Origin of the sequence: Azospirillum brasilense, from assembly GCF_008365405.1 — a bacterium.
Taxonomy (GTDB): domain Bacteria; phylum Pseudomonadota; class Alphaproteobacteria; order Azospirillales; family Azospirillaceae; genus Azospirillum; species Azospirillum brasilense_D.
On sequence record NZ_QOKV01000025.1, the window covers coordinates 1 to 55699 of the forward strand.

Here is a 55699-nt window from a genome sequence, read left to right on the forward strand (position 1 = left end):
TCGACTTGCATGTGTTAGGCATGCCGCCAGCGTTCGTTCTGAGCCAGGATCAAACTCTCAGGTTCAAGCCGAGCGCCGAAACGCTCTCTTGACAGGGCCGCTCAACGCGACCTCAACCCAAGCTTTCAAAACTGTTCGTCTCTTACTGCTTGACCGAGATGCTCAAGCGACCCGCGATGCCAGTCCCTTCCGGAACCGGTCCGCGGCCAACGGCCAAAACCGCCGCCTGCGCATCCCTTCTCACAACACGGTATCAACGATATCCAAGATCCCGCGGCTCTCAGGAGAACCGCAACACCCCGCGCCCAGCTCCTTCGAGGAGCGGGCCGCCAGGGCCAAAACCGATGAACCAGAAATCCGGAGACGAAGCAAACAGCGCCCAATGCTTGGCGCCGTTTCTTGGATCGTCATCCGCTTTTTTGATCCGTCGCTGCCGCGTTTGTCTGCGGCGCTGCGTCGGTGGAGCGGTTTATAAGCGCACCCCGTCGAACGACGCAAGGGCTTTTTGCATTTCCATGAAAAATTCTTCACGGAGCGACTTATCACCGTAGTCCAAGCTGGAATCGGTGTATGTCCGTCCCTCCCCGGATCGAGCGTTCCGCATGACGGTGCTCAGGGACGGGGGAAGGGACGGCCCTGGCACGCACAACCAATTGACGCAGATACCCCTATCGGGTTGACAGTGACAAAAAGGGTGCGCATGGTCGCCTATAGACAGTGGTAGCTCCTTGGGCGGCCGAACAGCCCGCCGCCACAACGGTCCGAAACGTGTGAGGAAGCAATAGGAGGATGACGGTGCGTTCGAGGCTCGGTGGCCTTCCCACGCTCGCCCTGGTTGCCGCTGGTCTGGCGGGGCTCCTCACCCACACGGTCGCCGCGCCCGCCCAGGCGGCGGGCGGGCGCACGGCCCCGCCGGAGCGGAGCGTCAAAGAGACCGCCGCCAAAGATACGGACGATGACGAGGCGTCGTCGAACGCGCATCGCCACATCCTGTCGGTCGGGCGCGGCGACACGCTGATGGACATGCTGACCGGGGTGGATGTCCCGGCGGACGAGGCGACCAACGCCATCGCGGCCCTGCGCAAGGTCTACGATCCGCGCAAGCTGCAGGTCGGCCAGCAGGTCACCGTCCTGTTCGAGCCGCGCCGCGGCGGAAGCAAGCGATTCGTTGGGCTGGAGTTCCTTCCGGACGTGGTTCGTTCCGTCTCCGTCTCCCGCAAGGGCGACACCGCCTTCACGTCGAGCGAATCGGAGAAGGCGGTCACCCGCCAGCCGGTCGCCGCGCAGACGGTGATCCGGTCGAGCCTGTTCGAAGCGGGCAACGCCGCCGGCGTGCCGGTGTCGGTGATGATGGCGCTGATCCGCGACTATTCCTACGACGTGGACTTCCAGCGCGACCTCCAGCCGGGCGACCAATTCGAGGTCCTGTATGAGCGGCTGGTCACCGCCGACGGCAAGAACGCCGGCGAAGGCGACGTGCTCTACGCCGCGCTGGTGCTGAGCGGCAAGGAATACCCGATCTACCGGCACAAGAGCCGGGACGGGCGGATCGACTACTACAACCGCGACGGCGAGAGCATCCGCCGCGCCCTGCTGCGCACGCCGATCGACGGCGCGCGGATCACCTCGGGCTTCGGCATGCGCCACCACCCGATCCTGGGCTTCAGCAAGATGCACAAGGGCATGGATTTCGGCGCGCCGACCGGCACGCCGATCTACGCCGCGGGCGGCGGTGTGGTCGAAGAGGTCGGACCGAACGGCGCCTACGGCAATTACATCCGCATCCGCCACAACACCCAGATCGCCACGGCCTACGCCCATCTGAGCCGGATCGCCAAGAGCACGCGCCGCGGCGCCCGTGTCGACCAGGGCGACGTCATCGGCTATGTCGGGACCACCGGCCGGTCCACCGGACCGCACCTGCATTATGAGGTGCTGAAGGGCGGCCAGCAGATCAACCCGAAGAGCATCGACCTGCCGACCGGCGACAAGTTGGAAGGCCGTGAGCTGCAAGCCTTCGAGCAGACGGTGCGGTCGCTGGAGAAGACCTTCGAGCAGGCACGCAGCGGCCTCCAACTCGCCCGCACCCCAGGCCCGCACGAGGACAAGGGCTGCACCAAGGCGACGACCTGCTGAGGCGCCGCCCCGCCTATTCCTGGTGAAGAAAGCGGCGGATGGCGCTGGCCAGGATCTGGACGCCCCTCTCCTCGTCATCCGCCATCTTGCGGAGACGGTCGCGCATGGCCTGAACCTGCGGCTTCATCTGGGCCGCCTTGGCGATGGCCAGTTGCGCCTCTTCCGGTTTCATGTCGTCTTTGGCCATGGCGTGCTCCCTCCGCTCGCGATCAGGATGAGACTGTCGGCGCCGGAATTCAACGACGCCCTTTTCCAGGGATCAGACCTCAGCGGAACAGGCCGGCGCTCTCCACCGCCTGACCGCCGGTTCCCAGCTTGAACTCCGTGACGCCCGACGCGCTGTCCGGGTTGATGCCGCCGAGGTCGAGCCAGCCCACGCCGCGCGCCTTCAGCGCCAGGGCCGCCCGCCACAGCACCAGCCGCATCGCGCCACTCTTGCGCCCCGACTCGCTGGACCAGCCGATCTGGTAGGTGGCCGAACCACCATGGATGTAGAAGAGGGCGCTCGCCGCCGGGCCGGCCTTGCCGGACCGGTCCTCCAGCGCGGCGGCCATCAGCACCCCGTCGCCCTTCCCCCCGCCTTTCAGCAGCCCGTTGCGGATGCGCACGGCCAGCGCGCCGGTCATCGGGCGGAACTGCTTGGTCTGGGCCTGCTCATGCTCCTGCTTCATCAGCCAGGGCAGGTTCTTGGCCTCCCAGTCGAGGTCGATCACCAGACCGGCCTTCTCCGCACCCTTCAGCCGCTGCCGCCAGTCGCGGGCCATCGCGGCCCTCAACTCCTCCTCGCCGCGCGACAGGTCGAGCCAGACCGTGCGGTAGCCGGAGCCGAAGCGGCGGAAGCCGCAGCGTTGCAGCATCGCCTCGGCCTCCGGGCCGGCGGCGAGTTCGGGCAGCAGGCTGGCCCGGTTCAGCGGGTTGTCGGGGCAGGCCCGACGCAGCAGACGGAAGACCGCCTCCTGGGTCGCCGGATCCGGCTCCACCCCGTCGAGCCACAACGGGCCGCGGTGGATCTGGCGCTGGTGGAACAGGCGCAGCGTGCGCCGCTCCAGAAGCTGGACGATCCCGATGGGCGCGCCGTCCCGCCGGATCAGGCCGAGCCGCGGCACGAAGCCATGGGTGCGCCCCATGGCGCCGGCATAGGCGAAGCACTGCGGCAGGGTGGAGCGGGGAACGCGGGCGAAAAGCGAAGCCCACTCCCCCACCGTCCCTTCGTTCCACAGGATGGTGACGGCGCCTTCGGACGAGATCGGAGACATGGAGGGCGGATCCGGCGTCAGGCGGGCGGCAGGGCCGAGGTGGCCTCTTCCAACTGGGCGAAGCTCGGCCGGTATTCGGGCTCCAGCACGTTTCGCGAATACTCCACGGAGATGGCCGGCGCATAACCGGACAAATGCGCGATCAGGCCGATCTTCATCGCCTGATAGTATTTCCCTTCGGCATGGTAGATGTTCTTCAGGCCGCTGGCGATCGGCGCCAGGAAGCCGTAGGCGACGAGAATGCCGGTGAAGGTGCCGACCAGCGCGCCGCCGATCAGCTTGCCCAGAACCTCCGGCGGCTCGGTGATCGAGCCCATGGTGTGGATCACGCCCAGCACCGCCGCCACGATGCCCAGCGCCGGAACGGCATCGGCGACCGCCTGGATGGCGTCGGCGATCCTCTGATGCTCGTGGTGCATGGTCTCGATGTCCTCGTCCATCAGGTCGACCAGCTCGTGCGGGTTGTCGGCCCCGAGCGACATCAGGCGAAGATAGGTGCAGAGGAAGGATATGGCGTGGTGGTCGCCGTAGAATTTCGGAAACTGCTGGAAGAGTGGTGAGTCCTCGGGTTTCTCGATGTGCTGTTCAAGGGCGAGAAGCCCCTTGGTCTTCGCGATCTTGAAGACCTGATACATCATGGTGAGGAGTTCGAGGAAATCATCCTTTTTGTATTTTGGCCCCTTGAAGAGGTGCCCGAGTTCCTTGCCGGTGTGTGTGACCACCGCTTTTGGATTGCCGATCAAAAACGCGCCGGCGGCGGAGCCGAGGATGATCATGAACTCGAAGGGCATCCACAGCACGCCCAGGTGACCGCCACCCAGGACATAGCCCCCGAAGACGCTGAACACCACGACGCCGAAGCCGATCATCACGAACATGTCTTCCGTCCTCCAGCGTCATTTTCCGTGCCTTGGCCGGTCCGCTCCGCGGACAGTCGGTCAGGCGGGCGTGCTTGCGTTCTGTCGACCCAGTGACGCAGCAATCCCTTGAGTTTTTGTAAATCACCCGGCGTCGGACGCGATCCTAGCCGTGACAAAGGATCGTGTCACGAAAGGAGTACCTGAAAAGCCCCCCGCCGCAGCCACATGCGCAAAAGAAAAGGGACCGCCCACGGGCGGCCCCTCTTCACGCGTTCAGACGATCCGGTGACGGCCCGATCAGCCGATCCGCCAGGTGTCCGGAGCCTCCTCCAGCCGTTTGAGGAGTGCCACGCGCTGCTGCTCGATCTCGTCCGGCAGGTGGCTGCCGAAGCGGTTGAACAGCTCCTCCTGGTCCTTGGCCTCGGCCTCGGCTTCCTTCCGGTCGATGTCCATGATCTTGCGGAACTTGTCCTCGGCGAAGTCCAGACCGGCCCAGTTCAGGTCCTGATAACGCGGCATGTAGCCGAACGGGCTCTCCGCCGCATCCACCGCACGGCCGCGGACGCGGTCGACGATCCAGCGCAGGACGCGCATGTTGTCGCCGAAGCCCGGCCAGACGAACTTGCCGTTCTCGTCCTTGCGGAACCAGTTGACGCGGTAGATGCGCGGCAGGTTCTCAACCTTGCCTTCCATCGCCAGCCAATGGTTCCAGTAGTCGGCCATGTTGTAGCCGCAGAAGGGCAGCATGGCGAAGGGGTCGCGGCGGATGGCGGCCTGACCCACGGCGGCGGCGGTCGCCTCCGAGCCCATGGTCGCCGCCCAATAGACGCCCTCGCGCCAGTTGTAGGCCTCGAACACCAGCGGGAAGGTCTTGGACAGGCGGCCGCCGAAGATGAAGGCGGAGATCGGAACGCCCGCCGGGTCCTCCCAGGCCGGATCGATCGACGGGCACTGCGCCGCCGGGGCGGTGAAGCGCGAGTTCGGGTGCGCGGCCGGACGGCCCGACGCCGGGGTCCAGTCGTTGCCCTGCCAGTCGATCAGGTGGGCCGGCGCCTCGTCGGTCAGGCCCTCCCACCACACGTCGCCATCGTCGGTCAGCGCGACGTTGGTGAAGATGACGTTGGCGTTCAGCGTCTTCAGCGCGTTCGGGTTCGACTTGATGCTGGTGCCCGGCGCCACGCCGAAGAAGCCGGCCTCCGGGTTGATGGCGCGCAGCGTGCCGTCCGGCTGCGGCTTCACCCAGGCGATGTCGTCGCCGATGGTGCGGACCTTCCAGCCCTCGAACTCGGCCGGCGGCACCAGCATGGCGAAGTTGGTCTTGCCGCAGGCCGACGGGAAGGCGGCGGCGGCGTAGGTCTTCTCGCCCTCCGGGCTTTCCACGCCGAGGATCAGCATGTGCTCGGCCAGCCAGCCCTGCTCGCGGCCCATCGAAGAGGCGATGCGCAACGCGAAGCACTTCTTGCCGAGCAGGGCGTTGCCGCCGTAGCCCGAACCGAAGGAAACGATCGAGTGATCGGCCGGGAAATGGACGATGTACTTGTGATCGGCGTTGCACGGCCACGCCACGTCCGGCTGTCCGGGCTCGAGCGGCGCGCCGATGGAATGCAGGCAGGGCACGAAGTCGCCGTCGCCCAGGATGTCCAGCACCTTCTGGCCCATGCGGGTCATCATGCGCATGTTCACCGCGACGTACGGGCTGTCGGAGATCTGCACGCCGATGTGCGCGATGTCCGAGCCCAGCGGCCCCATGCTGAAGGGCACCACATACATGGTGCGGCCCCGCATGCAGCCCTCGAACAGGCCGTCCAGCTTCGCCTTCATCTCCGCCGGGGCGACCCAGTTGTTGGTCGGGCCGGCGTCCTCCTTGCGCTCGGAGCAGATGAAGGTCCGGTCCTCGACGCGGGCGACGTCGCCCGGATCGGAACGGCAGAGGTAGGAGTTCGGGCGCTTGGCCTCGTTCAGCTTGATGAAGGTGCCCGATTCCACCATCTCGGCGCACAGGCGGTCGTATTCCTCCTGCGATCCGTCACACCAGTGCACCCGCTCGGGCTTGCATTTGTTCGCGATCTCCTCGACCCAGGCCAGGAGCTTCTTGTTCCGCGTGCGCGTCGTTCCGGTCATCCTTTGCCTCTCAACTCGTCTCCGGGTTCGCCGCCCCATGGGATTTGGGGCCGGTGCCCGGAGGTCCGGACGGCTGGCCTTTTCGGCCTTTATCGAAGCCGTCCTCGTTCGGTGGCGGTGTCTTTCCGCCGGCTCAAACCACCGCAGCCCGGCCCGCAGGCCGGACGGCGGTCATCCCGACGCGCCCCCCGGGCGCGCCCGATGTCCTGATTGGCAAGAGAGGGGTGGCCCGAGGGCCACAAACCCAAAACGGCAACGGGTTGGTCCGTTATGGTCCACTGACGTTTTCTCCTGGTTGCGCTTCTTTGCGCGCCGCTTGCCGCGGCGTCGTGGTTAGCCGTCACGATCGTCCGAATCCACTGAGCCGTCGGCCGCGCCGGGTGCGCTGCCAGGCGCACTGCCGGACGCGCTCTGGCGGGCCTGCCGGGCGAGCCCGGCGAGAGTGACCCTAGCGTCTTCGGGGTTTTCCACGCTGTGATCGAAATCAACCCGCGCCATTTCGCCGCTGCGGCGCAGATCGCAGCCGTCGGGGTCGATCCCGGTCATCGCCCAAGGCTCGGCGCCATCGGCGGACCGTCCGGCCAGAACCGTGGCGTACAGCCGCAAGGCGTCGGCGTGATCGGCGTTCATGTGGCTCAGGATGGCGCTCTCGGCCTCGGCCAGCGCCGCGGGGACGCCGGGAAGCAGCAGGTCGGCCCGGTCGAGCCACCGCACCCGGCCGAATCCGGCCACCAGATGGGCGCGCTCCACCGCCACGGCGTAGACGCTGAAATCGGCGAAACCGGCGTAGAGTGCGGCACCGGGATGGCGCGCCAGGAAGCGGGCGCGGTGGCGCGGCTCCTGCGAGCGCGCTGCCCGCCCGAGAACGGACAGCCGCGACCCGGACAGCGGCTCCGCCAGCCCCGCGGTGCCGTCGAACAGCAGGCCGACGCGCGAATCCCGCGCGATGTTCTTCGTGTGGTCGGCAAGGGTGGAAAGAAGGAGAAGCGGCGTGCCGTCGAGGTCGAAGGCCACCTGGACCAGAGAGGGATAGGGCCAGCCGCCCCGGCCAATGTGCTGGTCGCCGGCTTGGTCGTCGTCCCCGCGCAGGGCGGTGGACAGCGCCGCCAGACCGGCACCACGCATCAGGCGCCTTGCGGCGCCTCCCGTTCGGCCGCCAACGTCCGATGACGCCGCGGCGCCCGGCCCCGACGGGGTCGGACGGATGGGGGACTCGTCGGAACTCATGCCCTGAAACGAATGCGTTCTCCCGCGCAGCACCGTTTCCCCGGCGCCGCATTGGTGCCATATTGGCCCAGACAAATAGGTTGGGAAAAGCGAAAAGTTGGCTTTTCATGCCTTTGCGCCGCCTGCAGGTCGTCGTGGAGCATTCGGAAAGCCCGCATTTCGAAATAAGACGAAACCATTCTTCCGTAGTAAGCGACATCAACGGCCCGGCCATCCGCTTCAGTTGGCCGCCGGCACAGGCCGTCGCCGAAAACGGGGCGTGTGATTGGGAACGCGAACGACATGTCTCACACCGTAGCGTTGGTGGATGACGACCGGAACATCCTGACCTCCGTTGCCATGGCGCTGGAAGCGGAGGGCTTCGAGGTGCGCACCTACACCGACGGCGCCGAAGCGCTGCGCGGCCTGACCCAGCGCCCGCCCGACCTTGCCGTGCTGGACATCAAGATGCCGCGCATGGACGGAATGGAGTTGCTGCAGCGCCTGCGCCAGACCAGCCATCTGCCAGTCATCTTCCTGACCAGCAAGGACGACGAGGTCGACGAGCTGATGGGTCTGCGCATGGGCGCGGACGACTATATCAAGAAGCCCTTCTCGCAGCGCCTGCTGGTCGAGCGCATCCGCACCCTGTTGCGGCGCGAGGCGGCGACCCGCGACAAGACCGCGCCGGAACCCGGCGTGCTGCTGACCCGCGGCCCGCTGGTCATGGACGGCGCCCGCCATTCCTGCACCTGGAAAGGCCAGCCCATCGACCTGACGGTGACGGAGTTCCTTCTGGTGAAGGCGCTGGCCCAGCGCCCCGGCCATGTGAAGAGCCGCGACCAGCTCATGGACGCCGCCTATGGCGAGAACGTCTATGTCGACGACCGCACCATCGACAGCCACATCAAGCGGCTCCGCAAGAAGTTCAAAGCCATTGATTCCGACTTTGCGCAGATCGAAACGCTCTATGGCGTCGGTTACCGATACAGGGAGTGAGGTCCGCGCGCCGGACCACGCCCCCTCCCCATCCGCCAAGCCCGGCGCCGCACCGCGCGCCGCGGCCCGGCGCCGGGTGCGCGGCGTGCCGTCGCCGCTGACCCTGCGGATTCTCGCCGTCAACGTGCTGGCGCTGCTGCTTCTGGTCGGTGCCCTGCTCTATCTCGGCCGCTATCAGGACCGGCTGGTCCAGGCGGAACTGGACGCGCTGGAGACGGAGGCGCGCATCTTCGCCTCCGCGCTGGGCGAGGGCGCCGTGCAGCGGGCCGCCGACGAGCCGGAGCTGGGCCAGGAAAGCTACGAGCTGTCGCCGGAGCTGGGGCGCCAGATGATCCGCCGATTGGCGCTGGCGACGGAGACGCACACCCGGCTCTACGGCCCGGACGGGCGGCTGCTGTCGGACAGCCGCGTGCTGACCGGCTCGCCCGGCAAGATCGAGATCCAGGAGCTGCCGCTGCCGCCCTCCGGCGACCCGGCGTCCCGCGCGGTCAACGAGTTCTACGCCCGCTTCATCGACGTGGTGCCGAGCCGGGAGAACCTGCCGCTCTACCGCGAGCCGCCGGGCCACGCCGCCGAATCGGCGGCACCCCCGCCCAACGTGGAGCGCGCGCTGGCCGGCGAGAACAGCGCGACGGTGTGGCGGCTGGCCTCCCCCGTTGCCCGCTCCAACCTGCTGCTGACGGTCGCCGTCCCGGTCCAGCGCTACAAGGAGGTGCTGGGGGCGGTGCTGCTGTCGCGCAGCGGCACGGTGATCGACGAAGCCATCCGATCGGTGCGCACCGACATCCTGCGCGTCTTCGCGGTGGCGCTTCTGGTCACGGTCCTGCTGTCGCTCTATCTGGCCGGCACCATCGCCCGACCCATTCGCAAGCTGGCACAGGCCGCCGACCGGCTGCGCACCGGCCATGGGCGCCACACCGAGATTCCCGACTTCACGCGCCGCGGCGACGAGATCGGCGAGCTGTCCGGCGTGCTGCGCGACATGACGGCGGCGCTGTGGGCACGCATGGACGCTATCGAGCGCTTCGCCGCCGACGTCGCCCACGAAATCAAGAATCCGCTGACCTCGCTGCGCAGCGCGGTGGAGACGGTCAGCCGCATCCAGGACCCGGCGCGGCGCGACAAGCTGATGGCGATCATCGCCGACGACGTGCAGCGGCTGGACCGGCTGATCAGCGACATCTCCAACGCCTCGCGCCTGGACGCCGAGCTGTCGCGCGCCGCGCTGGAGCCGGTGGACATCGGCGCGATGCTCCGCACGCTCGCCGACATCCACCGCACCACCGCCGAGGACGAAGACGAGGACGAGGACGAAGACGGAACGGAGGCTCCGCCGCGAGTCGTCATCGAGCCGCCGCGGGGCGGGTCGCTGACCGTGAGGGGGTTGGAGGGGCGGCTGACCCAGGTCTTCCAGAACCTGATCGCCAACGCCCTGTCCTTCTCGCCGCCCGGCGGGCAGGTCCGGCTGGCCGCCCGGCGCACCCCGGACGGCGCGGTCGAGGTGACGGTCAGCGACGACGGCCCCGGCATCCCGGAGGGCAAGGAGGAGGCGATCTTCGAGCGCTTCTACACCGAACGGCCGGCCGGCGAGAAGTTCGGTACCCATTCCGGGCTCGGCCTGTCGATCTCCAAGCAGATCGTGGAGGCCCATGGCGGCACCCTCCGGGCCGCGAACCGTCTTGGGCGCGCCGGGGAGACGACCGGCGCCGTCTTCACCGTGCGCCTGCCCCGCCCCTGACTCCATTCCACAGGGTGGATGCGGCATAGTTGCAATTTGAGAAAAGACGTATGGACAAAGTCGTGGGTGCGGCGGATGCTCGATCTTGGTCATACCCGCGCCTGTGACGGCTGGCCTTTCAACAACCGGACGTCACCAACCGGAAGAGGGCCATGTCAGACATCAAGCCCGACATCAAGCCGATCGCACCGCGCCCGATCAACGGAACCGCCCCGGCTTCGATCACACCGGATTCGGTCGCTGCGGCTTCAGTCACCCCGGCGTCGACCAACGTCATCGACTTCCGCCGCTATCGGCTGGCCCGTCTCATCAACGACGCCAGCGTCCAGCAGGGCGAGCTGGCCCGGATGATGCGGGCGTCGGCCAACGAACGGACGCAACTGGCGGAGGCCCTCCAGGGCGCCCAGCGCCATCTGGCGACCATCGCCGACAGCTACACCCATCTGTTGACCCGGCTGGCCCGCGAGAAGGATTTCCGCACCGCCTGCCAGGAGGCGGCCGAACTGGACGATCTGGACGAGATGATCCGGCGGCGCGACGCGCTGGCCAGCGAGTTGGCGGACATCCGCCGCACCGTCCGACCGGCCTGCGCATCGGTTTGACCGCGGGCGGCGACAGGCCGGGCTGAGGCCGGGAATCGGGGCGGCAGGCATTGGGCCAAGGCGGGCGCACCGGCGCATTCGAGGCGTATCGGGCGGGAAAGGATGCATTTTCGGCATCCCATTGACAGAACCAGCGGCACGCCTCACCTTCGCGGGATCATGGTAACGATTCACGGCACCTGCGTCTTGGTCGGCACATGGAATGACGGCCATGGAAACGGCGGCATACGGGGCGGCGACCACCGGGGCGGAACACCCGTCGGCGTGCTGCTGCGGGGGCCGTCGGGCAGCGGCAAGTCCGATCTGGCCTTGCGGATGATCGATGCGGGTGCGTTGTTGGTTGCGGACGACCGGGTGGAATTGCGCGTGGACCGGGGCAGGCTGATGGCGACGGCGCCGGCGGCGTTGGCCGGCCTGCTGGAGGTGCGGGGCGTCGGCATCATGCCCGTGCCCACCGCCACGGAAGCGGAAGTCGGGCTGGTCGTCGATCTGGTGCCGCGCGACGCCGTGGAACGCCTGCCTGGGGAAGAGGCGGCGGATCTTCTCGACCGGACCGTGCCGCGCCTCGCCCTCTGCCCCTTCGACGCCTCAACTCCGGCCAAGCTCAAGCTGGCTGCCGGCGCCGCGCGGGCCGGCTCTCTGGGAAAGGTTCCGGACCTGCCATGACCGACCGCCTCCCCTTCGAAAGTCATCCCACGGAACGGCTCACGGGCCAGGACGGCCAACTCGTGCTCGTCACCGGCATGTCCGGAGCCGGCATGTCGATCGCCCTGAAGGCGCTGGAGGATCTGGGCTACGAGGCGGTGGACAACCTGCGCCTCTCGCTGGTCCCGGCGCTGCTGGAGCAGGCCGACCCGCGCCGGCGCCCGCTGGCCCTGGTCATCGACAGCCGCACCCGCGACTTCTCCGCCCACGCCATGCTGGAGGAGGTGGAGGCGCTGAAGTCCCACGCGGAACTGGACGTCCGGCTGGTCTTCCTCGATTGCGGGGATGAGACCCTGCAGCGCCGCTTCACCGAGACGCGCCGCCGCCATCCGCTGGCCATCGACCGCCCGGTGCCCGACGGCATCCAGCTGGAGCGCGCCATGCTGCTCCCGCTGAAGCAGCAGGCCGACGTGACCATCGACACCACGCAATTGTCGATCCACGACCTGCGCCGCATCCTGGCCGGAAACTTCCAGATCGGCACCCAGGCGGCGCTTCAGGTCTTCGTCACCTCCTTCTCGTTCCGGATGGGGTTGCCTCGCGAGGCGGACCTCGTGTTCGACGTACGCTTCCTGACGAATCCCCATTATGATCCGGAACTGCGACCGCTGACCGGCCTGGACCCCCGTGTGGCGGCGCGGGTGGAGGACGACCCGGATTTCGCCGAATTCTTCCGTCATCTGACGGATCTGTTGCAGCCGCTTCTGCCGCGCTACAAACAGGAGGGCAAGAGCTACCTGACCATTGCGATCGGCTGCACCGGCGGCAAGCACCGGTCCGTGTTCGTCGCCGAACGGCTGGCCGCGTGGCTGGACGGGCTGGGTCTGACGGTCGGGATCAGCCATCGGGAGCTGGAACGGCAGGCCCCGCGGGCCGGCTGACAGCCGAAGGTTGGACCAGAGGGGTTGACCAGGGGAGCGGGTCGAGGCGATCCGGATAAGGGATCGTTCATAAGTGCCGCAATAAGAATGTGGCTTCGGGGGAGGCTCCAGAATTGAAGGATGTCCCATGATCGGTATGGTTCTGGTAACCCACGGGCGCCTCGCGGCAGAGTTCATCGCCGCGCTGGAGCATGTGGTGGGTGAGCAGCAGCAGGTGCGGGCCGTGTGCATCGGCCCAGACGACGACATGGAGCAGCGCCGTCAGGACATTCTGAACTCCGTTGCCGACGTGGACGATGGGTCCGGCGTCGTCGTGCTGACCGACATGTTCGGCGGAACCCCGTCCAACCTCGCCATCTCCATCATGGACAAGGCGAAGGTGGAGGTGATCGCCGGCGTGAACCTGCCGATGCTGATCAAGCTGGCCAGCGTGCGCCGCCAGGAAACGCTGACCCACGCCGTGAGCGCCGCGCGGGAGGCCGGGCAGAAATACATCAACGTCGCTTCCTCGCTGCTGTCGGACGGGTGACCCGATGAGTTCTCCGGACGAGAAGGCGCCCGAGCAAGGCGCTCCTGGAATCGAAGGGCGGAATCCCGAGGGCCGAAACCCCGAAATCTGCCAAAGCGTCACCATCTGCAACCAGCGCGGTCTGCATGCCCGCGCCGCGGCGAAATTCGTGAAGCTGGTCGCCACCTTCGATTGCGAGATCGAGGTGCGGCGCGGCGAGACGCAGGTGTCGGGCGAATCCATCATGGGCCTGATGATGCTGGCCGCCGGCCCTGGCACCTCGGTCGAATTGTACGCCTATGGCAACGAGGCCGAGGAGGCCATGGCGGCGCTCGTGGATCTGATCACCCGCAAGTTCGATGAAGACTGACGTTCCGGCCACCGGCCAGGGGCGGTCGTTGCGCGGGTTGGGCGTTTCGCCCGGCATTGCCATCGGCCCGGCCCATGTGGTGGAGAGCGGCGCCGTCCGCGTCCCCGAATACACGCTCACCGCCGACCAGGTGGAGGCTGAGGCCGCGCGCTTCACCGACGCTTGCGGCAAGGCACGCCGCCAGATCCGCAAGCTGAAGGCCAAGGCGCTGGTGCTGCCCGGCTCCGCGTCGGAGGAGATCGGCTTCCTTCTCGACGCCCACTTGGCGATGGTCACCAACTCCCGCCTGACGCGCGGCGTCGAGCGGCGAATCCAGCAGGAGCTGGTCAACGCCGAGGCCGCGGTCCAGGCGGAGATCGCCACCATCGCCCAGACCTTCGCGAGCATGGAGGACAGCTACCTCGCCGGGCGAATCGCCGACGTGCGCGAGGTCGGGCGGCGGCTGATCCGCAACCTGATGCGGCACGAGTATCAGGCCTTCTCCATGCTGAACCCCGGTTCGGTGATCCTGGCCGAGGAGCTGACCCCGGCGGACACCGCCCTGCTCGACCCGCGCCGCGTCGCCGGCTTCGCCACCGTGCTCGGCGGCGCCGAGGGGCACACGGCGATCATGGCGCGGTCGCTGGGCATTCCGGCGGTGCTGGGCGTCGGCGGGCTGCTGTCCGGGCTGAAGAACGGGGTCACGATCATCGTGGACGGGGTTCAGGGGCGCGTCATCATCGACCCCACCCCCGAGGTGCTGGAGGACTACCGGCAGCGCCGCGCCGAGCGCGAGCGCGAGCGCGAGCAGTTGAAGGGCCTGCGCAAGCTGCCGGCGGTCACCCGCGACAACACCGCGGTGACGCTTCAGGCCAACCTGGAACTGCCGCGCGACCTCGACCACGCGCTGGAGAACGGGGCGCAGGGAATCGGGCTGCTGCGCACCGAGTTCCTGTTCATGAACCGCGACCAGCTGCCGGACGAGGACGAACAGTACACCGTCCTGCGCTCCATCGTGGAGGGCATGGGCGGGCGCACCGTCACCGCCCGGACCATGGATGTGGGCGGGGAGAAGCTGGCCGGCTGGATGGCCGGCCGCTACGGCGAGCCGGCGAACCCGGCGCTTGGACTGCGCGCCGTCCGGCTCGGCCTGCGCGAGCCGAAGCTGCTGGAGACGCAGCTCGCCGCCATGCTGCGCGCCGGCGTCCACGGGCCGCTGCGCATCCTGCTGCCGATGATCTGCTCGGTCGCCGAGGTGCAGCGCGTGCGCGAGATGATGGGTCAGGTGGCCCGCCGCCTGCGCCGCCGCGGCGTCCCCATCGCCGACCCGCTGCCGCCGGTGGGCGTGATGGTGGAGGTGCCGGGCGCGGCGCTGTCCGCCGACGCTCTGGCCTACGCCGCCGACTTCTTCTCCATCGGCACCAACGACCTGACGCAGTACACGCTGGCCATCGACCGCGGCGACGAGCAGGTCGCTTCGCTCTACGACCCGCTGCACCCGGCGGTGCTGCGCTTGATCCAATTCACCATCGAGGCGGCGCTGCGCGCCCGCATCCCGGTGTCGGTCTGCGGCGAGATCGCCGGCGATGCGCGCTACACGGCCTTGTTGCTGGGGCTCGGCGTGCGCGACCTGTCGATGGTGCCGCCGGCCATCCCCCTGGTGAAGCGGCGCATCCGCAAGCTGGACCTTCAGGAGGCCACCCGGCGCGCCCGCGTCATCATGGACCAGAGCGACAGCGGACGCATCGCCGCCCTTCTGGACGACTTCAACGCCGTCGGCTGACCAGCCTCCGCCATGACCGGTTCCCCTGGCGACGCCGTCGCGTGGCCAAGGGTGCCCCGGATGCCCGACCACCACCATGCATCGGAACGCAAGCGGCTTGCTTCTCGACGGCGATCAGGCGGTAGGGTCACGCGAGACCGCTCCACCGAAAACGCGGCAACGGAGTTCGGTGTCGCAACCTACATGGAACAGCGGCCAAGCAGCGGCGCAACCGTACGCAGGGCTTGGTCCAAATCCATGAGCAGGCCACCCTCTCCTTCCAATCCGACGGACAAGCGCAACAGGCTGTCGTCAATGCCCGCCGCGCACCGCGCCTCGATCCCCATGCTCGCGTGCGTCATGGTCGCCGGGTGAGCGACCGGATGTCCGCTTTAGGGGGAGGGCGGCGGAATCCGCTTCAACCGATCCGCGCGCGCACCGCGGTCAGCAGGCTGCACAGCCCGCGGTCGCGGATGCCGATGGCCTCCAGATGGGCGACCGTGTTGGCGAGATAGTCCAGGTTCGGGCCGCGCTCGCCGCAGCATCCGGCGATGCGCTCGGCCATCGCGGTCTCGTCCATGCAGCCGCAATACTGCCGGTGGCGGCGGTCCACCACGAAGGTGCAGGCGGTGACCGGCGTCCCGCCGTCGCGCGGGCGCACCGGCAGCAGCTTGGGCCGGTAGACGCGGTTCAGCATCTCGCGGTCCCACAGGCAATCGAGGGTTTCCGGCACCCGCTCCGCCGCCACGCGGAAGACGATGCCCCGGCAGGAACCGCCGCGGTCCAGGCCCAGCACCAGACCAGGCCGCTCCGGTGTGCCGCGGTAGCGGTGGGAGGAGACGCAGAAGCGGCGATGATAGCCGCCCAGCACCGCCGGATGGCGCTCCAGAAAGGGGAACTCCGGGTTCCACATCAGCGAGCCGTAGGCGAAGACCCAGAGGTCGGCGCCGGGCGTCACGGCGATGTCGGCGGACCAGGAAGAGGCGGATGATGCCGGACGCTGCACCGGTGCGGTGACCGGAAGCTCGGCAACAGGCGATTGCGTATCGAGCAGCATGACCCTTAAGTAATGCAGCGTGCGCCGACCGGTGGCGACACGGTGAATGCTAGCACGGCCTCTGGCCGCCCGCTATAAGGTGGGTGCCACAAAACGGAAATGCCACAGATGCGCGTTCGGAAGATCTTGGGCTTCGCCGTTCTTGCCCTCGCCCTGCTGACCGGCGCCTATTCGGTGTGGTGGTGGCAGGCCGCCTCGGCGGTGGAGCGCGGTGTGCTCGCCTGGATGGATGAGCAGCGTGCGGCGGGCGCCGTGGTGGCCCATGGCGGGCTGAACGTCGGCGGCTATCCTTTCACCATCCGCGCCGCGCTGGAGGCGCCGCACCTCGCAACCCGCGACGCGGAGTGGCGGGGCGCCCGGCTGGTGGCGGAGGCGCCGCCCTGGAACCACACGCGCATCGCCCTGACCCTGCCCGGCGAGCAGCGGGTGACGGTGGTGCAGGCGAACCAGCCGCCCTTCACGCTGGTCGCCCGCGACGGCGGCCGGGGCCATGTCGGCCTCACCCTGACCGGCCAGCCCGTCGAGGCGCGGCTGGCCTTCACCGACCTCGTGGCGCAGCCCGACGCCCTGCCCGTTCCGATCGCCGCCCTGGACCTGACCGCCATCCAGCCCGCCGAGCCACCCGCCAGCCACAGCGACACCGGCCTGTCGGTCACTCTGGACGCGCGCGGCGCCACCCTGCCCGAGGGTGCGCCGGACGCGCTGGGCCGCGAGGTGCAGCGGCTCCTGTTGACCGCGCGCGTCCTCGGCCAGCCGCCGAAGCCGGAGCCGGCCAGCCTGTCGGCCTGGAGCCGCGACGGCGGCACGCTCCAGCTCGACGGGCTGAATGTGGATTGGGGACCGCTGAAGCTGGCGATGAACGGCACGCTGGCGCTGGATGCGGCCCTGCAGCCGCAAGCCGCGCTGACCGCGGAGGTGCGCGGGTATCAGGCGGTGCTGGACGCGCTCCAGGGGATGTTCCGGCCCAAGGAGCTGGCGATGGCCCGTACGATGCTGGGCCTGCTGGCCCGCCCCACCGGCCCGAACGGCGAGCCGGTGCTGACCGCCCCGGTCACCGTGCAGAACCGCGGGCTGTTCCTCGGGCCGCTGAAGGTTGCGGCGCTGCCGGCGGTGGTCTGGTAGGGGCTACACGTATTGCCCCCACCCCTCCCACGCTGCGCGTGGGCCCCTTCCCTCCCCCGCTTCGCAGGAGAGGGAGATTGGTCCCCTCCCCTGCGTCAGCGGGGGAGGATTAGGGAGGGGGCAAGACGTCGCTACACCACAAACCTCACGCCGCCTGCAGCATCCCCTGCATGTCCTCGTAGGACGGCAGATGGTCCAGCTTGCCGACCGCGGACACCGCCATCGGCCCGGCGAAGACGCGGTTGGCCGCCGCCGCCACATCCTCCGGCGTCACGGCGTCGATGCGCTCGAAGATCTGCTCGATGGTCCGCACCTCGCCGGTGCGCAGCAGGGTGCGGGCGAAGCGGTCGGCGCGACGCATGGTCGATTCCAGCGACTTGCCCACCGAGAAGCGCATCTGCTCCTTCGACCGCTCCAGCTCCACCGCGGTCACGCCGTCGCGGGCCTTGCGCAGCTCCTCGAAGAAGACCGGCACCAGCTCGGCCACCTCCTCCGGCCCGGTGCCGGCGTAGAAGCTGAGCGCCCCGCCGTCCGCATACTGGATGGGCGCCGCGTAGACCGAATAGACCAGCCCGCGCTTCTCCCGGATCTCCTGGAACAGGCGGGAGGTCATGCCGCCGCCCAGGATGTTGGCGAGGTGGCGCAGCGCGTAGCTCGCCGAATCCTCGGTGCCGACGCCGGGGAAGGCCGCCATGAAATGCACCTGCTCGGCGTCGCGCTTCAGCAGCGCCGCCCCGCCCTTGTTGACGACCGTCTCCTGGAAGGGGTCGTCCTTGGCGGTCAGATGGCCGAACAGCGCCTCCGCCCGGCGCACCACGGTGCCGTGATCGACGTTGCCGGACACCACATAGACCATGCGGCGCGGGTCGTAATGGGACACATAGTCGAACAGATGCTCACGCCCGAAGCCCGCGACGTTCTCCTTCGGGCCGAGGATCGGGCGGCCAAGCGCCTGCCCATCGAAGGCGGTGCGGCGCAGCGCCTCGTAGACCACATCCTCCGGCTCGTCGGCGTAGCGGCCGATCTCCTGAATGACCACGCCGCGCTCCTTCTCCACCTCCTCCTCCGGGAAAACGGAGTTCAGGACGATGTCGCCGATGATTTCGCAAGAGACGTCGACGTGCTTGGCGGCCATCTGCGTGTAATAGGCGGTAACGTCGTAGTCGGTGTAGGCGTTGAATTCGCCGCCACGGTTCTCGATCTCCAGCGCGATGCCCAGCGCGTCACGGCTTTCCGTTCCCTTGAAGATCATGTGCTCCAGGAAATGGGCGATGCCGTTCACAGTCGGCCGTTCGTTGCGCGCCCCGACGCCGACCCACACACCGCTGGTCACCGTGCCGAGATGCGGCAGATGGTCCGTCAGCACGCGGAATCCGTTGGCGAGGGTGGTCAGTTGGATCGTCACACAGGGTCTCCTGATTGGGCACGGAACCGCCCGGAACATCGGGGGCGTTGCATTGACGTGGGGCGCCATCCGCGCAGGAACAACGCTCCACGGGCTAGGGTCAAGCGCACCGTCAACCGCGCGGCGGCGCCAAAGCGGCGCTGAGGGCACGGCGGTTGCGGTGGGCGCGCATCAGAAGCGGAGCCGGAGCGTCGCCCGGCACCAGCAGGCGCCCGCCCGGCAACAGCCGCACGCCGTGCCGTTCCAGTTCGTTCAACAGCTCTGCCGTGGACCTGCGCATGGTCGTCCTCCACCGAGCAGACGTTCACTGCTCGCAGCATGGCGGAGAAGTTCGATAGGATCGATACGGATTATCCTATCCCACCGATAGGATGATCCTATTCATTCCTCAATGCCGGCTTTTCAGGGAGGCCAGACGGTCGGACAGGGTGCTGGGTGCCGGCTTCGCTCCAGTGGCGACATCGAGCGCCGCCTTGATGTTGGGATCGTCCTCCTCCGGTTTGGACGGCTTCAGCAGGCGGGCCTTGGCGCTGGACGCCTCCGCCTGGGCAAGGTCGCGGGCCGCCGCGTCCTGCATCGCCTTCAGCGCCGTGCCGAGGCTGGAGGTCGCGCCGCTCAGCCCCGCCGCCTGCCGGGCCGCTTCCGCCCGCTGCTCGGCCATGTCGCGCTGCTGGGCGGCGCGGCCCATGTCCCGTTCGGCCCGCTGCAACGCGCTGCGGGCGGCCTTCAGCTTGCCTCCAGCCTCGGCATAGGTCGTTTCCAGCATGGTCAGGAACTCGCGCGCGTCCACGGCGTCCTGCTCCTCCCGATCGATGTCCGGAGCCATCTGCTCCAGCATCCCCACCAGCGTTTCCAGGCTCCTTTCGAGCTGGGCCTTGCGACCGGCGTCGGCTTCCGCCTCCATCTGGCGCTGCAGATGCTCGGCGGCGGCCATGCGCTGGCGGGAGAGTTGAAGGATGGTCTCGGCCTCCTTCTGCTCCTTCTCATAGGCGGCGCGGGCCTGCGCGACCTGAAGGCCGAGACTGTCCAGATGCTCTTCCATCGTGCGCAGTTCGGCTTCCGTCGCGGCCTTCGGGTCCCAGCGCACCAGGGCTTCCACCGCCGACTGGACGGCCTGATCGGTCTTCACCCCGACGAGGTTGCGGATGAACGAGATCATGGTTGCGGTTCCTCTCTGTTTCGGCGGGTCTGTTTGGGCAGGTCTTCAGCCCGCCATGGCTCCGGCGTTCAGCAGCGCGACGGCGATCTGGAGGCCGGCCAGAGCCGTGCCCGCCGCGACGTTGCCGGATTCGATCATCGGGCGCAGGTCGCGGAACAGCCAGATGGCGATCAGGAAGGTAATCAACTGCAGCACCAGCGCAACCGCCCCCCAGATCAGGATGTCCACCAGGACAAGGCTGGTCACCAGCGTCGCCGCCAGCGGAATCGCCAGCGCCACCATCGTGCCGCCCAGCACCACGCCGGCGGCCTGGTTGCCACTGGCCAGCAGCTCGCGCTCGTGCAGCGGCGTCACCGCGATGTAGACGGCCACCCCGATCAGGAACAGAGCCAGGGTCGCTCCGAAATGCAGAAGCAGCAGCGGCAGGCCGGATTCGAGGCCCTGCAGGATTTGCGCGACGCTGGTGTCCATGGTGTCTTCCATAGGGGCTGGCGGGATCGGATAAGGAAACTCAGGAGAGGGAGAGCGAGGCGGGGTTGACGTCGATGCCGGCGCGGACCTCCACCCACGCCTCGCCGCCGTCCTCCACCGCAGTGACCAACACATACTCGGTCCGCGGCGCCGGGTCCGCGGCGCCGGTGGGGGCCGCGTAGAGCATGGCGGTCAGGCGGCGGGTGCGGCTGCCGCGGTGGTCGGTCAGCGTCTCGTCGAAGGTGATGGGGGCGATGCGGGACGCGCCGGGCGACCACAGCCGCCCGTACAGCTTGCCGTCCTTGGTCTGGAACTGCGGGTAGCCGATCATCCCGTCGCCAGGGTCCAGCCAGAAGCCCCATTCGTCGTTGTCGGTGGGGTGCACCTCGTCCAGGACGGAGAACCAGCGGCATTCGTCCGGCGCTCCCCCGGCTCCCAAATGAAGCTGGTAGAAGCCGCGCCCGCCCGGAAGATACAGCCGGTGCAGAGTCACGCCGCCGCCCGTCAGCGTGCCGACGGCCTCCACGCTGACCATCGAGCCGGCCCCCTCCGGCGCCGCGGCCTTGATCGCGCCGCCGCCCAGCAGGAAAGGCGTGGGATCGGGCGTTAGCGTCATGCCCACGCGGAACAGCGACGGTTCGTAGGTCGCGCCGGTGGCCTTGGCCTTCACGATGCCGGCGGCGGTGCTGGCGGCGGTGCTCCAGGGCGAACGGCTCACGGCGGAACCTCCGGTTCGGGAGCCCGACGAGCGGCGGCGCAGGACGGTCACGGCCACCACCATCCCCCCGACGAGCACAATCAAAAGAATCAGGGTGCCCAGCCCACCCCCGCCACCCCCGGTGGACTCCTCCGGGGCGGACGGCGTCTCCGGCGCGGCCTGCGCGACGTCGCGCGGGATGTCCGGCGGCAGGTAGCCGGGGTCGCGCGGGCGGTCCTCCTGCGCGCGGAGGCGGGTGTCGAGATCGTCCAGGCGGCGGCGCAGGTCGGGATCGTCCTGCGCGCGCCGCTCCGCCTCCGCGCGCCATTCCGCGTAGCCGGGGTCGCCCTGGTGGTTGTGGAACCAGTCGGCGTAGCCGGGGCGCGACAGGTTATCGAGCAGGAACCACAGGAACAGCCCGTTCCACAGGCCGAAGCTGGGACGGCTGCCATAAGCCCAGCCCGGCGGGCGCCAGCCGCCGTACCAGCCGCCCGGCCCATAACCGCCGGTGCGCCGCTGCCCCCAGCCCGCGCCGGAGCCACCGCCGCCCTGCCATCCCCCTCCCCAGCCGGCCCCGGAAGCGGACCCGGACCCGGAACGGGGCGGCGGGGCGGCAACCGGCGGGGTGCGTTCCCGCTGCTGCTGCTGCGCCCGGTAGCGGTCCAGCGCCTCGCCGCTCGACCGCCGCGACACGCCCAGATCGCCACCGCCGGAGGGCACCCCGCCGGGAGAGCCAAAGGACGGCCCGCTTTGGGGACGGCTGTAGCCGCCGCTGCCGGTGGACGGCGCGCGCGACGGGGCGGAGCGGGTGGAGAAGGACGGGGTGCGCACGGACGGGCGGCTGTATCCCCCGCTGGAGCTGCGGCCTCCGCCGGCCCGCGCCTCCGCCGCCTGCGGCCAGAGCAGCGCGGCGCTGGCCGCGGCCAGCCCGGCGGGCACCGCCGCGGGGGCGGCGGCGGGCAGCGGTTGCAGCGGCGCCAGCGCCAGAAGGACGCTGAGGAACCGGGCGGTGATCCGGCGTCGAAGGGACATGGAGCCTGAGGGCATGGAGCCTGCGCGGTGCCGTGGATGCCGGCCAGAACACCCTACATGCCCAATTGTTCACCATCAACCTCTTCCCCGGCGGGTTTGACATGGTGATGCGGCGGCCTGCGCAGAAACCCCACCGGAGCGTTCATTGCAAAAACCATGAGGAATTCAGGAAATCGCCACCCCTCCACAGGGCCGGCGGGAGCAAGTTGTAATACCACTTCTATGGCCGGCGCCTGAAAACGTGTCGCAGGCGGAGCGTTGACTTGACGACTCCCAAGGCGGCGACGTAAGACATCTCCGTTCCGCGGAAGTTCCTTCCGGAATGGAAGGACCGGCGGCGTGGGAAGACGCCGCAAGGGCAAAAAGCCGGGTCCGCGAGCGCGCCCCCCGGGGTCGGGGAATCGGACGACTGTTGAGCAACCTTGGATGAGAGGACCGCACCGTGCTTGAAGCTTACCGCCAGCATGTCGCTGAGCGTGCCGCGCTCGGAATTCCCGCCCTGCCGCTTTCGGCCAAGCAGACCGAGGAGCTGGTCGACCTTCTCCTGAACCCGCCGCAGGGCGAGGAAGCCTTCCTGGTCGATCTCATCACGCACCGCGTCCCGGCGGGCGTCGACGACGCCGCCAAGGTCAAGGCCGCCTTCCTGGCTTCGCTCGCCAAGGGCAACGAGACCTCGCCGCTGATCTCCAAGGTCAAGGCGACCGAGCTGCTGGGCACGATGCTCGGCGGCTTCAACATCAAGCCGCTGATCGACCTGCTGGGCGACGCCGAGTGCGGCGAGGCCGCCGCCGCGGGTCTGAAGACCACGCTGCTGATGTTCGACTACTTCCACGACGTCAAGGAGCTGGCCGACAAGGGCAACGCCAACGCCAAGGCGGTGATCCAGTCCTGGGCCGACGCGGAGTGGTTCACCTCGCGCCCCGAGGTCCCGGCCAGCCTGACGCTGACCATCTTCAAGGTGTCGGGCGAGACCAACACCGACGACCTGTCGCCGGCCCCGGACGCCTGGTCGCGCCCGGACATCCCGCTGCACGCGCTCGCCATGCTGAAGAACCCGCGCCCCGGCATTGTGCCGGAGGAGGCCGGCGTCCGCGGCCCGATCAAGCAGCTTGAGGATCTGAAGGCCAAGGGCAACCTCGTCGCCTATGTCGGCGACGTGGTCGGCACCGGCTCCTCGCGCAAGTCGGCCACCAACTCGGTGCTGTGGTGGACGGGCGAGGACATCCCCTACGTCCCGAACAAGCGCTTCGGCGGCGTCTGCCTGGGCTCCAAGATCGCCCCGATCTTCTACAACACGATGGAAGACGCCGGCGCCCTGCCGATCGAACTCGACGTCTCGCAGATGGAGACGGGCGACACGGTCGAGCTGCGCCCCTACGAGGGCAAGGCGCTGAAGAACGGCGCGGTCATCGCCGAGTTCTCCGTCAAGTCCGACGTGATCTTCGACGAGGTGCGCGCCGGCGGCCGCATCCCGCTGATCATCGGCCGCGGCCTGACCGCGCGCGCCCGTGAAGCGCTGGGCCTCGCCCCGTCGACCCTGTTCCGCCTGCCGTCCTCCCCGGTCGACAGCGGCAAGGGCTTCACGCTCGCCCAGAAGATGGTCGGCCGCGCGGTCGGCTTGGCCGAGGGCCAGGGCGTGCGTCCGGGCACCTATTGCGAGCCGAAGATGACCACGGTCGGCTCGCAGGACACCACCGGCCCGATGACCCGCGACGAGCTGAAGGATCTGGCCTGCCTCGGCTTCTCCGCCGATCTGGTCATGCAGTCCTTCTGCCACACCGCGGCCTATCCGAAGCTGGTGGACGTCAAGACCCACCGCGAGCTGCCGACCTTCATCTCGACCCGCGGCGGCGTCGCCCTGCGTCCGGGCGACGGCGTGATCCACTCCTGGCTGAACCGCCTGCTGATGCCCGACACCGTCGGCACCGGCGGCGACAGCCACACCCGCTTCCCCATCGGCATCAGCTTCCCCGCCGGCTCGGGCCTCGTCGCCTTCGCCGCGGCCACCGGCGTGATGCCGCTGGACATGCCGGAATCGGTGCTGGTCCGCTTCAAGGGCGCGCTGCAGCCGGGCGTCACGCTGCGTGACCTCGTCAACGCGATCCCGCTCTACGCCATCCGCCAGGGCCTGCTGACGGTGGAGAAGAAGGGCAAGAAGAACATCTTCTCCGGCCGCATCCTGGAGATCGAGGGTCTGCCCGAGCTGAAGGTGGAGCAGGCGTTCGAGCTCTCCGACGCCTCGGCCGAGCGCTCCGCCGCCGCCTGCACCGTCCGGCTCAACAAGGAGCCGATCATCGAGTACATGCGCTCCAACATCACCCTGATGAAGTGGATGATCGCCAACGGGTACGAGGACGCCCGGACGCTCGGCCGCCGCATCAAGGCGATGGAGGACTGGATCGCCAACCCGTCCCTGCTGGAACCGGACGCCGACGCCGAGTACGCCGCGGTGATCGAGATCGATCTGGCCGACATCAAGGAGCCGATCGTCGCCTGCCCGAACGACCCGGACGACGTGAAGCTGCTGTCGGAGGTTGCCGGCGACAAGATCGACGAGGTCTTCATCGGCTCCTGCATGACCAACATCGGCCACTTCCGCGCCGCCGGAAAGATCCTGGACGGGAAGACCGACATCCCGACCCGCCTGTGGATCGCCCCGCCGACCAAGATGGACGCCCAGATCCTGACCGAGGAAGGCTATTACGGCGTTCTCGGCAAGTCGGGTGCGCGCATGGAGATGCCCGGCTGTTCGCTGTGCATGGGCAACCAGGCGCAGATCCGCAAGGGCTCGACGGCCATCTCGACCTCGACCCGCAACTTCCCGAACCGCCTGGGCATCGACACGCGCGTCTATCTCGGCTCCGCCGAGCTGTCGGCCGTCGCCGCCCTGCTGGGCAAGCTGCCGACCCCTGCCGAGTATCTGGAGCAGGTGAGCGTCGTCAACCAGAAGGCCGGCGACATCTACCGCTACATGAACTTCGACCAGATCAAGGAGTTCCAGGACGTCGCCGACACGGTCGCCGCCTGATCCACTCTTCCCCTCCCCCCGCCCAGCGGGGGGAGGCCGGGAGGGGGGCCGATCAAGAAAATGTCTGCGTTAATGAAAAGCCCCGCCGGGATCGCTCCGGCGGGGCTTTTCTTCTTCGACTTCGAGATTTGAACCACAGAGACACGGAGACACAGAGAGTTTCAGGCTACGCGCCATTGCCTCTCTGTGTCTCCGTGTCTCTGTGGTTCAACTTTCTTAAATGCCAAGACCCGCCAATTTTGAGCAGCTTCAGGCCGAACGTTTCGCGCCATGAGCACCAGCCCCCGCCAGATACGCCCTCGGCGACGCTCCCAGCATCCGCTTGAACATCGTCGTGAAGGCCGCTGGGTTGTCGTAGCCGAGGTCCAGCGCCACCGTCGTTACCGGAACCCCGGCGACCAGCCGCGGCAGGGCGGACACCAGGCACGCCTGCTGGCGCCATTCGACGAAGCTCAGCCCCGTCTCGCGCCGGAACAGCCGTGTGAAGTTGCGGCGGCTCATGCCCAGCCCGTCGCTCCACGCCTCGATCGTCGCCTGGATCGTCGGCTCCTGCAGGAATCGCCGGCAGCGTTCCGCCAGGGCGGCGTGGGCGGGAAAGGGCAGCGACAGCGGCTCCACCGGAAGCCGCCGCATCTCGTGCAGAAGCAACGCCATCACCGCGCCGTCGTGGCTGTCCGGATCGTAGTCCACCGGCACGTCGATCGCCCGCGCGATCAGGCTGCGGAAGAAGGGCGACAGAGCCACCACCTCGCAGCGGCCCGGCATGGTGTCGGCCAAGGCAGGAGCCAAATAGAGGCTCTGCGTCTTCACCATCCCGATCATGCGGACCTCGTGGGGAACCTCCGGCGGAATCCACAGACCGCAATGGGGCGGCATCACCCAGCGCCCCTGGGCGGTGGACAGCACCAGCGTCCCCGTCGCCCCGGACAGCAACTGCCCGCGCCGGTGCGTGTGGGCGGCCAGCCGGGTGCCGTCCGCGTGATCCTGCCCCAGGGCGATCAGCGGGCGGGGCGACTCCTCGACCGTGTCGATGCGCAGGTTCCGGACCATGGCCCAGTCTCGTAAGAAATCGGCCTGACCGCGGTGGCAGGCCGTCGCGGCTCACCATAGGCTGTTGCCCCACACCAAGCAACGCGCCGCCCGCCCGCCGGCCAAGCGCCAAAAAAGGCTTCCTTTCGTGACCGATACCACCCTGTCCCGGCCCAAGGCCGGGGGAACGGCCCTGCCCGTCCTGGGGACGATCAGCGTCTGCCATCTGCTGAACGACCTGATCCAGTCCCTGCTGCCCGCGATCTACCCGATCCTGAAGGGCGGGTTCGACCTCAGCTTCGCGCAGATCGGCCTGCTCACCCTGACCTACCAGATCACCGCCTCGCTGCTTCAGCCGATCATCGGGCTCGCCACCGACCGGCGGCCGGCCCCCTACTCGCTGACCATCGGCATGGGGGCGTCGCTGGTCGGACTGGTCACGCTGGCCTTCGCGCCGAACTACGCGGCGCTGCTGGTCGGGGCGACCCTGCTGGGCTTCGGCTCCTCCGTCTTCCACCCCGAGGCGTCGCGGATCGCCCGGCTGGCCTCCGGCGGGGCGCACGGGCTGGCGCAGTCGCTGTTCCAGGTGGGCGGCAACGCCGGCTCGGCGCTGGGGCCGCTGCTGGCCGCCTACATCATCCTGCCGCGTGGGCAGGAAAGCCTGTCCTGGTTCGCCCTCGCCGCCTTGGGCGGCATGGTGCTGCTGACCGGCATCGGGCGCTGGTACGCGCGCAGCGACCACGCCCGCCCGGTCCGCCGCGGCGCCGCGGTCCGTCACCCCGGCCTGACCCACGGGCAGGTGAACCGGGCGCTGGCCGTGCTGATGGTGCTGATCCTGTCCAAATACGTCTATCTGGCCTGCCTGACCAGCTACTACACCTTCTTCCTGATGGAGCGCTTCGCCATGGCGCCGGACTCCGCTCAGCTCTGCCTGTTCGTCTTCCTGGCCGCGGTGGCGACGGGAACGATCATCGGCGGGCCGGTCGGCGACCGGATCGGGCGCAAGACGGTCATCTGGGTGTCGATCCTCGGCATCCTGCCCTTCACGCTTCTGCTGCCCCATGTCGGGCTGACGGCGACGGTCGCCCTCAGCGCGGTGATCGGGCTGGCCCTGGCCTCGGCCTTCCCCGCCATCATCGTCTACGCGCAGGAGCTGATGCCCGGCCGGGTCGGCATGGTCTCCGGCCTGTTCTTCGGGCTGGCCTTCGGCATCGGAGGCATGGCCGCCGCCGGGCTCGGCGTCCTGGCCGATTGGAAGGGCATCGGCTTCGTCTTCCAAGCCTGCTCGGTCGTTCCCCTGCTCGGCCTGTTCGCCGCGCTGCTGCCCAACGTTTCCCCACACAAGGCCTCCTGAACCGCAAACGAGCCGATGTGAGCCCGCCGGACGGGTCTCCGCTCCACCATCCGGAAAAAGGTTGTTTCGGCCTCGACAGGCCGGGCCGCCGTCGTCCAGACTGCCTCCCCAAATAGAACGACAAACAACTAAGGGGAGGCAGGGATGGCGGCGGTTCCGTCCGGGATGGTGTTCGAGAATCCCACGAACGGCCAGCGGGAGGCGGTGACCAACCGCGAGATCCTCTGGGCCTTTCTGCTCGGCCCGGTCTATTTCGCGAAAAAGGCGGAATGGCTGCACGCCGCGATTCATGCGGCACTGATCCTCATCTCCATCCCGTTGTGGCCCACCGGCGTTCTGATGACTTTGGGTGTCTGGGTCGGCTACGCCTGCGCGGCGCCGACGATCCTGGAATACCGGTACCAGAAGATGGGGTGGGAGAAGGTCGCGGGCTGAGGTGTGAGGGGGCGCCGTCGTTGGCACCCCCACCCAACCCTCCCCCGCGTGGCGGGAGAGGGCTTTCGATCGGCCGGGTCAGGCGGTCGCGCCGAACTCCTCGGGCGTCAGCACCAGCACGCCGTCCTCGTCGGCGAAGACCAGATCGCCGGGATTGATGCGGATGCCGGCCAAGGTCACCGGCAGATCCTTCTGGCCCTCGCCGTTGCGGACGGTCTTGCGCGGGATCGCCGCCAGCGCCTTGATGCCCAGGTCCAGCGTGGCGAGCACGGCGGCGTCGCGGACGCAGCCGTGGATGACCACGCCCTCCCAGCCGTTCTTCACCGCGTCCTTGGCGATCAGGTCGCCCATCAGGGCGGCGCGCAGGCCGCCGCCGCCATCCACCACCAGCACCTTGCCCTGCCCAGGCGTGCCCAGCGTCTCCTTGACGCGGGAATTGTCCTCGAAGCACTTCACGGTCACCGCCGCGCCGCTGAATTTGCAACGCCCACCGAAGTCGCGGAAGACGGGGTCGGCGACGCGGGCGGTCTTCTCGAACCGGTCGTAGAGGTCGCAGGTGCTGTCGAAGTCGGTCATGCGCGTTCGCTCCCCTTCTTGGGCTTTGGTGGCCTTGGCTTTGACAGCAGGATACCCCCAGATCGGCGATGGTCAATCCTCCGGGGCGGCAATGGCGCCCGTGCTCGTGCGTTCCAGGATAGCGCTGCGGCGGAAGCGGTAGAGTTCGGCGGGGCGCCCGCCGGTCTGGCTCTCATACTGGCCGGTCGGCTCCACCAGCCCGCCGGAGATCATCAGGCGCCGGAAATTCTGCTTGTGCAGCCGCTCGCCGGACAGCGCCTCCACCACCTGCTGAAGCTGGTGGAGGGTGAAGGTCGGGGGCAGCAGTTCGAACACGATGGGGCGGTATTTCAGCTTGCCGCGCAGACGTTCCAGCGCCGTCGCCAGGACGCGGCGGCCGTCGCGGGCCATCGGGCGGCCCAGCGCGCGCGGCATCTCCAGCCGCACCGTCCGCTCCTCCACACCCGCCCGGCGGGCGAGGTCGTGGTCGCGAAACGCCTCCACCACCAGCCCGGCCTCGTAGAGCAGCTCGTAGCGTTCCAGCACCCGTTCGGAATCCCAGTCTCCGCCGTCCAGGGCGAAGGCCATGCGGGCGCGCTCGCCGCGGCGGGCGCGGGCGGGCTCATCCGGCGCCGCGGCGATCCAGCGGGCCAGCGCCGGGCGGATCACCGAATCGAGCAGCGCCGGCGGCGAATCGCGCCAGTCCTCCCATGGGAAGAACTCGTACAGACCGCGCCATTCCGCGCCGTCGATGCGCAGCGGCGCCTCGCGCAGCAGCGCCAGATAGCCGACCACCAGCGAGCGCGGACCGCCGAACAGCTCGTGCGGGTCGCGGTAACGGTCGCCGAAGCTGTAGAGCTGCTCGACATAGCGCAGGGTCAGCCCGGCCGCGTCCTCCGCCACCGCGCGCAGGCCGTCCTGAAGGGTGCGGAAGCGTTCGGGATCGAAGGGGGCGCCCGGCAAGGCGTCGCGGTGGGGCGGCGGCTCGTCACCGCGGCGGTGCGATTCGGGGATCTCGAAGCCGCTGCGCACGGTCACCACGCGCGGCTCGGCGCCGTTCGCCGAGGACACGCCCACCGAAACGATGGCCGCCGTCAGGCCAATCTGCGTTTCCCCTGCCACGCGCCACCCGCCTCCCCGCTGCCGATCCGTCGGCGGCAGGATAAGCGGCCCGCCGCGGCAAATCACCGGTCTTTCTGCCGGGCACCCCCGTGAAATCTCGCCGCAAGCCAGCCCGGCATGACACTTTTGTGACTCCCCACAAGCGCCGGGGATGTTACACCAGCCGCGACGCTGAGGCTCGCGCGCGTCCGTGCGGGGTCCCCAGCGGTGCAGGCCGGCGTAAGTTGGAGAACCACGCATGCTGAATTTGTTCCGGGCCCTGATGCCGCGCGAAGAACGGTTTTTCGACCTGTTCGCCGACCATGCCCGGACCGTCGCCACGGGCGCCGAAGCGCTGCGGGCGATGATGGCCAGCGGCCAGGACCTGGAGGAGCGGTTCCAGACCATCCGCCGGGTCGAGAGCGAGGCCGACGCCATCGAGAAGGAGATCCAGCTCGCCGTCCACCGCAGCTTCATCGTGCCCTTCGACCGTTCGGACATCCAGGAACTCGGCAAGCGGATGGACGACGTGCTCAACCTCATCGAGGAGACCGCGCGTCACCTCGTGGAGGCGGGCTTCACCGACTACACGCCGGAAATGCACGCCCAGGCCGACGCCATCGTGCGCTGCACCGCCCGGCTGAGCGCGGGCATTCCCCTGCTCCGCGACATTCCCAAACACGTCGAGCAACTCCACGCGATGACCGCCGAGGTGTCGCGGATCGAGAGCGAAGGCGACCGGCTCCTGCGCGAGGCCAAGCACCGGCTGCGCGACGAGAGCGGCGGGCTCGACGCCCCCATCACCCATCGCCACGCCCTTCAACGCGAGATCATCGAGCTGCTGGAACGCGTGCTCGATGCCTGCGAGGACGTGGCCGACACCATCGACGGCATCATCGTCGAACAGGTCTGATCCCATGGAAGCCGCTACCCTCGCCCTGCCCATCCTCATCGGGCTGATCGGCGTCGCCCTCCTCTTCGATTTCCTCAACGGGCTGCACGACGCGGCCAACTCCATCGCAACGGTCGTCTCCACCCGCGTGCTGTCGCCGCGGACCGCCGTCGCCATGGCCGCCTTCTTCAACTTCATCGCCTTCCTGTTCTTCGGGCTGCATGTGGCGACCACCATCGGCACCGGCATCGTCGGGGCGGGGGTGGTGGACCCGCACGTCATCTTCGGCGCGCTGATGGGCGCCATCGTCTGGAACGTCTTCACCTGGTGGCTGGGCATCCCGTCCAGTTCCTCCCACGCGCTGATCGGCGGCCTCGTCGGGGCCGGCGTGGCGAAAGCGGGGCTGGACGCCGTGGTGGTGTCCGGTCTGGCCAAGACCGCCGCGGCCATCGTCGTCTCGCCGGTGGTCGGCTTCCTGCTGGCCAGCGTGATGATCGTGACGGTGTCCTGGCTGTTCCGGCGCACCACCCCCTTCGCGGTCGACCGGCTGTTCCGTCACCTGCAGATCGGCTCCGCCGCTCTCTACAGCCTGGGACACGGCGGCAACGACGCGCAGAAGACCATGGGCATCATCGCCGTCCTACTCTATTCGCAGGGCATGCTGGGGCCGACCTTCTACGTGCCCTTCTGGGTGGTCATCACCTGCCAGGCCGCGATGGGGCTGGGCACGCTGTTCGGCGGCTGGCGCATCGTCAAGACCATGGGGTCCAAGCTGACCGACCTGAAGCCGGTCCAGGGCTCCTGCGCAGAGACGGGCGGGGCGATCACCCTGTTCGTCGCGACGTGGCTCGGCGTGCCGGTCAGCACGACCCACACCATCACCGGCGCGATCATCGGCGTCGGCGCCGCCCGCCGCACCAGCGCGGTGCGCTGGGGGCTGGCGCAGGGCATCGTCATGGCCTGGGTCATCACCCTGCCGGCGACCGCCATCGTCGGCGCGGTGTTCTACGAGCTGTCGCGAGTGCTCTGGTAACAACCCCGGCGCGGCCGGAACACGGCACGGCGGGCCGAAAGGCCCGCCACCCACCGGCCCGGCCGCAAACTCCGAAACGCGAAAAGGGCGGCCCGAGGCCGCCCTTTTTCGTACCATCCGCGCTGAAAATGGAGCGGGCGAAGGGATTCGAACCCTCGACCCCAACCTTGGCAAGGTTGTGCTCTACCCCTGAGCTACGCCCGCGCCGCTCCAGCGGAGGAGCGCCCGTATACGCCCCGGCGACGGCCAAGGCAAGCCTTATTTTTCACAACCGCCTCAACCCCTGCGGCGACCCAGGGCAGGCACGGCAGGAATGCAGGCCGGGACACGCCGCCGCTTGCCGATTGCACGAGGAAACATACCAACATATGTTAGGCTGAGTCTGTCGGAGTGAAATTATCCATCTCTTGTTTTGAATGTCTGCGCATTCGAAATTGTTTCCTCTAACATGCCGATGACGCTCCGCAGGGGGGCTTCGATGGCCGGAACGGACATGGACTTGGGCGAATCGCAATCGATGCCCACGCCGTCACCTCGGGGGGCGCCTCAGGAGGCGCCTCAGGAGGCGTCGTGCCGACCCATGCCCGCCGCCGACGCACCGGACGGCGGACCGGCCCGGCGCAACAGCGCGGAACGCAAGGTCGTGAGCGTGCTGTTCGCCGACATCGTCGAATCCTCCAGCATGGTGTCGGGCCGCGACCCGGAGGAGGCCGACCAGACCCTTCTCACCATCCTGCAAATCCTGACCGATGCGGTGGAACGCTATGGCGGCACGGTGGCCCAGGTTCTGGGCGACGGCATCATGGCGGTGTTCGGCGCCCCCTCCGCTCAGGAGGACCACGCGCTGCGCGCCTGCCTCGCCGCGCAGGACATCGCCCGCTCGGCCATCGATTCGGACGAGTTCAAGATGCGGATCGGCATCAGCTCCGGCGAGGTGGTCGCCCAGATCATCGAGACCGGCGTCTGGACCGACTACCGCACGGTGGGCGAAACCGTGCATATCGCCGCCAAGCTGCAGCAACGGGCGCAACCCAACAGCGTGCTGCTGAGCCGCGAGACGTTGGACCTCGTGCCGAAGGGCCTGACCGTTCGCCCGGCGGGAACGCTGCGCCTGTCCGCCACGGCGGAGCCGGTGACCGCCTTTGCCCTGGAGGCGGCGCGGGCGATGCGGCGCACGGCGATGGACCTGCTGTCCGCCGAAGGCACCCTGTTCGTGGGGCGGCAACCCGAACTGGCGGTGCTGACTGGCGCGATGCGGCAGGCCGAGCGGGGACGCGGTGCCTGCGCCATCCTGATCGGAGAGGCCGGCATCGGCAAATCCCGGCTGACCGGAGAGCTGATGCGCCGTCCGGAGGCGGCGGCCTTCACCATCGCCATCTGGCCGCAATTCCCGATCCGCCGCCTGGGCGACCCCGACGACCTGGAGGCGGCGGCCCGGTCCCTCGCCCTGTCGGTCTGTGGGGCCGTGGATGGCCCGGCGATGGATGGCCCCGTACTGGATGGCTTGGCGGTGGCGCGCCTGACCGCCGCCGCGGCGCGCAACGGTGGCGAGTTGGCCGGCGAGGCGATGCGGGAACTGCTCGGCCAGCCTTCCGTCCATCCGCTGTGGCAAGGGCTCGACCCCGCCCAGAAGGCCGATTTCAGCGTCGAGGGCCTGGTCGCGGCGATCCGCGAGCTGTCGGTGGAGCGCCCGCTGCTGATCCTCGTCGAGGACGCGCATTGGACGCGCGGGCTGACCAACCGCCTGTTGGATGCCTTGTCCGAGGGGGTGGAGGACTCCCGGGTCTTCGTCCTGGTCACCTCACGGCCGGACACGCCGGGCGGTTGGACCGCGCCGGACTCCGTCCACGCCCTCGCGCTCGAACCGCTGGAGCCGCTGCAGGCCGACGAGTTCCTGGACCACTGGCTGGGCCACAGCCCGTCGCTGGCCGACCTGAAGGCGCGCGTCGCGGCGCAAAGCCAGGGCGTGCCGCTCTATCTGGAGGAATCGCTGCGCACGCTGGAGACGACCGGGGCCATCGTCGGCAGTCCGGGCCGCTACAGCCTGGGCAAGGCGGACGCCAGGATGGCCCTGCCGGCCACGGTGCACGGCTTGCTGGCCTCGCGGATCGACGCGCTGGAGCCCGGCCCGCGGCGGGTGCTGATGCACGCGGCGGTGATCGGCACCTCGGTCGATCTGGGCCTGCTGCGCGCGGTGTCTCCCATCCCCGCCGCCGAACTGCCTTCGGCTCTGTCCCGGCTGGAACAGAGCGGCTTTTTCGCGCGCTCCCGCCTGCTGCCGAACCTGGAGCTGACCTTCCGCCATGCGCTGGTCCAGGAGGTCGCCTACGCCACCCTGACCAAGCGGGAGCGCCAGCCGCTGCACGGGCGCGTTTTGCATGCCCTGCGGCGGCGGTCCGACCGCAACCTGCCGAACCGGGCGGAGCTGATCGCCCATCACGCCTTCTACGCCGAGGATTGGCCGCTCGCCTGCGCCTATGGCCGCCGGGCCGGGCGACGGGCGGAGATGCGCTGCAAGCATTTCGACGCCGGACGCTTCTACGAGCAAGCGTTGAAGGCTCTGGACCACATGCCCGACACCCGCCGCAACACCCAGCGGCGGATCGACCTGTGGGTCGGTATTCCCCTTGTCCTGCTGCCGCAGGGGCGCCAGCTGGCCGGCGACCCGCTGGAGGAGGCGCGGGACATGGCGTTGGGCATCGACGACCGCATCCGCTACGCCCGCGCGACCTCGCTCAAGGCGTCCTTCCAGTGGGTCTACGGCGTGCTCGACGGCGCCATCGCGCTCAGCCGCAGCGCGCTCGACCATCTGGGCAACCAGGGGACGATGGAACTGCGCATCCAGGGGCTGATGCGGCTGGGCGGCATGCTGGTGGACAAGGGGCATTTCCCGGAAGCCCAGGAGAAGCTGGAGCAGGCACGCACCCTGGCGCTGGCCCATGCCCCCCGCGCGCGCTTCGGCCTGACCGCGGTGGCGGTCGCCATCACCGCCGCCTACCAGGGCCGCTGCCTCGCCGAACTGGGGCGCGACGACGAGGCCGTCCGGGTGATGCACCACGCGCTCGACATCGCGGAAGAGGTCGGGCACGCCTTCTCCGTGTCTTCGGTGAAGGTGCATCTGGCGCTGGTCCACATCATCGGCGAGCGCTTCGCCGAGGCCCTGCCTCTGCTGAAGGACGCCGTAACGATCACCGAGGCGACGCGCCTGCACATCTTCCAGCCGATCACGCTGGGCGCGCTGGGCTACGCCATCGCCCGCACCGGCGGTGCCGCGGAGGGTGCACGGCTGCTGAACGCCAGCCTGGAGCAGGCGCACATCCTGAACCACTCGCTGCCCAGGCCGCGGATTTTGAACTGGATGTCCGATCTGGCTCTGGAAACGGCACAGCACGACACCGCGATCGGCTGCGCCGCCAACGCGCTGGGCATCGCGACGGACGCCGGACAACTGTCCGAGCAGGGTTGGTCGCACTTCGCGCTGGCCCAGGCCTTCACCGCCACCGGCCAGCACCGCGAAGCCATGGAACATCTGGCGGCTGCCGAGACAATGAGCCGCCAGCTGTCCATGTTGCCGCTCGCCGACCGCTGCCGGGCCTTCCGCCGCTGCCTCGCCGCGTCCGACCTGAACCGGTGAACGCTCCGCCGGAGCGTCAGGCGACCAGCGTGGTGCTGCCCGCGGCGGTGCGGCGGAAATGGTCCAGCACATAGACCCGGACGCTGGTGGCGAAGGGGATTCCCTCCGTCCGGCCGTCGTGGATGTCGGCGCACAGCGCCTCCAGCGACTTGCCCTGGGACTTGGCGATGTCCTTCAGCCCGTCCCAGATCGTCGCCTCCAGCCGCAGGCTGGCGCGGCGCCCCCCGATGGTCAGCGAGCGAGTCACCACGGCGGGCGGAGCCGTGAGCGAGCTGAGGTCGGCCATCTCGTCGAGGCTGCGGGGAATGCGGCGGTCCAACTTCATCGGTACGCTCCTGTCTCGGCTGGCCGGTTCTCGGCTTGGCGAATTTTTCCCGGGCCACCGGAATTTTTCCGGGACTAAACATACGCGTGTGCGTGTGTAAGCGATTTTTACCCGGGCACGGGGCGTCCGGCATGTGAAGTTCTTCACAGTCCGGACGGGGCATTCCAGCCAAGGTTTCGACATACCGCAGTATTCGCGGTTTTTCGAAACCCACGCCCAGGAGCTGTTCCCATGACCGCCATCATCGACCAGACCGCCCTCATCCGTGGTGCCGACGGCCGTCTCTTCGCCGTGACCGCCCAGGGCGTGACCGAGGTTGCCGAGCAGACCACCGCGCTGACCGCCGCCGCCCGCATCGGCGACCGCCGCGCCTTCAACAGCGACGACCACGAGGCCGCCCGCCACGCGATCACCCCGGGCCTCTGATCGGCGGGGCGAACCTGCAGGGCCCACTGCTCGGGCCTGTTCTTCGGGCCGTGGCGGCCGGCGTTTTCCCTGACCGGCCTGCCACGGTCCCCGCCCGCCCCTTCGTCCTTCGCCGGTTTTCCGTCCGGCTCAACCACGGGCATACCAAGTCGGCATCCTACGGCGGAGACCCTCTTCCATGCCCCTCGATTTCGTCCGCGGCATCGCCCGGGACCCGGCCATGTCCGACCAGCCGCTCAAGGTCCACACCACCGGAACCCACCGGATCGCCACGCCGGACCAGACTCTGGCCCGCGTCACCCCCTTCCTTCCCGTCATGGGCATCACGCGGGTGGCGAACGTCACGGGGCTGGACAGCGTGGGCATCCCGGTCGTGATGGTGACCCGGCCGAATTCCCGCTCCATCTCCGTCGCCCAGGGCAAGGGCGTGACGCTGGCCGCCGCCAAGGCGTCGGGTGTCATGGAGTCGATCGAGAGCTACCACGCCGAACGCATCACCCTGCCCCTGAAATTCGCCAGCTACGACGAGCTGCGCTGGACCCATCGGGTGGTCGATGTCGCCCGCCTGCCGCGGCTGTCGACCAGCGCCTTCACCCCCCACACCCCGATGCTGTGGATCGAGGGCGACGACCTTCTGAGCGGCGGACGGAGGTGGGTGCCGTTCGAGACGGTGCATCTGAACTTCACGCTGCCGATGCCGCCGGGGTCCGGCTGCTTCCTCGCCGGGTCGAACGGGCTGGCCTCGGGCAACAGCCTCGCCGAGGCGACCGCGCACGCCATGACCGAACTGGTCGAGCGCGACGCCGCCACCCTGTGGCGCCTCGCCTCTCCGGAGGCCCAGGCCGCGACCCGCATCGATCCGGACAGCGTCGCCGACCCGGTCTGCCGCTCGCTGCTCGACCGCTTCGACGACGCGGGAGTCGCGGTCGGCCTGTGGGACATCACCAGCGACATCGGCCTGCCGGCCATCCTCTGCCGCATCGCGACGCGGGAGGACGCGCCGCAGCACAGCATCCGTCCGGCCATGGGCATGGGCTGCCACGCCGCGCGGGAGGTCGCTCTGTCCCGCGCCCTGACCGAAGCGGCGCAGAGCCGGCTGACCTTCATCGCCGGGGCGCGCGACGACATGCCCCGCTCCGAATACGAACGCCACCTCGACCCGGCGCAGCACGCGCGCTGGACGGCGCTGATCACCGAGGACACCGGGCGCCGTGACTTCGCTACCATCCCCAGCCTCGCCGGGCGCACCGTCGAGGAGGATCTGGCCTGCCAGCTCGCCCGGCTGCGCGCCGCCGGCATCGAAGAGGCCGTGGCGGTGGACCTGACCAAGCCGGAGTTCGGCATCGCCGTGGTCCGTCTGGTCATTCCCGGCCTGGAGGGGCTGGACTCCTCCCCGGACTACGCGATGGGCGCAAGGGCGCGCGCCGCGGCCGGCGTCTGGGATCGGGCATAGTGTCGTGAGTGCGAAGGCGGAGAATCCCATGCAGACGCCGGACGGCCTTTACGTCTTCCTCGGCCCCACCCTGCCCCGCGCCGGCGCGTCCCGGATTTTGGACGCCACCTATCTGCCGCCGGTCGCCCAGGGCGACGTCATCCGGCTGTGCGAGCGCAGGCCGCGGGCGATCGGCATCGTGGACGGCTATTTCGAGAACATCCCGTCCGTCTGGCACAAGGAGATCCTGCACGCCATCCACCAGGGGGTGGCGGTGTTCGGGTCCTCCAGCATGGGCGCCCTGCGCGCCGCGGAGTTGCATCCCTTCGGCATGATCGGCGTCGGCGCGGTCTTCGAAGCCTTCCGCGACGGGCGGCTGGAGGACGATGACGAGGTGGCGGTGATCCACGGCCCGGCGGAACTCGGTTACCCCGGCCTGTCCGAAGCCATGGTGAACATCCGCCGCACCCTGGCCGACGCCGCGCAGGAGGGCATCGTCCCCGCCGCCACGGCGCGGCGGCTGGAGGCCATCGCCAAGGCCCTGCCCTATCGGGAGCGCGGCTATGGCCGGGTGCTCCGCCTCGCCGCCGCCGAGGGGCTGCCGGAGGAGGAACTCGCCGATTTCCGCCATTGGCTGCCCAACGGACGGATCGACCAGAAGCGGGAGGACGCGCTGGACCTGCTCCAGACCATGCGCCGCTGGGCCGCGGGCGGCGGGCGGGCGCCCGAGGCGCGGTTCCATTTCGAGCACACCGTCCTGTGGGACCGCGCCCTGCGCGACGGCGCGCCTCTCCAGGCGGCGAATCCGCTGGACTGATCGTCCGCCGGGTGCCATCAACGGTCCGACGGCACTCAACCGGGATCGCGAACGCCATGGCCTTACTGAAGGACGTCGCCGGCATCCTGCGGCGCAACCGAATGTTGGGGGTTCTCGACGACGCCCGGATGCAGGAGCTGGTCGCGCTGGGCCGGGTGTCGCGGTTCAGCGAAAACCAGACCGTCTTCAGCAAGGGCGATCCCGGTGATTGCCTGTACGCCATCATGAAGGGGCAGATCGCCGTCTCGACCTCGTCCGAGGACGGCAAGACGATGCTGCTCAACATCCTGAACCCCGGCGACGTGCTGGGGGAGATCGCGCTGATCGACGGGAAGGACCGCACCGCCGGGGCGACCGCGCTGCGCCCGGCGGAACTGTTCCGCATCGACCGTCCGGAATTCATCTCCTTCCTGGAACGGCACCCCTCCCTATGCATCCGGATGATGGGCGTGCTGTGCGAACGGTTGCGCTGGGTGTCGGAGAACATCGAGGATGCGGTCTTTCACGACGTGCCGCGCCGGCTGGCCCGGCGTATCCTGTTGCTCTGCGATACTTATGGGCAGAAGACGCCCGCCGGCTTGCGGATCAACCAGCCCGTGTCACAAGAAGCCCTGGCGGCAATGCTGGGTGTCACCCGGGAGATGGTGAACAAAAGTCTGCGTGCACTGCGCAACTCCGAGGCTATTACCTATAACAAAGGTTTTATCGTCGTCACCAATCTGTACATGCTGAAGGACATGGCGGGAGAGTCGGGTGACGTGCCGTAAGGCTGCCCTGCACGTCTGAGGAGTTTTATCGTCGCAAATTTTTTCAATCGCGCTATATTGGCTCGTGGTTTCAAACACGGCTGACATTCAAGGAATACAGGGCTATGTCGGGTCAGGATTCGCAGGCGTCCAACGCTCCATCGCCGCTGAGCGCCATCCCGCTGGTGGCGCGCACCGTCAAGCTGTTCGGGCGTCCGACGCAGCTTCGTCTGGAACCCTCCTATTGGGAAGCGTTGGACGACATCTGCCACCGGGAAGACCTGACCGTGGACGAGCTGTGCAGCGACCTCAAGGATCGCCTCGATTCGCAGTCCCGGCGGTCGCGCGGGGTTGCCGTGTCGCTCGCCAACGCGGTCCGTGTGTTCATCGTCGGCTATTACCGCAAGGCGGCGACCGAGAAAGGTCACGACCGCGCCGGCCATGGCCGCGGCGATCCCTTCGTCAGCACGCCCTTCGACCTGCCTCCGGCCCAGCCCGCCAAGGAAGGCTGAGCCCCCGGCGGCATTCCGCTGAACCGCGCGTATGCCGACAACAGGACGGTCTTCGCTCCTCGTCTGTGAGGAATTGCCGCGTCCGATTGAACGACGCAACGTCCGGCTTGCTCCGCGACGGGATTTGGTGTGTTGATCGGTCCAGCGGCATAGCCACGGTCGGCTGACCGGGCCCCCTAGGCCGCCCCTCCCGTCCACCGCGGAGCCGACCGTTCATGAGCGGGATCCAGCCGTCCGCCATCAGACCGACCCTCGCCCGCTGGCTCCGGGACCGTCCCTTCCTGTCCGGCCTTGCCGCCCTTCTGTTCCTCATGGCGGTTCTGGGCACGGTGATGCTCTACAACTACCTGCTGTTCCACCTCTGTGCTGAGCTGTTCGCCGTCGCCATCTCCATGACGATCTTCACGATCGCCTGGAACACGCGCGACACCAACCAATCGCCCTTCCTCGCCTTCGTCGGCCTGTCCATGCCCGGCATCGCGTTGCTGGACCTGCTGCACGCCATTGCCTTTCCCGGCATGAACGTCATCGGCGAGGCCAATTCCAATCAGTCCACCCAGCTCTGGATCGCCGCCCGCGGCCTTCAGGCCATGGTTTTCCTGGCCGCGCCGTTGCTGATCGAGAGGCGGCTGCGCGCGGGCGACGTGCTGCTGATCCAGGCCGCGGCCGTGGCCTGCGCGCTGCTGTCGATCTTCACCTTCGCAATCATGCCGGACAGCTTTGTTCCGGGCGTTGGGCTGACCTCCTTCAAGGTGGGCGCCGAATACACGTTCAGCGCCGCGGCGGTCGTCGCCTGCCTGCTGCTGGGCCGCAAGCGTCGGCAGTTCGAGCCCAGGGTGTTCGGCCTGACCTTCGCCGGCATTGCTCTGCTGGCCCCGCAGGAGCTGATCTTCACGCTCTACACCGACCCCCACGGGGCGATGAACGCGCTGGGTCATTTCATCAAGATCCTGTCCTTCTATTTGCTGTACCGGGCGATCATCGTCACCGCGCTGCAAAACCCCTACGACCTCGCCTTCTACCGGATGCGCCGCAGCGAGGAGGCCCTGCGCGATCATCTGAGCGGGCTCGAATCGCTGATCGCCACCCGCACCGCCGAGTTGCGCGAGAGCGAGGCGCGTTGGCGGGCGCTTCTGGAATGCTCCAACGACTGGTTCTGGGAAACCGACGAGCGCGGGCGCTTCACCGCCCTGTCGCCGCGGGCACAGGAATCCACCGGGCGCGGCGGGGCGGAGCTCCTGGGCTTCACCCACGCGGATCTTCTGGACCGCAACCGTCCGGAAGAGGATTTCCCCGCCCTGGCCGAGGCCTTGCACCGAAGGGAGCCCTTCCGCCGCCTGTCTTTCCCGCTGGCCTCGCCGGGGGGAAGCGCGCGCTGGGTGATGGTCAGCGGCACGCCGCGCTATGACGGCAACGGCACCTTTCTCGGCTACCGCGGCACCACCAGCGACATCAGCGCGCGGCGCCAGTCCGCGGAAGCGGCGCGGCAGAAGCAGACCATGGCGGCGCTCGGCAGCCTCGTCGGAGGCCTTGCCCACGAGATCAACAACCTGTTGCAACCGGTCATCAGCTTGTCCGAGTTGGCCCGCGGCCGGGTCGGAGAGGACCGCAAGCTCCACGCCTATCTGAACGCCATCCACGACAGCGGGGTGAAAGCACGCACAATCATGCGCGACGTCCTCCAGTTCGCCCGCGTCGAGGTGGCCGAGTCGCCGCCGGGCAACCTGGAGGAGGCCGTGCATTCCGCCCTGGAACTCGCCGCCCCCTCGATGCCGGTGTCCGTCGAGGCACGCACGCGGCTGGAGCCCGGCCTGAAGGCGGTGACGATCACCGCGACCGAACTGACCCAGATCCTTCTCAACCTGATCCAGAACGCCCGCGATGCCATGCCGCAGGGTGGCACCCTGACGATCGGCGCCCATTCCCTGAGCCTGAGGGAACGGGAGGCGTCCCGTCGCCAGCTCGGCGAAGGCGACTACGTGCGGCTGACCGTCGCCGACACCGGGACCGGGATGGACGAGGCGACGCGCCAGCGCGTGTTCGACCCCTTCTTCACCACCAAACCGGTCGGGAAAGGGACGGGGCTTGGGCTTTCGGTGGTATATGGTATCGTTAGGAACGGGGGCGGCGACATTCTGGTCGAAAGCACTCCCGGACGCGGAACGTCCTTCATCATCGACCTGCCCACCGCCCCGACCGGCGGACCGGGCCAAACGACACATGGGATGCTGGTTCATGGCGAAGGTGCTGGTCGTTGAGGATTCGGCCGCCGTGCGGCTGGCGGTCACCGAAGTGATCGAACAGGCCGGCCACGATGTCGTGGAGGCGGAAAACGGCCGCGTCGCCATCGCCCTGCTGGACGGCGGGGCGATCTTCGACCTGATCGTCACGGACGTGCTGATGCCCGAGGCCGACGGGGTGGAGGTCATCAAGGCCGCGCGCACCCGCAACCCCGGCGGAAAGGTGCTCGCCATGTCCGGCGGGGCGCCCAACCTGCCCGCGGGCTATGCCCTGAAGATGGCCGAGATGTTCGCGGCGGACGCCGTGCTCTACAAACCCTTCCTGAACGAGGAACTGCGCAAGGCCGTGGCCCGCCTGCTGTCCACGGCGGGGGAGTCGGAACCCGGCTGAAAAGGGGACCGGCTGAAAAGGGGGCCGGCTGAAAAGGGGGCCGGCTGAAAAGGGGGCCGGCTGACAGCGGAGCCATGTCCTCACGCTGTTGCTCCGGACACACGGCAACACCTCCACCGCTCTCCGGCGGCCATCGGTCCCCTTGACCGAAGTTATCCACAAAATGGTGCATAAGATGGTGGATAAGGCTGTTGAACCTTCGGTCCCGCCTGCCCGCCGCAGGGGTGCCGGGAAAGGCCCTTGAATCGGCGCCGATTCGGGAGGCGCCACCCCGAACGGCCAGGAACGGCGCACCCCTTGCACCCTCCACTACCCCTAAGATGGGCTGGTTCGCTCCGTCCCCCCTCGCCACTATGAGACCATGCATTGCGATGGTGGAAAGGACGGCGGATGGCCCATTTTCTCGTGACCGGCGGCTGCGGATTCATCGGATCGCATCTGGCCGACCGGCTGATCGGCGACGGGCACCGGGTCACCATCCTGGACGACATGAGCACCGGCCGGCTGGAGAACAAGCCGCTTCTGGCGAAGCTGGTGGTCGGCGACGTCGCCGATCCGGACGCGGTTCATCAGGCGATGCAGGGGGTGGACGGCGTGTTCCATCTGGCCGCCGTCGCCTCCGTCCAGCGCTCGCGCGAATTGTGGGCGGAAACCCACCGCACCAACCTGTCGGGCACCGTCACCGTCTTCGAGGCGGCGCGCGGCGCCCGCAACGGCAACCCGGTGCCGGTGGTCTACGCCTCCTCCGCCGCGGTCTACGGCGACAACACGGCCACCCCGCTGCGCGAGGACGCAACGACGCGCCCGCTGTCCGCCTATGGCGTGGACAAGCTGGGCTGCGAACTGCACGCCAACGTCGCTTGGGCCATTCATGGGGTGCCGACGACGGGCTTTCGCTTCTTCAACGTCTACGGGCCGCGGCAGGACCCGTCCTCCCCCTATTCCGGGGTGATCTCGATCTTCGCCCGCCGTGTGGCGCAGGGCGAGGACGTGACGATCTTCGGGGACGGCGAGCAGGTGCGCGACTTCGTCTTCGTCGGCGACGTCGTGCGCTTCCTCGTAAAAGCGATGGAGATCAAGGCGATGGAGCGCCAATCCCGGGGGGCGGAGGTCTTCAACCTGTGCACCGGCCGCCCGACCTCGCTCCTGATGCTGCTTGAGGTGTTGCAGGAGCTGTGCGCCAGCCGGGTGCGCCGCCTGCATCAGCCGGCACGGGCGGGCGACATCCGCGTGTCGATCGGCGACCCGGCCCGGCTGCGCGCCACCTTCGGCGAGGGCTGCCGGTTCGGCCTGCTGCAAGGGCTGAGCGCGACCCTGACCGGGGAGATGCCGCGGTAAACCCGCGGCCCTCTCCTTAGACGTCCCGGCTTTCCAGCCGGGGCAGCCCGACGACCTTCAGGCGGCTTTCGCGGAGTTCCCCCACCTGATCGAGGATCGGCAGGGCGACCGCGGCGACATGGGCGTTGATGCGTTTCAGGTCGCGCAGGATGTCGAGCACCAGGGCGCTGGTTTCGATGCTGGCGGCGTCGCCGCGACGAACGCGGTCGAGATGGCGGGCGGTGGCGGTGCGCTCCAGCGCCCGCACCGCGTCCTTGCCGGCGATGAGCTGCCGGGCCAGCCGCCGGTCCTCGCCGATCAGGATGCCCAGCGCCGTGCGCAGGTTCTCCACCGTGCGGCGGTGCAGCTCCTCCACCTCCCGGAAATCCTCCGGCGCGAAATGCAGGTGGTGGCGGATCCGCTTGGCGGCGAGTTCCATCAGGCTCTTGTCGATGATGTCGCCGATGTGCTCCAGGTTGATGGCGAAGGCCATCAGGTCGTCGACCCGCCGGGTCTCCTCGGCGTCGAGGTGACGGCGTCCGAGCTTGGCGAGGTAGAGCTTGAGGGCGGTGTGCAGCCGGTCCACCCGGTCGTCCGCGCGGCTGACCTCGGCGATCGGACGCTCGTCGTTCTGACGCAGGGCGGTCAGGCTGCGGCGCAGCATGTCCTCCACCAGATCGCCCAACCGCAGGGTCTCGCGCACCGCACCGGCGATGGCGACGGTGGGCGTTTCCAACGCCGATTCATCGAGATGCCGGGGCGTCGCCGCGTCCTCGCCCGCGTCCTCCGGCTCGGGCAGGAGGCGTTCGGTCAGCCGGGCGAGCGGCGTCACCAGCGGCAGGAAGAGCAGGGCCAGCGCCGCGTTGAAGGCGACATGCGCGCTGACCACCGCCGTCAGCGGGGCCATCCCGGCCAGGAACGACGACGCCATCGGCACCAGCGGCAGGGCCAGAAGCGCCCCGCACACCCGGACCAGAAGATTGCCCAGCGGCACCCGCCGCGCCACCGCCCCGTCCGCCGACGTTGCCAGCACCGCCGGGACGGCGCCGCCCAGATTGGCGCCCAGGACCAGCGCCACCGCCGTCTCGGTCCCGATCACCCCCGCCCCGGCCAGGGACCCCGCCAGCATCACCGTGGCGAGGCTGGAATGCACCGCCGCGGTCAGCGCCGCCGCGACGATCAGGGCGAACAGCGGCTCGCCGCCCAACGCCTCCAGCATCGCCTGGACCAGCGCCGATTCCCGGATCGGCAGGGTGGCGGCACCGAGCAGCTTCAGGGCCAGCAGCATCAGCCCGATGCCGACCAGGATGCGGGCCAGCGCCCGCCGCCCGCGATGCTCGCCGCCCAGCGCGTGCAGCGCCCCGCCCATCAGCAGCAGGCTGGGCGACAGCCAGTGCAGGTCGATGGCGAGCAGCCGAGCGACGAGGCTCGTCCCGACGTCGGCGCCCAGCATCACCGCCAGCGCCATGGACGTGGTCATGAACCCTTGCCCGGCCATCGAGGCGGTCATCAGGGCCGTTGCCGTGCTGCTCTGCACCGCGATGGTCGCGGCGACGCCGGCCAGGAAGGCGGCCAGCCGGTTGCGCGTGCCATAGCCGACCCAGCGGCGAACCGCCGCCCCGCCCCACCGGAAGACGCCCGTCCGCACCAGCCGCAGCGCCCACAGCAGCAGCGCCACGGCGCCGAGGATGTCGATCAGGACCAGGGTGGGCGAGACGGCGGCAATTGAGCCGGCAGCGGTCGTGATGGCGGGCCTCCCGGCGTGTGGGCCTCAACAACAGGACGATGGAGAGTGGGGCGTCATGAAAACGTAACAATCGCAGGGCGCAACCTGATCCCCCGCGAAAGGCGTATCCCTTTTGCCGGTAGGCCGAGGCTGCCCTCAAGCCTTCCGCTCACCCCCGCGTCACCAGCCAAATGCCCAGCGCCACCGGCAGGATGCCCAGCAGATCCCAGGGCTGCACCGTCTCGCCCAGCAGCGCCCAGCCGAACAGCATGCCCAGGGGTGGCATCAGGAAGTGATAGGCGCTGGCCTCGGTGGCGCTCGTCCGCTGCAGCAGGCGGAACCACAGCAGGTAGCCGCCGATCGACACCACCAGCGCCTGATAGACCAACGACCCGGCGAAGCTGGCGGTCAGCCGGATCGACCCGGCGTCCTCCAGCAGCAGCCCGATGGGCAGCAGCGCCAGCCCCGCCGCCAGCACCTGCACGCCGGTGCCGGCGAGCAAACCCGCCCGCGGCGCCAGCCGCTTGAACAGCAGCGTTCCTGCCGACAGCGCCACCAGCGCGCCGACCGCCAGCGCCATGCCCAGCGGCGCGTCCATCCCGCTGCCCAGCCGCCCGCGCACCACCAACGCCACCCCGGCCACCCCCAGCGCCAGCCCCAGCGCCTTGCGCCGGTTCATCGCCTCGCCCAGCAGCAGGGCGGCCAGCGCCGCGGTCAGCACCGGGTTGGCGCTGACGATCAGCGCCGTCAGGCCGGAGGACACGTAGGTCATGCCGCTGTAGCTCAAGCCCAGATAGAGCGCGTGGTTGAGCAGGCCGAGCAGCGCCAGCAAGCCGAGGGTCCGTCCGGCCATTCCCCGATACTCGCCCCGCCACGCCGCGACGGCGGCCAGCAGCGCCCCGGCGATCAGGAAACGGAAGGCCAGCAGCAGCAGCGGCGGGCAGTCGGCCAGCCCGATCTTGCCGGCGGCGAAGGCCGAACTCCAGGCGAGGCAGAAGGGCACGACCAGGGCGAGCGGTGCCGCCCGCGGGTCGGTCAGGGGCAAGGGGTGCGTGGCGGCGTGTGTCATGGCCGGTCCTCTCCATGCGGAATGCGGGGCATTGGAGAGAAGATGGCGCGGAGCCTTTCCATTTGGAAATTGGATGATATCATCCATTGCATTCGAAATTTGAATGGTTGGTCCGATGCGCGAGATGGATCTGGGCCTGCTGCGCACCTTCGTCTCCGTGGTGGACGCCGGCGGCTTCACGCGGGCTGGCGAGCGGGTGCACAAGACGCAATCGACGGTCAGCCAGCAGATCCGCCGGCTGGAGGAGCAGATCGGGCAGCCGCTCCTCGACCGCAACAGCCGCGCCGTCGCGCTGACCGACGACGGCGAGCGGCTGCTCGGCTACGCCCGCCGCCTGCTGGCGCTGAACGACGAGGCGAACGCCGTGCTGTCCGGGCACTCGGCGGCGGAGGTGGTGCGGCTGGGCGTGCCGGAGGATTACGCGGTGGAGCGGCTGCCCCGCCTGCTCGCCGACTTCGCGCGGGCGAACCGGCGGCTGCGGCTGGACGTGCGCTGTGACCTGTCGGTGCGGCTGCGCGCCGACGTCGAGTGCGGCGACCTCGACATCGCGCTGGTCAAGCAGGAACCCGGCCGTCCCGGCGCGCTGCGCGCGTGGCGGGAACCGCTCTGCTGGGTCGGCCCGGCGGCGGAGGATCTGCACCGCGAGGACCCGCTGCCGCTGGTGCTGTTCCCCCAGGGCTGCGTCTACCGCAACCGCGCGGTGCATGAGCTGGAGCGCGCCGGGCGGCGTTGGCGGGTGGCCTATTCCAGCCCCAACCACGCCGGGGTGCGCGCCGCGGTGTCCGGCGGGCTGGGCGTCAGCGTGCTTCCCCACAGCGCCCTGCCTGCCGGCGCCCGCTTCCTCGGCGTGGCGGACGGCCTGCCGGCGCTGCCGGAGACGGAACTGGCGCTGCTGACCGGAAGCGCGGCGCGGGGTGCCGGGGTGGAGATGGTCACCGGCCTGCTGATGGAGAGCCTTCCGGAGCCGGTGTGGGCGTGACGGGGCTGCCCGGCACGACCACTCCTCTCGCACCGTTGCGCCACGTCCCCAAAGCGCCATAGAACAGCCCAGGAACCATATCCAGGTATGGCGAAGAACAGGGTTGAGGGACGAAGGGCATGGCGCGACGGAGAGGCAGTGCACCGCGAAAAGGCCGTCCTCTGACGCTGGGCGGGCTGATCGCCGTTCTGCTGGTGCTGGCCGCGGTCTATGCGGCGGAGCGCTTCCACCTCGTCCCGCCCGGCACGCTGGATTCCATCTTCGGGGAGGAGAAGACCCAGCGCCAACGGCCCATCCCCCGCCCCGTTCCGGACGCCAGCATCGACTACGCCGCGGTCGCCGCCCAGCTCGACCGCATCCGGGTGGAGGAGGAGCGCCGCCGCGGCTATGTGCGGGACGAGTGGCCGCACTGGCTGACCCTCGACGCCAAGTGCCTGAACACGCGCGAACAGGTGCTGATCCGTGATTCCGCGAAGCCGGCGAAGCTGTCCGCCAACGGCTGCTCCGTGCAGTCCGGCGTGTGGAACGACCCCTACACCGGCGAGACTTTCACCGAGCCGAAGCAGGTGGACATCGACCACCGCGTGCCACTGGAGGAAGCCTACGCCAGCGGCGGCTACGACTGGCCGCGCGAGAAGCGCGCCGCCTACGCCAACGACCTGAGCGACCCGCTGACCCTCGTCACCGTCTCGGCGGCGGCCAACCGCGCCAAGGGGTCAAAGGGGCCGGAGGACTGGCTGCCGCCGCGCGAGGAGTACATCTGCGCCTATGTGGCGGGCTGGATCGCCGTGAAGGCGCGCTGGGAGCTGACCATGGACGAGCGGGAGCGTGTCACCGTCGGCAACATCCTGTCCGACTGCCGCCGCACCGCCGTTGGGAACCGGCCGGCCCGCTGACCGGCCTTTCCAACAAAATCATACACGGGTATGCGTGGCCATCCCCTGATGTCACTTTTGATACCTGGCCGAACTTGATAGAACCTTCGTATGCGGTCTTCCTGACGGAACGGCGGCGGGGTGTTGCAGGGAATGGGCGGGCGTCATGGCGAGGGAACGCGGTCTGCGGACGACGGTGGCTTTGACCGGCGCCGTTCTGGTCCTTGGCGTCTCCATCGTGCTGGCGGGACTGACCGGCCTGCGCTCCCGCGAGCGGATCGAGAGCGAGATCGGGCACTCGCTCGCGGAGGCCGCGCACAACATGGCCGACCGGCTGGACCGCTCCATGTGGTCGCGGGCCAGCGAAATCGGCATGCTGGCCAAGCTCGGCATCACGCCGGCCATCGACGATCCGGTCCGGTTGCGCTGGCTGCTGGAGCAGTTCCAGGGCTTCTTCCCGACCGTTTCCTGGATGGGCGTGACCGACACCAAGGGCAAGGTGCTGGCCGCCACCGGCGGCTTGCTGGATGGCGTCGACATTTCCAAGCGCCCGGTCTTCCAGAATGGACAGAAAACGCAGTTCGTCGGTGACGTGCACGATGCGGTGATGCTGGCCTTCCTGCTGCCGAACCCGACGGGCGAGGCCATGAAGTTCGTGGACATCTCCACCCCCGTGCACAACGAGCGGGGCGAGGTCGTCGGCGTGCTGGCCACGCATCTGAGTTGGGAATGGACGCGGGAGATCCGCCGCTCCCTGATGGACACCATGCGGGGTCGCGCGGAGCTGGAACTGATCGTGGTCGCGGCGGACCGCACGGTGCTGCTCGGCCCCCGCGAGCTGCTCGGCACTCCCCTCGACATCGAGGCGGTGCGGAGCGCGCAGAAGAACGAGAGCGGCTGGATCGTCGAACGCTGGCCGGACGGGCAGCGCTATTTGACCGGCTACGCCTACGGCAACGGATATCTGAACTATCCCGGTCTGGGCTGGAGCGTGGTGGCCCGCCAGCCGCTGGCGGTCGCCTACGCCCCGGCCACCGCCCAGATGGTCGAGACGGTGCTGGCCGGCGGGGCCATGGTGCTGCTGTTCAGCGCGCTCGGCTGGATGGCCGCCGGGCGGGTCACACGGCCGCTGCGCCGCATCGCCCAGGCGGCGGAGCGCATCCGCAGCGGAGAACGGGGAGCGGAGATGCCCGTGCTGGCCGGCAGCGCCGAGATCACCTCGCTGTCGGCGACGCTGCGCGATCTGGTGGACGGGCTGACCCACCGCGACGCCGCCCTGGTCCGGCTGGAGGACATCGCCTATCAGGATCGGCTGACCGGCCTGCCGAATCGCCGCTATTTCGAGCAGTATGTGGAAGCGACGACCGCCGGCAACGGTTCCTCCGCCTTCCTCTACATCGATCTGGACGGCTTCAAGCCGGTGAACGACCGCCTGGGCCACGATGCGGGCGACCTCGTGCTGAGTCAGGTGGGGGAACGCCTGGCCGCCTGCTTCCGTGGCGACGACGTGGTGGCCCGGTTGGGCGGCGACGAGTTCGCGGCGGTGCTGCCCCAGCGCGCCGGCGCCGAACCTCCGGACCTGGACGGGCTGGCCCGCCGCATCATCGAGGCGGTGAACGAACCCGTCAGCATCAAGGGCGAGGCGGTGCGGGTCGGCTGCTCCCTTGGCATCGCCCTGTGGCCGGAGGACTCGCCCGACGTGGCGGAAACCCTGCGCCGTGCCGACCAAGCGCTCTATCAGGCCAAGCGCGCGGGCCGCAACCGCGGCATCCGCTGGACTCCCGACCTGCCGCCCTCCCCCGCCGAGAGCCAGGGCATAGCCACCGAGGCGACGAAGACCTCGGCGTCCTAGGCCCCGCGGCCAAGCCCCCGCCAAGCGGGGAACCGCGTCCGGCGGGCCTCCGGCCAGCGGTGGGTAAGGCCGTTGCACGCTGGAGCCTTGGCCCGTTTCTGCCGTTTCATGTCCATCGGAGCACGATTCGGACGGCCATGGCGGGAGATTTGGAAGATGAGCCTCGACACCAAGGGACAGCGGGCCCGCATGCTGCGTCTGCTCGCCGTCGTCGAGCATTACGAGCGCAACAGCGCGGCCGGCGCGCAGCTGATGCGGGGCACGCGCTACGAACTGGCCGTGCAGGCCACCGACGTGAACGGCGACCGCTGCCGGTTTCCCGCCTGCAACTGCGCCCAGGCCGACTGCTCGCGCCAGCCGCCCGCCGGCCCGCAACTCAGCTGGTGCGGCCCGCGCGGCGGCTGGAAGATGCGCTGACGGTCCACACGGGATGATCAGTAGTGGGGAGGGGGCGGCTCGTCCTGCGGCGCGCGAGGCATTCCGGACTCCAGCTCCGCCACCCGATCGCGCAGACGGCGCATCTGCACCGTCATGAGGTCGATGGTCCGCCCCTGCTCGAACAGCACGGCGGACATCTCCTCGGCCATGCGCTCGTGATGGGCGAGACGGGTTTCCAACTCGGTCAGGCGGTTTTCGGCGTCCATGAATGGCCCTGCGGATCGCGGAAGGAACAGACCTTTAGAACCGCTCCGCTCGCCAAGGCAAGTTCAATGCTGCATCAATGCAGCCGGTCCCCAGCGATCACCCAGCGTTCGACGATCTGAAGCGCCTGCGGCACGTCCAGTTCCGGATGGTGCCAGCGCAGAACCACCGTGGCGGCCTCCAGCGCATGCCGGTCGGGGCGCCCGCAATCGACCAGTTCGCGGTAGGCCCGCTCCACCACCGGGCGACAGCCGCAGACCGCCGCCTCGCAGGCGGCGAAACGCTCCGCCGGATCGTGGTCCGGCCCGGTTCTCCGCTCCGCCGCCATCAGGCCGTCTCCGGGCCTTTGCGTTGGATGCGGCGCCCGAAGATCTCCAGCCGCTGCCCGATCATGTCGAAGCCGAGATGGCGGGCGATGCGGGTGACGGCAGCCTCCAACTCCGGGTCCTGGAATTCCACCACCTCGCCGGTCTCGATGTCGATCAGGTGATGGTGATGGTCGCCGCGCGCCTCCTCGTAGCGGGCCCGCCCATCGCCGAAATCGTGGCGCTGGATGATCCCGATCTCCTCGAACAGCCGCATCGAGCGATAGACGGTCGCCAAGCTGATCCCGGCGTCGATCGCCGCCGCGCGACGGTAGACCTCCTCCACATCAGGGTGATCGGCGGCTTCCGACAGGACGCGGGCGATGATCCGGCGCTGGCCGGTCATCTTCAACCCCCGCTCGGCGCAGGCGCGTTCCAGCCGCGACGGCAGGGCTTCTTCGGGCGTGGTCACGGGGCCGGTCCTTTCCGATGCCTAACCCATGGAATCAAGAGATGGAGAGGAAAGCCCAAAAGGACAACCGACATCCGCAAGACCTGGACGAATGGCCAGAACGAATGGCCGGAACAAACGGCCGACCCTCAGCCCATGGCATCGGGCGGAAGGGCTTCCAGGGGCAGACGGACATCCCCATCTCGCAGCCGCATCACCGCCCGATACCCCGGATGACCCGGACGGGTTCCCCCACCGGGACGCAGCACCCCACCTTCCGCCACCGCGTTTTTCGTTACAGTCGTCCGTACATGATGCAGACGCCGGAGCACAGGATAGATCGGATGATATCAAAGTTTTCGAAATGTCGATCCAATCCTATTTTCTGCACGTAGACATTCGAAGCCGCCCCTTCGTCAACATTCCCCGGGAAGACCAAGCCCATGGACATGAGGACTCTTGTTGAGGACGACGGCAACACCATTGACATCACCTTGCAGCCTCTTGAATATCCCAGAAAATTTGAGAAGACTTGGATTGATCTGGAGCGGCGCGCCGACGGATCCTTTTTCCTGAGCTGGCAGTGGATCGGCAACTGGCTGGCCTCCCTGCCCCGAGGCACGCGGCCCCATGCCCTGGTGGCGCGGCGCGGCGGGCAGGTGGTCGGGCTGGCGCTCCTCTGCCCGCGGACGCAGTGGCGCTTCGGCCTGCTGCGCACGCGCTGCTGGCTGCTGCACGAGACCGGGGAGCGGACCTTCGACCGGCTGTTCGTGGAGTACAACGGCATCCTCGCGGACCGGAATTGCGCCGACGCGGTGCTGGCCGCCTGCTTCGACTGGCTGGGGCGCCGCCTGACCAACTGGGACGAGCTGGTGCTGGGCGGGCTGGAGCCGCAGGCGGAAGCGGCCGTGCGGCTCGCCGCGGCCCGACAGGGCCATGCGCTGCAGGTCCGGGTCGCCGACAGCTGCCAATGGGTCGACCTGGAGGGCGTGCGCCGGCAGGGCGCGGGCTACCTCGCCAGCCTCGGCAAGAACACCCGCGCCGCGGTGCGCCGGGCCATGCGGCTCTATGCCGAGCGCGGCCCTCTGACCTACCGCGTCGCCGCGACGGCGGACGAGGCGCTGGAGGACTTCCACGCCATGGAGATCCTGCATCAGGCGAGCTGGAACGCCCGCGGCCAGTCCGGCGCCTTCTCCAACCCGGCCTTCCGCCCCTTCCATGAGCGGCTGATCGCCGGCGGCGTGCCGGCGGGGACGGTCCGGCTGTGCCGGGTCAGCGCCGGGGACACGGTCATCGGCTATCTCTACAACTTCGTCCATCGCGGGCGGGTGATGAACTACCAGGGCGGTTTCGCCTACGAGGCCGACAACCGGCTGAAGCCCGGTCTGGTCGCCCACGTCCTGGCCATCGAGGACACGCTGACCCGCGGCGAGGACTGCTACGACTTCATGTCCACCCCGGCGGGGCACAAGCCGCTGCTGTCCAACACCGAACAGCCGATGAACTGGATCGCGCTCGGCCCCGACCGGCTGAGCCGCCAGCTCGACACCCGCCTGCGTCGCGTCAAGGCGGGTTTGGCCGACCGGATGAGGCGGCTGATCCGCAGCCCGCTTCCCCTGATGAACCGCTGAAGACGCAACCGCAGGGCCGCCGACGGGGCGGTTGGAGGATGCCGAGAATGAAGAACACCCCCGCCGTCGCCAAAACCGCCGCCGCCAATTCCGCCTTGGCCTGCGTGATGGGCGACATGGACATGGTGCGCCCGCTCGGGCTGGCCGGGCTGCGCTGCGCCGTGGTCACCCATCCCGGCTCCGCCGCCCTGCACTCCCGCTTCACCAGGGACGCCATCCTGTGGGACGACCCGGCGCACAACCCGGACGGGCTGGTCGAGGTGATGTTGGCCTTCGCCAAGGACCAGCCGGAAAAGCCGGTCCTCTATTTCCAGGACGACACCCAGCTCCTGCTCGTCTCGCGCAACCGCGACCGGCTGGCCGAGGGGTTCCGCTTCGCCATCGCCGACGCCGAGCTGGTCGAGGATCTGGTGGACAAGGGCCGCTTCCAGGCGCTGGCCGAGCGGCTGAACCTGCCCGTCCCGGCGACCCGGCGCCTTTATCCGACCCGCGAGGCCGCACCCGACGTGGTGGACCTGCGCTTCCCCCTGATCGTCAAGCCGCTGACCCGCCGCCGGGTGTGGGACGAGGCGGACGGCTTCGCCAAGGCCATCCAGGTCGATTCCGCGGACGAACTGCGCGCCCTGTGGCCGCGGCTGGCGGCGGTCGGGCTGGACCTGCTGGTCCAGGAGATGATCCCCGGGCCGGAGACCCGGATCGAGAGCTACCACGTCTATGTCGACGAGCGCGGCGGCGTGGCCGGGGAGTTCACGGGGGCCAAGATCCGCACCTATCCGCTCGCCTACGGGCACAGCACCGCCCTGATCATCACCGACGCGCCGGACGTGGCGGCGCTCGGCCGCTCGCTGAGCGAACGGCTGGGGCTGCGCGGCGTCGCCAAGTTCGACTTCAAGCGCGCCCCGGACGGCGCGCTGCATCTGCTGGAGGTCAACCCGCGCTTCAACCTGTGGCACCATCTGGGGGCGGTGGCCGGAGTGAACCTGCCGGCGCTGGTCCACGCCGACCGGCTCGGCCTGCCGCGTCCGGCGGTGGGCAAGGCGCGGGCCGGGGCGCGCTGGTGCCACATCACCAAGGACCGCTTGGCCGCCCGGGACAGCGGCCTGTCGATGGCCGCGTGGCTGCCCTGGGTGCTGGGCTGCGAGGCCAAGGCCATCGCGCTCGACGACCCCATGCCCTTCCTGCACAACCAGCTCGCCCGTTTTCTGCCGTCGCGTGCGCCTCACGACGCGCCCGGGGGTGCGATGACGGCGCAATGAGGGTTCCGCGGCGATGAGGATCGGCATCCTGTCGGACATCCACGCCAACCGCGAGGCGCTGGAGGCCACGCTCGCCGACATGGACGGCGCCGGGGTGGAGCGCGTCGTCTGCCTGGGCGACGTGGTGGGCTACAACACCGACCCGTCGCCCTGCATCAGGCTGCTGCGCGAGGCCGGGGCGGTCTGCGTCGCCGGCAACCACGACCGCGCGGTGACCCGCCAGATCCCCACCGACGGCTTCAGCGTCCGCGCCATCCGGGCCATCGCCTGGACGCGCAAGCGCCTGCCGCCGGAGGACGTCGCGTGGCTGTCCGCCCTGCCGCTGAAGACCAGCGTCGGCGAGCATCTCGTCGCCGTTCACGGGGCGCTTCATGTGGACCGGGGCTGCGAGCTGGTCCGGCTGAACAGCGAGGACCGGATGCGGCGCACGGCCCAGGCCCTGCTCGCCCACCCCTCCGGCGCCCGCGTCTGCGCCTATGGGCACACGCACCGGCTCGGCATCCACGAATACCGCAACGGGGAGCTGTGGGAGCACGACCCCGACGGCGAGGTCGCCCTGCGCGGCGGTTCCTGCTACCTGCTCAACCCCGGCACGGTGGGGGAGCCGCGGAGCGAGGAGCGGCGGGCGACCTGGATGCTGTTCGACACCGGCCGACGGACGGTGAGCGTGCGGCGGGTCGCCTACGACGACCGGGCGGCCTTCGACAAGACGCGCCGGGCGGGGATCGAACCGCGGCGCCTGCTGTCCATCCCCGCGCCGTTGCGCGCCGCCCTTCAGGGGGGGCTGCGGCGTCTGGGAATTTACGAGATGGTGCGGCGGGTCATCAACTCGTGACCCGTTTCCTCATTGAACCGTCGCCAGCATCAGCAGCGACGCGCCGAGCGGCAACAGGGCGAGCAGCAGCTTGAGCATGGGTCCGGCCATCGGGGTCTCGTAAGGGGGGCTTCCAACGCGCGCGACTGTAGCCGGACGGGCGGCGATTTTCTGTGACAAATCCTTCAACCCAGCCATCCCTTCCCGCGTCCTGAAAAATTTTCCTTTTGATCCAATCTCTCGGCAAATCCGTATCAACTCTTTGGTGCTATCGTCGGTTTCGCCGCAGGACGGGTTCTCGGCAACCGGCGGCATCCAACGAATCTTCGACGATATGGACCGGCGGGAGTGTGGACAATGAATTGGTTCCGAAACGCCAAGGTCGGCCTTCGGCTGATGCTGAGCTTCTCCAGCATCCTGGTGCTCATGGTCGCCCTGGCGGCCATCGCCATCTACAAGGTCAACAGCATCAACGACAGCCTTTCGACCATCAACGACGTCAACAACGTCAAGCAGCGCTACGCCATCAACTTCCGCGGCAGCGTGCATGACCGGGCGATCAGCCTGCGCGACGTCACGCTCCTGTCCGACGCCGCCGCGCTGAAGGCCGAACTCGCCACCATCGACCGTCTGGCCGCCGACTACGCGCGCTCGGCCGAGCAGATGGACCGCATGTTCGCCGTCGGCACCCATGTCACCGCCAAGGAGCGCGAGATCCTCGCCTCCATCAAACAGACCGAGGCCAAGACCCTCCCTCTGGCCCGCG

General features: G+C 68.9%; 53 protein-coding genes, 1 tRNA gene, 1 rRNA gene and 1 pseudogene (1 of these 56 cut by a window edge). 32 read left to right on the plus strand and 24 right to left on the minus strand.

The genetic code is table 11. The features are described 5' to 3' along the window. Positions 1-65, minus strand: a 16S ribosomal RNA gene (locus DS837_RS26835); the annotation flags it as partial. Positions 66-789: 724 nt separating this feature from the next. On the opposite strand from DS837_RS26835, the gene DS837_RS26840 reads away from it, so the two are divergent. Further along, a complete protein-coding gene (locus DS837_RS26840; protein ID WP_247890150.1) occupies positions 790-2136 on the plus strand; it encodes a peptidoglycan DD-metalloendopeptidase family protein in 1347 nt (448 codons plus the stop codon). 13 nt (positions 2137-2149) lie between these two features. On the opposite strand, the gene DS837_RS32205 is transcribed toward DS837_RS26840, so the two are convergent. From DS837_RS32205 to DS837_RS26860, 5 genes are all read right to left on the minus strand, one after another. Next, positions 2150-2323: a hypothetical protein gene (locus tag DS837_RS32205; protein ID WP_170295990.1), complete on the minus strand. Its 174-nt coding sequence runs from the start codon at positions 2321-2323 to the stop codon at positions 2150-2152. A gap of 79 nt (positions 2324-2402) precedes the next feature. Then, positions 2403-3392 (minus strand): GNAT family N-acetyltransferase, encoded by a 990-nt coding sequence (locus DS837_RS26845; protein ID WP_149167530.1) that lies wholly within the window; start codon positions 3390-3392, stop codon positions 2403-2405. A 17-nt stretch (positions 3393-3409) separates the two neighbouring features. Next, positions 3410-4270: a flagellar motor stator protein MotA gene (motA, locus tag DS837_RS26850; RefSeq protein WP_035682389.1), complete on the minus strand. Its 861-nt coding sequence runs from the start codon at positions 4268-4270 to the stop codon at positions 3410-3412. Between the two features lie 279 nt (positions 4271-4549). Then, the gene (locus DS837_RS26855) at positions 4550-6412 is read right to left on the minus strand and encodes a phosphoenolpyruvate carboxykinase (GTP) (protein WP_149167531.1); all 1863 of its coding nucleotides are present in this window, start codon (positions 6410-6412) and stop codon (positions 4550-4552) included. 294 nt (positions 6413-6706) lie between these two features. Next, positions 6707-7498 carry a HugZ family pyridoxamine 5'-phosphate oxidase gene (locus tag DS837_RS26860; protein ID WP_149167532.1) on the minus strand — a complete coding sequence of 264 codons (792 nt, stop codon included), beginning with the start codon at positions 7496-7498 and terminating at the stop codon, positions 6707-6709. Between the two features lie 384 nt (positions 7499-7882). On the opposite strand from DS837_RS26860, the gene DS837_RS26875 reads away from it, so the two are divergent. The 8 genes from DS837_RS26875 (at position 7883) to ptsP (ending at position 15144) form a co-directional block, all read left to right on the plus strand. Continuing rightward, the gene (locus DS837_RS26875) at positions 7883-8578 is read left to right on the plus strand and encodes a response regulator transcription factor (RefSeq protein WP_149167534.1); all 696 of its coding nucleotides are present in this window, start codon (positions 7883-7885) and stop codon (positions 8576-8578) included. Beyond that, positions 8550-10316: a stimulus-sensing domain-containing protein gene (locus DS837_RS26880; protein ID WP_149167535.1), complete on the plus strand. Its 1767-nt coding sequence runs from the start codon at positions 8550-8552 to the stop codon at positions 10314-10316. The genes DS837_RS26875 and DS837_RS26880 overlap by 29 nt, the downstream gene beginning before the upstream one ends. 152 nt (positions 10317-10468) lie before the next feature. Further along, positions 10469-10918, plus strand: a complete 450-nt coding sequence (locus DS837_RS26885) for a hypothetical protein (protein WP_247890152.1) — start codon at positions 10469-10471, stop codon at positions 10916-10918. Between the two features lie 159 nt (positions 10919-11077). Continuing rightward, positions 11078-11584 carry an HPr kinase/phosphorylase gene (locus DS837_RS26890; protein WP_149167536.1) on the plus strand — a complete coding sequence of 169 codons (507 nt, stop codon included), beginning with the start codon at positions 11078-11080 and terminating at the stop codon, positions 11582-11584. Further along, a complete protein-coding gene (gene rapZ, locus DS837_RS26895) occupies positions 11581-12504 on the plus strand; it encodes an RNase adapter RapZ (protein WP_149167537.1) in 924 nt (307 codons plus the stop codon). The genes DS837_RS26890 and rapZ overlap by 4 nt, the downstream gene beginning before the upstream one ends. Before the next feature lie 127 nt (positions 12505-12631). Then, entirely contained in the window at positions 12632-13033 is a 402-nt protein-coding gene (locus tag DS837_RS26900) for a PTS sugar transporter subunit IIA (protein WP_149167538.1), read from the plus strand. 4 nt (positions 13034-13037) lie between these two features. Further along, on the plus strand, positions 13038-13382 hold the full coding sequence (locus DS837_RS26905; protein WP_247890153.1) for an HPr family phosphocarrier protein: 345 nt from the start codon (positions 13038-13040) through the stop codon (positions 13380-13382). After that, positions 13372-15144, plus strand: coding sequence for a phosphoenolpyruvate--protein phosphotransferase (gene ptsP, locus DS837_RS26910; protein WP_149167539.1), 1773 nt, complete (start codon positions 13372-13374; stop codon positions 15142-15144). The genes DS837_RS26905 and ptsP overlap by 11 nt, the downstream gene beginning before the upstream one ends. A 179-nt stretch (positions 15145-15323) precedes the next feature. Here the strand turns inward: ptsP and DS837_RS26915 are convergent. Both DS837_RS26915 and DS837_RS26920 read right to left on the minus strand, forming a co-directional pair. Next, positions 15324-15491: pseudogene (locus DS837_RS26915) on the minus strand (PLP-dependent transferase); the annotation flags it as partial. A 50-nt stretch (positions 15492-15541) separates the two neighbouring features. Continuing rightward, a complete protein-coding gene (locus DS837_RS26920) occupies positions 15542-16180 on the minus strand; it encodes a gamma-glutamylcyclotransferase (RefSeq protein WP_149167540.1) in 639 nt (212 codons plus the stop codon). A 108-nt stretch (positions 16181-16288) separates the two neighbouring features. On the opposite strand from DS837_RS26920, the gene DS837_RS26925 reads away from it, so the two are divergent. Continuing rightward, on the plus strand, positions 16289-17302 hold the full coding sequence (locus DS837_RS26925) for a DUF2125 domain-containing protein (protein ID WP_149167541.1): 1014 nt from the start codon (positions 16289-16291) through the stop codon (positions 17300-17302). A 145-nt stretch (positions 17303-17447) separates the two neighbouring features. Here DS837_RS26925 and DS837_RS26930 read toward each other — a convergent pair whose 3' ends face one another. From DS837_RS26930 to DS837_RS26945, 5 genes are all read right to left on the minus strand, one after another. After that, on the minus strand, positions 17448-18707 hold the full coding sequence (locus DS837_RS26930; RefSeq protein WP_149167542.1) for a M16 family metallopeptidase: 1260 nt from the start codon (positions 18705-18707) through the stop codon (positions 17448-17450). Between the two features lie 112 nt (positions 18708-18819). Continuing rightward, positions 18820-18987, minus strand: coding sequence for a hypothetical protein (locus DS837_RS32210; RefSeq protein ID WP_170295991.1), 168 nt, complete (start codon positions 18985-18987; stop codon positions 18820-18822). A gap of 108 nt (positions 18988-19095) precedes the next feature. After that, on the minus strand, positions 19096-19866 hold the full coding sequence (locus DS837_RS26935) for a hypothetical protein (protein ID WP_149167543.1): 771 nt from the start codon (positions 19864-19866) through the stop codon (positions 19096-19098). 45 nt (positions 19867-19911) lie between these two features. Beyond that, positions 19912-20337: a DUF350 domain-containing protein gene (locus tag DS837_RS26940; RefSeq protein ID WP_149167544.1), complete on the minus strand. Its 426-nt coding sequence runs from the start codon at positions 20335-20337 to the stop codon at positions 19912-19914. 40 nt (positions 20338-20377) lie between these two features. After that, positions 20378-22066: a DUF2491 family protein gene (locus DS837_RS26945; RefSeq protein WP_247890154.1), complete on the minus strand. Its 1689-nt coding sequence runs from the start codon at positions 22064-22066 to the stop codon at positions 20378-20380. Positions 22067-22508: 442 nt separating this feature from the next. On the opposite strand from DS837_RS26945, the gene acnB reads away from it, so the two are divergent. Next, a complete protein-coding gene (gene acnB / locus DS837_RS26955; RefSeq protein WP_149167546.1) occupies positions 22509-25094 on the plus strand; it encodes a bifunctional aconitate hydratase 2/2-methylisocitrate dehydratase in 2586 nt (861 codons plus the stop codon). 249 nt (positions 25095-25343) lie between these two features. Here the strand turns inward: acnB and DS837_RS26960 are convergent, their stop codons facing one another. Beyond that, positions 25344-26144 (minus strand): AraC family transcriptional regulator, encoded by an 801-nt coding sequence (locus DS837_RS26960; RefSeq protein ID WP_149167547.1) that lies wholly within the window; start codon positions 26142-26144, stop codon positions 25344-25346. 127 nt (positions 26145-26271) lie between these two features. On the opposite strand from DS837_RS26960, the gene DS837_RS26965 reads away from it, so the two are divergent. Beyond that, entirely contained in the window at positions 26272-27477 is a 1206-nt protein-coding gene (locus DS837_RS26965) for an MFS transporter (RefSeq protein ID WP_149167548.1), read from the plus strand. Between the two features lie 144 nt (positions 27478-27621). After that, positions 27622-27912 carry a hypothetical protein gene (locus tag DS837_RS26970; protein ID WP_149167549.1) on the plus strand — a complete coding sequence of 97 codons (291 nt, stop codon included), beginning with the start codon at positions 27622-27624 and terminating at the stop codon, positions 27910-27912. Between the two features lie 78 nt (positions 27913-27990). On the opposite strand, the gene rraA is transcribed toward DS837_RS26970, so the two are convergent. Both rraA and DS837_RS26980 read right to left on the minus strand, forming a co-directional pair. Beyond that, positions 27991-28488, minus strand: a complete 498-nt coding sequence (rraA, locus tag DS837_RS26975; RefSeq protein WP_149167550.1) for a ribonuclease E activity regulator RraA — start codon at positions 28486-28488, stop codon at positions 27991-27993. Positions 28489-28560: 72 nt separating this feature from the next. Then, positions 28561-29589: an NUDIX hydrolase gene (locus DS837_RS26980; RefSeq protein ID WP_149167551.1), complete on the minus strand. Its 1029-nt coding sequence runs from the start codon at positions 29587-29589 to the stop codon at positions 28561-28563. 238 nt (positions 29590-29827) lie between these two features. On the opposite strand from DS837_RS26980, the gene DS837_RS26985 reads away from it, so the two are divergent. Together DS837_RS26985 and DS837_RS26990 are read left to right on the plus strand one after the other, a co-directional pair. Further along, positions 29828-30481, plus strand: coding sequence for a DUF47 domain-containing protein (locus DS837_RS26985; RefSeq protein ID WP_149167552.1), 654 nt, complete (start codon positions 29828-29830; stop codon positions 30479-30481). A 4-nt stretch (positions 30482-30485) separates the two neighbouring features. Beyond that, positions 30486-31493, plus strand: coding sequence for an inorganic phosphate transporter (locus tag DS837_RS26990; protein WP_149167553.1), 1008 nt, complete (start codon positions 30486-30488; stop codon positions 31491-31493). Positions 31494-31622: 129 nt separating this feature from the next. Here the strand turns inward: DS837_RS26990 and DS837_RS26995 are convergent. Continuing rightward, positions 31623-31697, minus strand: a tRNA-Gly gene (locus tag DS837_RS26995). Between the two features lie 376 nt (positions 31698-32073). Between DS837_RS26995 and DS837_RS27000 the strand changes: the two genes are divergently transcribed. Further along, positions 32074-35127, plus strand: coding sequence for an ATP-binding protein (locus tag DS837_RS27000; protein ID WP_170295992.1), 3054 nt, complete (start codon positions 32074-32076; stop codon positions 35125-35127). Positions 35128-35143: 16 nt separating this feature from the next. Here the strand turns inward: DS837_RS27000 and DS837_RS27005 are convergent, their stop codons facing one another. Next, on the minus strand, positions 35144-35452 hold the full coding sequence (locus tag DS837_RS27005; RefSeq protein ID WP_149167555.1) for a ribbon-helix-helix domain-containing protein: 309 nt from the start codon (positions 35450-35452) through the stop codon (positions 35144-35146). A 231-nt stretch (positions 35453-35683) separates the two neighbouring features. On the opposite strand from DS837_RS27005, the gene DS837_RS27010 reads away from it, so the two are divergent. From DS837_RS27010 to DS837_RS27045, 8 genes are all read left to right on the plus strand, one after another. Further along, the gene (locus tag DS837_RS27010; RefSeq protein ID WP_149167556.1) at positions 35684-35878 is read left to right on the plus strand and encodes a hypothetical protein; all 195 of its coding nucleotides are present in this window, start codon (positions 35684-35686) and stop codon (positions 35876-35878) included. Positions 35879-36056: 178 nt separating this feature from the next. Further along, on the plus strand, positions 36057-37331 hold the full coding sequence (locus tag DS837_RS27015) for a YcaO-like family protein (RefSeq protein ID WP_149167557.1): 1275 nt from the start codon (positions 36057-36059) through the stop codon (positions 37329-37331). Positions 37332-37359: 28 nt separating this feature from the next. After that, positions 37360-38127, plus strand: a complete 768-nt coding sequence (locus DS837_RS27020; RefSeq protein ID WP_149167558.1) for a TfuA-like protein — start codon at positions 37360-37362, stop codon at positions 38125-38127. Positions 38128-38183: 56 nt separating this feature from the next. Next, positions 38184-38894 (plus strand): Crp/Fnr family transcriptional regulator, encoded by a 711-nt coding sequence (locus DS837_RS27025; protein WP_149167559.1) that lies wholly within the window; start codon positions 38184-38186, stop codon positions 38892-38894. Positions 38895-38998: 104 nt separating this feature from the next. Next, entirely contained in the window at positions 38999-39385 is a 387-nt protein-coding gene (locus DS837_RS27030; protein WP_149167560.1) for a ribbon-helix-helix domain-containing protein, read from the plus strand. 215 nt (positions 39386-39600) lie between these two features. Continuing rightward, positions 39601-41643: an MASE3 domain-containing protein gene (locus DS837_RS27035; RefSeq protein WP_149167561.1), complete on the plus strand. Its 2043-nt coding sequence runs from the start codon at positions 39601-39603 to the stop codon at positions 41641-41643. Beyond that, entirely contained in the window at positions 41621-42016 is a 396-nt protein-coding gene (locus DS837_RS27040) for a response regulator (protein WP_247890155.1), read from the plus strand. The genes DS837_RS27035 and DS837_RS27040 overlap by 23 nt, the downstream gene beginning before the upstream one ends. 390 nt (positions 42017-42406) lie before the next feature. Then, the gene (locus tag DS837_RS27045; protein ID WP_149167563.1) at positions 42407-43354 is read left to right on the plus strand and encodes an NAD-dependent epimerase/dehydratase family protein; all 948 of its coding nucleotides are present in this window, start codon (positions 42407-42409) and stop codon (positions 43352-43354) included. Between the two features lie 16 nt (positions 43355-43370). Here DS837_RS27045 and DS837_RS27050 read toward each other — a convergent pair whose 3' ends face one another. Both DS837_RS27050 and DS837_RS27055 read right to left on the minus strand, forming a co-directional pair. Continuing rightward, complete coding sequence (locus DS837_RS27050) at positions 43371-45011, minus strand: Na/Pi cotransporter family protein (protein WP_247890156.1); 1641 nt, start codon at positions 45009-45011, stop codon at positions 43371-43373. Between the two features lie 217 nt (positions 45012-45228). Beyond that, positions 45229-46128, minus strand: a complete 900-nt coding sequence (locus DS837_RS27055; protein WP_149167565.1) for a DMT family transporter — start codon at positions 46126-46128, stop codon at positions 45229-45231. Between the two features lie 115 nt (positions 46129-46243). On the opposite strand from DS837_RS27055, the gene DS837_RS27060 reads away from it, so the two are divergent. The 4 genes from DS837_RS27060 to DS837_RS27075 all read left to right on the plus strand — a co-directional run bounded on the left by DS837_RS27060 (position 46244) and on the right by DS837_RS27075 (position 50251). Next, positions 46244-47107 carry a LysR substrate-binding domain-containing protein gene (locus DS837_RS27060; protein WP_247890157.1) on the plus strand — a complete coding sequence of 288 codons (864 nt, stop codon included), beginning with the start codon at positions 46244-46246 and terminating at the stop codon, positions 47105-47107. 119 nt (positions 47108-47226) lie between these two features. Further along, positions 47227-48003 carry an HNH endonuclease family protein gene (locus tag DS837_RS27065; protein WP_149167567.1) on the plus strand — a complete coding sequence of 259 codons (777 nt, stop codon included), beginning with the start codon at positions 47227-47229 and terminating at the stop codon, positions 48001-48003. A gap of 145 nt (positions 48004-48148) precedes the next feature. After that, the gene (locus tag DS837_RS27070) at positions 48149-49834 is read left to right on the plus strand and encodes a GGDEF domain-containing protein (RefSeq protein ID WP_149167568.1); all 1686 of its coding nucleotides are present in this window, start codon (positions 48149-48151) and stop codon (positions 49832-49834) included. 156 nt (positions 49835-49990) lie between these two features. Beyond that, positions 49991-50251, plus strand: coding sequence for a hypothetical protein (locus DS837_RS27075; RefSeq protein WP_149167569.1), 261 nt, complete (start codon positions 49991-49993; stop codon positions 50249-50251). A 17-nt stretch (positions 50252-50268) separates the two neighbouring features. Here the strand turns inward: DS837_RS27075 and DS837_RS27080 are convergent, their stop codons facing one another. From DS837_RS27080 to DS837_RS27090, 3 genes are all read right to left on the minus strand, one after another. Further along, positions 50269-50478 (minus strand): SlyX family protein, encoded by a 210-nt coding sequence (locus DS837_RS27080; RefSeq protein ID WP_149167570.1) that lies wholly within the window; start codon positions 50476-50478, stop codon positions 50269-50271. Between the two features lie 74 nt (positions 50479-50552). After that, entirely contained in the window at positions 50553-50804 is a 252-nt protein-coding gene (locus tag DS837_RS27085) for a hypothetical protein (RefSeq protein WP_149167571.1), read from the minus strand. Continuing rightward, positions 50804-51232, minus strand: a complete 429-nt coding sequence (locus DS837_RS27090) for a Fur family transcriptional regulator (RefSeq protein WP_035677391.1) — start codon at positions 51230-51232, stop codon at positions 50804-50806. The genes DS837_RS27085 and DS837_RS27090 overlap by 1 nt, the downstream gene beginning before the upstream one ends. 443 nt (positions 51233-51675) lie before the next feature. On the opposite strand from DS837_RS27090, the gene DS837_RS27095 reads away from it, so the two are divergent. The 3 genes from DS837_RS27095 to DS837_RS27105 are packed head-to-tail and all read left to right on the plus strand — an operon-like array spanning position 51676 to position 54954. Further along, entirely contained in the window at positions 51676-52863 is a 1188-nt protein-coding gene (locus DS837_RS27095) for a GNAT family N-acetyltransferase (RefSeq protein WP_149167572.1), read from the plus strand. A gap of 47 nt (positions 52864-52910) precedes the next feature. After that, the gene (locus DS837_RS27100) at positions 52911-54119 is read left to right on the plus strand and encodes a carboxylate--amine ligase (protein WP_149167573.1); all 1209 of its coding nucleotides are present in this window, start codon (positions 52911-52913) and stop codon (positions 54117-54119) included. 13 nt (positions 54120-54132) lie between these two features. Next, positions 54133-54954, plus strand: a complete 822-nt coding sequence (locus DS837_RS27105; RefSeq protein ID WP_149167574.1) for a metallophosphoesterase family protein — start codon at positions 54133-54135, stop codon at positions 54952-54954. A 9-nt stretch (positions 54955-54963) separates the two neighbouring features. Here DS837_RS27105 and DS837_RS27110 read toward each other — a convergent pair whose 3' ends face one another. After that, positions 54964-55248, minus strand: coding sequence for a hypothetical protein (locus DS837_RS27110; RefSeq protein ID WP_149167575.1), 285 nt, complete (start codon positions 55246-55248; stop codon positions 54964-54966). A gap of 42 nt (positions 55249-55290) precedes the next feature. Between DS837_RS27110 and DS837_RS27115 the strand changes: the two genes are divergently transcribed. After that, on the plus strand, positions 55291-55699 hold the 5' end (the start) of the coding sequence (locus DS837_RS27115; RefSeq protein ID WP_149167576.1) for a methyl-accepting chemotaxis protein. It continues 1295 nt past the right edge of the window; 409 of the gene's 1704 nt are visible here — the first part of the coding sequence; it begins with the start codon at positions 55291-55293; the stop codon falls past the right edge of the window.

What these genes read in the sequence shown, in the direction of transcription:
- DS837_RS26970 (WP_149167549.1), top strand. Translation starts at nt 27,622, where the DNA reads ATGGCGGCGGTTCCGTCCGGGATGGTGTTCGAGAATCCCACGAACGGC.
- DS837_RS27060 (WP_247890157.1), top strand. Translation starts at nt 46,244, where the DNA reads ATGCGCGAGATGGATCTGGGCCTGCTGCGCACCTTCGTCTCCGTGGTG.
- DS837_RS27025 (WP_149167559.1), top strand. Translation starts at nt 38,184, where the DNA reads ATGGCCTTACTGAAGGACGTCGCCGGCATCCTGCGGCGCAACCGAATG.
- DS837_RS27005 (WP_149167555.1), bottom strand. Translation starts at nt 35,452, where the DNA reads ATGAAGTTGGACCGCCGCATTCCCCGCAGCCTCGACGAGATGGCCGAC.
- DS837_RS27035 (WP_149167561.1), top strand. Translation starts at nt 39,601, where the DNA reads ATGAGCGGGATCCAGCCGTCCGCCATCAGACCGACCCTCGCCCGCTGG.
- DS837_RS26960 (WP_149167547.1), bottom strand. Translation starts at nt 26,144, where the DNA reads ATGGTCCGGAACCTGCGCATCGACACGGTCGAGGAGTCGCCCCGCCCG.
- DS837_RS27100 (WP_149167573.1), top strand. Translation starts at nt 52,911, where the DNA reads ATGAAGAACACCCCCGCCGTCGCCAAAACCGCCGCCGCCAATTCCGCC.
- DS837_RS26840 (WP_247890150.1), top strand. Translation starts at nt 790, where the DNA reads ATGACGGTGCGTTCGAGGCTCGGTGGCCTTCCCACGCTCGCCCTGGTT.
- DS837_RS32205 (WP_170295990.1), bottom strand. Translation starts at nt 2,323, where the DNA reads ATGGCCAAAGACGACATGAAACCGGAAGAGGCGCAACTGGCCATCGCC.
- DS837_RS26880 (WP_149167535.1), top strand. Translation starts at nt 8,550, where the DNA reads ATGGCGTCGGTTACCGATACAGGGAGTGAGGTCCGCGCGCCGGACCAC.
- DS837_RS26885 (WP_247890152.1), top strand. Translation starts at nt 10,469, where the DNA reads ATGTCAGACATCAAGCCCGACATCAAGCCGATCGCACCGCGCCCGATC.
- DS837_RS27000 (WP_170295992.1), top strand. Translation starts at nt 32,074, where the DNA reads ATGCCCGCCGCCGACGCACCGGACGGCGGACCGGCCCGGCGCAACAGC.
- DS837_RS26860 (WP_149167532.1), bottom strand. Translation starts at nt 7,498, where the DNA reads ATGCGTGGTGCCGGTCTGGCGGCGCTGTCCACCGCCCTGCGCGGGGAC.
- DS837_RS27110 (WP_149167575.1), bottom strand. Translation starts at nt 55,248, where the DNA reads ATGCCGCCGGTTGCCGAGAACCCGTCCTGCGGCGAAACCGACGATAGC.
- rapZ (WP_149167537.1), top strand. Translation starts at nt 11,581, where the DNA reads ATGACCGACCGCCTCCCCTTCGAAAGTCATCCCACGGAACGGCTCACG.
- DS837_RS27065 (WP_149167567.1), top strand. Translation starts at nt 47,227, where the DNA reads ATGGCGCGACGGAGAGGCAGTGCACCGCGAAAAGGCCGTCCTCTGACG.
- DS837_RS27075 (WP_149167569.1), top strand. Translation starts at nt 49,991, where the DNA reads ATGAGCCTCGACACCAAGGGACAGCGGGCCCGCATGCTGCGTCTGCTC.
- ptsP (WP_149167539.1), top strand. Translation starts at nt 13,372, where the DNA reads ATGAAGACTGACGTTCCGGCCACCGGCCAGGGGCGGTCGTTGCGCGGG.
- DS837_RS26920 (WP_149167540.1), bottom strand. Translation starts at nt 16,180, where the DNA reads ATGCTGCTCGATACGCAATCGCCTGTTGCCGAGCTTCCGGTCACCGCA.
- DS837_RS26875 (WP_149167534.1), top strand. Translation starts at nt 7,883, where the DNA reads ATGTCTCACACCGTAGCGTTGGTGGATGACGACCGGAACATCCTGACC.
- DS837_RS27020 (WP_149167558.1), top strand. Translation starts at nt 37,360, where the DNA reads ATGCAGACGCCGGACGGCCTTTACGTCTTCCTCGGCCCCACCCTGCCC.
- motA (WP_035682389.1), bottom strand. Translation starts at nt 4,270, where the DNA reads ATGTTCGTGATGATCGGCTTCGGCGTCGTGGTGTTCAGCGTCTTCGGG.
- DS837_RS26900 (WP_149167538.1), top strand. Translation starts at nt 12,632, where the DNA reads ATGATCGGTATGGTTCTGGTAACCCACGGGCGCCTCGCGGCAGAGTTC.
- DS837_RS27070 (WP_149167568.1), top strand. Translation starts at nt 48,149, where the DNA reads ATGGCGAGGGAACGCGGTCTGCGGACGACGGTGGCTTTGACCGGCGCC.
- DS837_RS27015 (WP_149167557.1), top strand. Translation starts at nt 36,057, where the DNA reads ATGCCCCTCGATTTCGTCCGCGGCATCGCCCGGGACCCGGCCATGTCC.
- DS837_RS26905 (WP_247890153.1), top strand. Translation starts at nt 13,038, where the DNA reads ATGAGTTCTCCGGACGAGAAGGCGCCCGAGCAAGGCGCTCCTGGAATC.
- DS837_RS26855 (WP_149167531.1), bottom strand. Translation starts at nt 6,412, where the DNA reads ATGGGGCGGCGAACCCGGAGACGAGTTGAGAGGCAAAGGATGACCGGA.
- DS837_RS27040 (WP_247890155.1), top strand. Translation starts at nt 41,621, where the DNA reads ATGGCGAAGGTGCTGGTCGTTGAGGATTCGGCCGCCGTGCGGCTGGCG.
- DS837_RS26890 (WP_149167536.1), top strand. Translation starts at nt 11,078, where the DNA reads ATGGTAACGATTCACGGCACCTGCGTCTTGGTCGGCACATGGAATGAC.
- DS837_RS27030 (WP_149167560.1), top strand. Translation starts at nt 38,999, where the DNA reads ATGTCGGGTCAGGATTCGCAGGCGTCCAACGCTCCATCGCCGCTGAGC.
- DS837_RS26940 (WP_149167544.1), bottom strand. Translation starts at nt 20,337, where the DNA reads ATGGACACCAGCGTCGCGCAAATCCTGCAGGGCCTCGAATCCGGCCTG.
- DS837_RS27105 (WP_149167574.1), top strand. Translation starts at nt 54,133, where the DNA reads ATGAGGATCGGCATCCTGTCGGACATCCACGCCAACCGCGAGGCGCTG.
- DS837_RS26945 (WP_247890154.1), bottom strand. Translation starts at nt 22,066, where the DNA reads ATGTCCCTTCGACGCCGGATCACCGCCCGGTTCCTCAGCGTCCTTCTG.
- DS837_RS32210 (WP_170295991.1), bottom strand. Translation starts at nt 18,987, where the DNA reads ATGCGCAGGTCCACGGCAGAGCTGTTGAACGAACTGGAACGGCACGGC.
- DS837_RS27080 (WP_149167570.1), bottom strand. Translation starts at nt 50,478, where the DNA reads ATGGACGCCGAAAACCGCCTGACCGAGTTGGAAACCCGTCTCGCCCAT.
- DS837_RS27085 (WP_149167571.1), bottom strand. Translation starts at nt 50,804, where the DNA reads ATGGCGGCGGAGCGGAGAACCGGGCCGGACCACGATCCGGCGGAGCGT.
- DS837_RS26990 (WP_149167553.1), top strand. Translation starts at nt 30,486, where the DNA reads ATGGAAGCCGCTACCCTCGCCCTGCCCATCCTCATCGGGCTGATCGGC.
- DS837_RS26925 (WP_149167541.1), top strand. Translation starts at nt 16,289, where the DNA reads ATGCGCGTTCGGAAGATCTTGGGCTTCGCCGTTCTTGCCCTCGCCCTG.
- DS837_RS27010 (WP_149167556.1), top strand. Translation starts at nt 35,684, where the DNA reads ATGACCGCCATCATCGACCAGACCGCCCTCATCCGTGGTGCCGACGGC.
- DS837_RS27095 (WP_149167572.1), top strand. Translation starts at nt 51,676, where the DNA reads ATGGACATGAGGACTCTTGTTGAGGACGACGGCAACACCATTGACATC.
- DS837_RS27045 (WP_149167563.1), top strand. Translation starts at nt 42,407, where the DNA reads ATGGCCCATTTTCTCGTGACCGGCGGCTGCGGATTCATCGGATCGCAT.
- rraA (WP_149167550.1), bottom strand. Translation starts at nt 28,488, where the DNA reads ATGACCGACTTCGACAGCACCTGCGACCTCTACGACCGGTTCGAGAAG.
- DS837_RS26985 (WP_149167552.1), top strand. Translation starts at nt 29,828, where the DNA reads ATGCTGAATTTGTTCCGGGCCCTGATGCCGCGCGAAGAACGGTTTTTC.
- DS837_RS27055 (WP_149167565.1), bottom strand. Translation starts at nt 46,128, where the DNA reads ATGACACACGCCGCCACGCACCCCTTGCCCCTGACCGACCCGCGGGCG.
- DS837_RS26845 (WP_149167530.1), bottom strand. Translation starts at nt 3,392, where the DNA reads ATGTCTCCGATCTCGTCCGAAGGCGCCGTCACCATCCTGTGGAACGAA.
- DS837_RS26935 (WP_149167543.1), bottom strand. Translation starts at nt 19,866, where the DNA reads ATGATCTCGTTCATCCGCAACCTCGTCGGGGTGAAGACCGATCAGGCC.